41 protein-coding genes, 2 pseudogenes and 1 riboswitch (1 of these 44 running past the window's edge) are annotated in these 45,256 nt (G+C 65.8%); of the genes and pseudogenes, 26 read left to right on the top strand and 17 right to left on the bottom strand.

What is annotated here, in order from left to right; genetic code table 11:
* From ACO6VK_RS03710 to ACO6VK_RS03735, 6 genes are all read left to right on the top strand, one after another.
* Positions 1-237: the end of an adenylosuccinate synthase gene (locus tag ACO6VK_RS03710; RefSeq protein WP_017354824.1), read on the top strand. The gene continues 1,056 nt to the left of window position 1, outside the view; the window shows 237 of its 1,293 coding nt (coding positions 1,057-1,293); its start codon lies beyond the left edge, outside the window; its stop codon occupies positions 235-237.
* Between the two features lie 205 nt (positions 238-442).
* On the top strand, positions 443-2,563 hold the full coding sequence (locus tag ACO6VK_RS03715; protein ID WP_422505626.1) for a methyl-accepting chemotaxis protein: 2,121 nt from the start codon (positions 443-445) through the stop codon (positions 2,561-2,563).
* 109 nt (positions 2,564-2,672) lie between these two features.
* On the top strand, positions 2,673-3,137 hold the full coding sequence (locus ACO6VK_RS03720; protein ID WP_422505627.1) for a GNAT family N-acetyltransferase: 465 nt from the start codon (positions 2,673-2,675) through the stop codon (positions 3,135-3,137).
* 5 nt (positions 3,138-3,142) lie between these two features.
* On the top strand, positions 3,143-3,550 hold the full coding sequence (locus ACO6VK_RS03725) for a hypothetical protein (RefSeq protein ID WP_422505628.1): 408 nt from the start codon (positions 3,143-3,145) through the stop codon (positions 3,548-3,550).
* 57 nt (positions 3,551-3,607) lie between these two features.
* Positions 3,608-4,393, top strand: a complete 786-nt coding sequence (locus ACO6VK_RS03730) for a hypothetical protein (protein WP_422505629.1) — start codon at positions 3,608-3,610, stop codon at positions 4,391-4,393.
* The gene (locus tag ACO6VK_RS03735; RefSeq protein WP_422505630.1) at positions 4,390-5,235 is read left to right on the top strand and encodes a hypothetical protein; all 846 of its coding nucleotides are present in this window, start codon (positions 4,390-4,392) and stop codon (positions 5,233-5,235) included. Before ACO6VK_RS03730 ends, ACO6VK_RS03735 begins: the two co-directional genes overlap by 4 nt.
* Before the next feature lie 41 nt (positions 5,236-5,276).
* On the opposite strand, the gene ACO6VK_RS03740 is transcribed toward ACO6VK_RS03735, so the two are convergent.
* The gene (locus tag ACO6VK_RS03740; protein WP_422505631.1) at positions 5,277-7,361 is read right to left on the bottom strand and encodes a catalase; all 2,085 of its coding nucleotides are present in this window, start codon (positions 7,359-7,361) and stop codon (positions 5,277-5,279) included.
* A gap of 145 nt (positions 7,362-7,506) precedes the next feature.
* Here ACO6VK_RS03740 and ACO6VK_RS03745 point away from each other — a divergent pair, with 145 nt between their 5' ends.
* Together ACO6VK_RS03745 and ACO6VK_RS03750 are read left to right on the top strand one after the other, a co-directional pair.
* Positions 7,507-8,217, top strand: a complete 711-nt coding sequence (locus tag ACO6VK_RS03745) for a PAS domain-containing protein (RefSeq protein ID WP_422505632.1) — start codon at positions 7,507-7,509, stop codon at positions 8,215-8,217.
* A gap of 90 nt (positions 8,218-8,307) precedes the next feature.
* The gene (locus ACO6VK_RS03750; RefSeq protein WP_422505633.1) at positions 8,308-9,702 is read left to right on the top strand and encodes an amino acid permease; all 1,395 of its coding nucleotides are present in this window, start codon (positions 8,308-8,310) and stop codon (positions 9,700-9,702) included.
* Between the two features lie 79 nt (positions 9,703-9,781).
* Here ACO6VK_RS03750 and gcvP read toward each other — a convergent pair whose 3' ends face one another.
* A complete protein-coding gene (gcvP, locus tag ACO6VK_RS03755; RefSeq protein WP_422505634.1) occupies positions 9,782-12,661 on the bottom strand; it encodes an aminomethyl-transferring glycine dehydrogenase in 2,880 nt (959 codons plus the stop codon).
* An 83-nt stretch (positions 12,662-12,744) separates the two neighbouring features.
* A riboswitch (glycine riboswitch) is annotated at positions 12,745-12,846 on the bottom strand.
* A 293-nt stretch (positions 12,847-13,139) separates the two neighbouring features.
* On the opposite strand from gcvP, the gene ACO6VK_RS03760 reads away from it, so the two are divergent.
* The 3 genes from ACO6VK_RS03760 to ACO6VK_RS03770 all read left to right on the top strand — a co-directional run bounded on the left by ACO6VK_RS03760 (position 13,140) and on the right by ACO6VK_RS03770 (position 15,896).
* Positions 13,140-14,363 carry a multidrug effflux MFS transporter gene (locus ACO6VK_RS03760; RefSeq protein ID WP_422505635.1) on the top strand — a complete coding sequence of 408 codons (1,224 nt, stop codon included), beginning with the start codon at positions 13,140-13,142 and terminating at the stop codon, positions 14,361-14,363.
* 164 nt (positions 14,364-14,527) lie between these two features.
* Positions 14,528-15,421: a siderophore-interacting protein gene (locus ACO6VK_RS03765; RefSeq protein WP_422505636.1), complete on the top strand. Its 894-nt coding sequence runs from the start codon at positions 14,528-14,530 to the stop codon at positions 15,419-15,421.
* 82 nt (positions 15,422-15,503) lie between these two features.
* Positions 15,504-15,896 (top strand): hypothetical protein, encoded by a 393-nt coding sequence (locus ACO6VK_RS03770; RefSeq protein ID WP_411851776.1) that lies wholly within the window; start codon positions 15,504-15,506, stop codon positions 15,894-15,896.
* 468 nt (positions 15,897-16,364) lie between these two features.
* On the opposite strand, the gene ACO6VK_RS03775 is transcribed toward ACO6VK_RS03770, so the two are convergent.
* The 4 genes from ACO6VK_RS03775 to ACO6VK_RS03790 all read right to left on the bottom strand — a co-directional run bounded on the left by ACO6VK_RS03775 (position 16,365) and on the right by ACO6VK_RS03790 (position 22,714).
* The gene (locus ACO6VK_RS03775; protein WP_422505637.1) at positions 16,365-18,362 is read right to left on the bottom strand and encodes a M2 family metallopeptidase; all 1,998 of its coding nucleotides are present in this window, start codon (positions 18,360-18,362) and stop codon (positions 16,365-16,367) included.
* Positions 18,363-18,474: 112 nt separating this feature from the next.
* Positions 18,475-20,127 carry a phosphoethanolamine transferase gene (locus tag ACO6VK_RS03780; protein ID WP_422505638.1) on the bottom strand — a complete coding sequence of 551 codons (1,653 nt, stop codon included), beginning with the start codon at positions 20,125-20,127 and terminating at the stop codon, positions 18,475-18,477.
* Positions 20,124-20,774, bottom strand: a complete 651-nt coding sequence (locus tag ACO6VK_RS03785) for a phosphatase PAP2 family protein (RefSeq protein WP_422505659.1) — start codon at positions 20,772-20,774, stop codon at positions 20,124-20,126. Before ACO6VK_RS03785 ends, ACO6VK_RS03780 begins: the two co-directional genes overlap by 4 nt.
* A gap of 233 nt (positions 20,775-21,007) precedes the next feature.
* Complete coding sequence (locus ACO6VK_RS03790; protein WP_422505639.1) at positions 21,008-22,714, bottom strand: ArnT family glycosyltransferase; 1,707 nt, start codon at positions 22,712-22,714, stop codon at positions 21,008-21,010.
* 131 nt (positions 22,715-22,845) lie between these two features.
* On the opposite strand from ACO6VK_RS03790, the gene ACO6VK_RS03795 reads away from it, so the two are divergent.
* The 7 genes from ACO6VK_RS03795 (at position 22,846) to ACO6VK_RS03825 (ending at position 28,797) form a co-directional block, all read left to right on the top strand.
* The gene (locus ACO6VK_RS03795) at positions 22,846-23,547 is read left to right on the top strand and encodes a response regulator transcription factor (RefSeq protein ID WP_422505640.1); all 702 of its coding nucleotides are present in this window, start codon (positions 22,846-22,848) and stop codon (positions 23,545-23,547) included.
* Positions 23,534-24,847 carry a sensor histidine kinase gene (locus tag ACO6VK_RS03800; RefSeq protein ID WP_422505641.1) on the top strand — a complete coding sequence of 438 codons (1,314 nt, stop codon included), beginning with the start codon at positions 23,534-23,536 and terminating at the stop codon, positions 24,845-24,847. Before ACO6VK_RS03795 ends, ACO6VK_RS03800 begins: the two co-directional genes overlap by 14 nt.
* Before the next feature lie 115 nt (positions 24,848-24,962).
* Positions 24,963-26,213, top strand: a complete 1,251-nt coding sequence (locus ACO6VK_RS03805; RefSeq protein WP_422505642.1) for a DUF819 domain-containing protein — start codon at positions 24,963-24,965, stop codon at positions 26,211-26,213.
* Between the two features lie 58 nt (positions 26,214-26,271).
* Entirely contained in the window at positions 26,272-26,433 is a 162-nt protein-coding gene (locus ACO6VK_RS03810; protein ID WP_422505661.1) for a hypothetical protein, read from the top strand.
* Positions 26,434-26,623: 190 nt separating this feature from the next.
* Positions 26,624-27,028 carry a hypothetical protein gene (locus tag ACO6VK_RS03815; RefSeq protein ID WP_422505643.1) on the top strand — a complete coding sequence of 135 codons (405 nt, stop codon included), beginning with the start codon at positions 26,624-26,626 and terminating at the stop codon, positions 27,026-27,028.
* Positions 27,025-27,333: an RHS repeat-associated core domain-containing protein gene (locus ACO6VK_RS03820; protein ID WP_422505660.1), complete on the top strand. Its 309-nt coding sequence runs from the start codon at positions 27,025-27,027 to the stop codon at positions 27,331-27,333. The genes ACO6VK_RS03815 and ACO6VK_RS03820 overlap by 4 nt, the downstream gene beginning before the upstream one ends.
* 1,104 nt (positions 27,334-28,437) lie before the next feature.
* Complete coding sequence (locus ACO6VK_RS03825) at positions 28,438-28,797, top strand: hypothetical protein (protein WP_422505644.1); 360 nt, start codon at positions 28,438-28,440, stop codon at positions 28,795-28,797.
* A gap of 560 nt (positions 28,798-29,357) precedes the next feature.
* Here the strand turns inward: ACO6VK_RS03825 and ACO6VK_RS03830 are convergent.
* Positions 29,358-29,561, bottom strand: coding sequence for a hypothetical protein (locus ACO6VK_RS03830; RefSeq protein WP_422505645.1), 204 nt, complete (start codon positions 29,559-29,561; stop codon positions 29,358-29,360).
* Between the two features lie 203 nt (positions 29,562-29,764).
* On the opposite strand from ACO6VK_RS03830, the gene ACO6VK_RS03835 reads away from it, so the two are divergent.
* Positions 29,765-30,190 (top strand): hypothetical protein, encoded by a 426-nt coding sequence (locus ACO6VK_RS03835; RefSeq protein WP_422505646.1) that lies wholly within the window; start codon positions 29,765-29,767, stop codon positions 30,188-30,190.
* A 118-nt stretch (positions 30,191-30,308) separates the two neighbouring features.
* Entirely contained in the window at positions 30,309-30,578 is a 270-nt protein-coding gene (locus tag ACO6VK_RS03840; RefSeq protein ID WP_422505647.1) for a hypothetical protein, read from the top strand.
* 201 nt (positions 30,579-30,779) lie between these two features.
* Here ACO6VK_RS03840 and ACO6VK_RS03845 read toward each other — a convergent pair.
* Positions 30,780-30,887, bottom strand: a pseudogene (locus ACO6VK_RS03845) (CstA-like transporter-associated (seleno)protein); the annotation flags it as partial.
* A gap of 374 nt (positions 30,888-31,261) precedes the next feature.
* Here ACO6VK_RS03845 and ACO6VK_RS03850 point away from each other — a divergent pair.
* Positions 31,262-31,468, top strand: a complete 207-nt coding sequence (locus ACO6VK_RS03850) for a hypothetical protein (protein ID WP_422505648.1) — start codon at positions 31,262-31,264, stop codon at positions 31,466-31,468.
* A gap of 427 nt (positions 31,469-31,895) precedes the next feature.
* Here the strand turns inward: ACO6VK_RS03850 and ACO6VK_RS03855 are convergent, their stop codons facing one another.
* Both ACO6VK_RS03855 and ACO6VK_RS03860 read right to left on the bottom strand, forming a co-directional pair.
* Positions 31,896-32,345 carry a DUF695 domain-containing protein gene (locus ACO6VK_RS03855; RefSeq protein ID WP_422505649.1) on the bottom strand — a complete coding sequence of 150 codons (450 nt, stop codon included), beginning with the start codon at positions 32,343-32,345 and terminating at the stop codon, positions 31,896-31,898.
* 306 nt (positions 32,346-32,651) lie between these two features.
* Positions 32,652-33,142: pseudogene (locus ACO6VK_RS03860) on the bottom strand (integrase core domain-containing protein); the annotation flags it as partial.
* Between the two features lie 207 nt (positions 33,143-33,349).
* Here ACO6VK_RS03860 and ACO6VK_RS03865 point away from each other — a divergent pair.
* The gene (locus tag ACO6VK_RS03865) at positions 33,350-33,556 is read left to right on the top strand and encodes a hypothetical protein (protein WP_422505650.1); all 207 of its coding nucleotides are present in this window, start codon (positions 33,350-33,352) and stop codon (positions 33,554-33,556) included.
* A 797-nt stretch (positions 33,557-34,353) separates the two neighbouring features.
* Here the strand turns inward: ACO6VK_RS03865 and ACO6VK_RS03870 are convergent.
* Positions 34,354-34,905, bottom strand: coding sequence for a hypothetical protein (locus ACO6VK_RS03870; protein ID WP_422505651.1), 552 nt, complete (start codon positions 34,903-34,905; stop codon positions 34,354-34,356).
* A gap of 146 nt (positions 34,906-35,051) precedes the next feature.
* On the opposite strand from ACO6VK_RS03870, the gene ACO6VK_RS03875 reads away from it, so the two are divergent.
* Positions 35,052-35,657, top strand: coding sequence for a DUF416 family protein (locus ACO6VK_RS03875; protein ID WP_422505652.1), 606 nt, complete (start codon positions 35,052-35,054; stop codon positions 35,655-35,657).
* Positions 35,658-35,749: 92 nt separating this feature from the next.
* On the opposite strand, the gene ACO6VK_RS03880 is transcribed toward ACO6VK_RS03875, so the two are convergent.
* Complete coding sequence (locus tag ACO6VK_RS03880; protein ID WP_136003113.1) at positions 35,750-35,974, bottom strand: YbdD/YjiX family protein; 225 nt, start codon at positions 35,972-35,974, stop codon at positions 35,750-35,752.
* Positions 35,974-38,055: a carbon starvation CstA family protein gene (locus ACO6VK_RS03885; RefSeq protein ID WP_312710766.1), complete on the bottom strand. Its 2,082-nt coding sequence runs from the start codon at positions 38,053-38,055 to the stop codon at positions 35,974-35,976. Before ACO6VK_RS03885 ends, ACO6VK_RS03880 begins: the two co-directional genes overlap by 1 nt.
* Before the next feature lie 262 nt (positions 38,056-38,317).
* On the opposite strand from ACO6VK_RS03885, the gene ACO6VK_RS03890 reads away from it, so the two are divergent.
* Positions 38,318-39,169, top strand: coding sequence for a pirin family protein (locus ACO6VK_RS03890; RefSeq protein ID WP_422505653.1), 852 nt, complete (start codon positions 38,318-38,320; stop codon positions 39,167-39,169).
* 59 nt (positions 39,170-39,228) lie between these two features.
* Here the strand turns inward: ACO6VK_RS03890 and ACO6VK_RS03895 are convergent, their stop codons facing one another.
* The 4 genes from ACO6VK_RS03895 to ACO6VK_RS03910 all read right to left on the bottom strand — a co-directional run bounded on the left by ACO6VK_RS03895 (position 39,229) and on the right by ACO6VK_RS03910 (position 43,841).
* A complete protein-coding gene (locus ACO6VK_RS03895; RefSeq protein WP_422505654.1) occupies positions 39,229-39,690 on the bottom strand; it encodes a hypothetical protein in 462 nt (153 codons plus the stop codon).
* Between the two features lie 249 nt (positions 39,691-39,939).
* The gene (aqpZ, locus tag ACO6VK_RS03900; protein ID WP_422505655.1) at positions 39,940-40,662 is read right to left on the bottom strand and encodes an aquaporin Z; all 723 of its coding nucleotides are present in this window, start codon (positions 40,660-40,662) and stop codon (positions 39,940-39,942) included.
* A gap of 103 nt (positions 40,663-40,765) precedes the next feature.
* Complete coding sequence (locus ACO6VK_RS03905) at positions 40,766-41,629, bottom strand: pirin family protein (protein WP_422505656.1); 864 nt, start codon at positions 41,627-41,629, stop codon at positions 40,766-40,768.
* A 148-nt stretch (positions 41,630-41,777) separates the two neighbouring features.
* On the bottom strand, positions 41,778-43,841 hold the full coding sequence (locus tag ACO6VK_RS03910; RefSeq protein ID WP_422505657.1) for a 3-hydroxyacyl-CoA dehydrogenase NAD-binding domain-containing protein: 2,064 nt from the start codon (positions 43,839-43,841) through the stop codon (positions 41,778-41,780).
* A gap of 237 nt (positions 43,842-44,078) precedes the next feature.
* Between ACO6VK_RS03910 and rpoE the strand changes: the two genes are divergently transcribed.
* Together rpoE and ACO6VK_RS03920 are read left to right on the top strand one after the other, a co-directional pair.
* Positions 44,079-44,699 carry an RNA polymerase sigma factor RpoE gene (gene rpoE / locus ACO6VK_RS03915; protein WP_136003119.1) on the top strand — a complete coding sequence of 207 codons (621 nt, stop codon included), beginning with the start codon at positions 44,079-44,081 and terminating at the stop codon, positions 44,697-44,699.
* Between the two features lie 8 nt (positions 44,700-44,707).
* Positions 44,708-45,256: sigma-E factor negative regulatory protein (locus tag ACO6VK_RS03920; RefSeq protein WP_422505658.1), on the top strand; the 549-nt coding region annotated here is incomplete at its 3' end.

Here is a 45,256-nt window from a genome sequence, read left to right on the forward strand (position 1 = left end):
AAGCGTACCGAGTACGCGCCGCTGGACGCGCAGGGCTGGGAAGAGTGCACCCCGGTGTACCTGGAGTTCCCGGGCTGGACCGAGAACACCCACGGCATCACCAACTGGGACGACCTTCCGCCGGCCGCCCGTGCCTACCTGCGCGCGCTGGAAGAGCTGGCCGGTTGCCCGATCAGCATCGTCTCCACCGGCCCGGATCGTGACCACACGATGGTCCTGCAGGACCCGTTCGCCTGAGCGGATGGCCGGTACCGGGCCCTGCCCGGAACCGCGCCCGGCCCCGGCCGGGTGGGTGATACGGCCTGACTGACGAAGCCCCGCGCAAGCGGGGCTTTTTCGTGGGAGAAGGTGAATCGCACCCGTCCCGGACGGCAAGTGGCGGTCAAGAACGGGCAGGGCGGCGCCGATAACCGGGCACCCCCCCCCGGTTTGGATCGATATCATGGATTTCTTGAGGAACGTCAGCGTCGTCTGGCGTCTAGGTATGGGCTTTGGCCTGTTGTTGCTGCTGGTGGCTGCCGTAGTCACTACCGGCGCCACCGGCAGCGCGGTGCAGAAGCGCGCGATGCAGGAGGTGGCCGAGGTCAGCGTGGCCAAGGTCCGGCTGCTGTCGGACATGCTCGACGCCAACAACCAGATGATGGTGGTGCGCCGTGAAATGCTGATCCGCCAGGGAGATGCGCGCGAGGCCGACGAGGCGCGCATCGCCGACCTGGTCAAGCGCTACGAAGCCAGCTGGACCGCCTACCAGGCGCTGCCGAGCGACGCCGAGGGCAAGCAGATCGGCGAGGAGATCGCCGCCAGGCGCGCCACCGCCCGCCCGTTGAACAAGCAGACCAGCGAACTGATGCAGCAGGGCGACTTCCCGGCCGCCGTCGCGCTGACGCTTGGCGCGGTGCAGGAAGCGGCCAACGGCTGGAACAAGGCCCTGGCCGATGGCGTGGCCTACGAGGAAACCCAGAGCCGCGAAGCCGCCGCCGAAGCGATCCGGCTGGGTGAGCGCACCCTGCTGCAGCTGCTGGTGCTCGGCGGCGTGGCGCTGCTGGTCGGTATCGCGGCCTCGGTGCTGATCGGGCGCAGCCTGACCGGCCCGCTGGCCCGTGCAGTGGGCCTGGCCGAGCGCATGGCCAAGGGCGAGCTGGACCAGGACTTCCGCCTGGGCGGCCGCGACGAACTGACCCAGCTGGGCGAGGCGATGGCCAGCGTGCGCCACAACGTACAGGCGGCAATCACCGCGCAGCTGGACATGGCGCGCCAGCACGAGGCCGGCGCCATCAGCTACCGCATGGACGAAGCGGCGTTCCCCGGCGACTACGGGCGCATGGTGCGCGCGACCAACGAACTGGTCGCTTCGCACGTGGCGGTGGAATTCCACATGGTCGAGGTGATGCAGCGCTATGCGATCGGCGACCTGAGCCGCGACCTGGACAGCTACCCCGGCGAGAAGGCGGTCCTGACCCGCACGATGGCCACGGTCAAGGACAGCCTGGTGGCGATCAACGCCGAGATCGACCTGCTGGCCCAGGCGGCCGGCGCGGGCGATTTCTCGGTGCGCGGCAACGAGGCGGCGTTCCAGTTCCAGTTCCGCGCGATGGTGGCCAACCTCAACGGCATGATGGCCAGCTCGCAGGCCAGCATCGCCGATCTCTCGGCCGTGCTGCGCGCGATCTCCGTCGGCGATCTGACCTCGCGCATGGACGGTCACTACGAAGGCGTGTTCGCGCAGATGCGCGACGATGCCAACGTCACTGCCGCGCAGCTGACCGGCATCGTGGGCAAGATCCAGCTCGCGGCGGGCAGCATCAACGATGCCGCCCAGGAACTGGCCGCCGGCCACAACGACCTGTCGCGCCGCACCGAGCAGCAGGCCGCCAACCTTGAAGAGGCGGCGGCCTCGATGGAAGAGCTGACCTCCACCGTGCGCCAGAATGCAGAGCTCGCCAGCCAGGCCGACCATGAGGCGCACGCCGCCGGCGCGGCGGTGAAGGCCACCGAGCAGGCCATCGCGCAGATGGCGGCGGTGATGGGCGAGATCGACCAGTCGTCGGCACGCATCTCCGAGATCTCCTCGGTGATCGACGGCATTGCGTTCCAGACCAACATCCTGGCCCTGAACGCGGCGGTGGAAGCGGCACGCGCCGGCGAGAACGGCCGCGGTTTCGCCGTGGTCGCCAGCGAAGTGCGCACGCTGGCCCAGCGTGCCGGCGTTGCCGCCAAGGAGATCAAGGACCTGATCGACGATGCCAGCGCCAAGGTCAAGACCGGCCTGAGCGTCACCGTGGAATCCGAGGCGGCGATCACCCGCCTGACCCAGGCCAGCTCGCGCACCAACCAGTTGATGAGCGACATCGCCGCCGCCACCAAGGAACAGGCGGCCGGCATCGAACAGGTCAACCAGGTAGTGGTGCAGATGGACCAGGTGACGCAGCAGAATGCCGCGCTGGTGGAAGAGGCCACCGCCGCCAGCCGTTCGCTGGAGCAGCAGGCCAGCACGCTCACCGATGCGGTGGCGGTGTTCAAGCTGGACACCGGCAGCGTGGCAGCGGTGCGTCGGGCCGCCTGACCCGGCTGTTGTCGATGCGCGGCACCGCAGGGCGGTGTCGCGCATGCAGTTCGCGTGCGTCACCCGGTTCCAGTACCGTGGCAGGCCCCCTTGCTGCTCCAGATTGTCCATGACCATCCGCCGCATGACGCCCGACGACGTCCACGCCGCCAGCGCCGTCTGCCTGGAGGCGTTCACCGTCGCCGTGGCCCCGACGCTGTCCGCGCAGGGCATCGCCACGTTCGCCGGCGTCGCCTCGGCCGCCGCATTCGCCACCCGCCTGCAGGGCGACAACGTCCTCCTGGTCGCGGTCGACGCGGGCGCGATACGTGGCGTGGCCGAACTCAAGGAAGGGCGGCACGTGGCGATGCTGTTCGTGGCGCCGGACGGCCAGCAGCGCGGTATCGGCCGCGCGTTGATGACCGCCCTGTTGGCGCATGCGCGTGCACCGCTGATCACCGTCAGTGCGTCGCTGACCTCGGTGCCTGCCTATGTCCGCTACGGATTCGTCTGCGCGGGTGAGGTGGCCACGGCATCGGGTCTGGTCTACCAGCCCATGCACAAGCCGCACGACGTCGCGGCACGGGTGGACTGATCCGGATGCGGACGCTCGCGTTGCTGGAGGGCGGCTGTGCCACCTGTGGACACGTGTTCGCGCATCCCGGGCTGGGTGACCATGTGTATGGCGAGGCACTGCTGTGCAGCGCCGATGGCCGGCATTTCGCGGTGGCCAACGCCTTCGATGCGTTGCCCCAGCGCGTGGCGGCCCTGTTGCCGGACGGCGCGGACGCACGCTTCTGGCCGGTGCTGGCGGCGCTGGCCAATCCCATCGAAGGCCAGCCGCTGGTGCACGGCCTGCGCTGCCCGCAGTGTGGTGGATCGCAGCTTCGCTACCGCGACGGCGATCGCCTCGGAGCACAGCCGGTGGCCGACGCCGGATTCGGTGCAGCGATGGGCCTGACCGACGTCGAGCTGCAGGCGGCCATCCGGCGCCACGTCGCGGCGTAGCGCAGGCTACCCACGGCACGGCTTTTCAGCGATGCTCTGCGCTGGACAGGGGGCGACATGGACACCAGGAATCAGGGCCGCACCGACGGCGACAGGCCGGCCATCGCGCCGCCGGGCGAGGCGCCGACCGACTGGTCGGTGCTGCCGGTGGTGCACGGCAGTGAAGACTCGGTGGTGATGGTGCTGTGGCGGCTGCTGCGGCAGGAACCGGCCTTGATCGTCAGCGCCGGTTACGTGCTGCTGTCGCTGCTTGGCCTGTGGTCGAGCTACTTCTTCTATCTGCGCTTTGAACTGTCGATTCTCGATTACCTGCAGATCAGCGATTTTCTGGTGGCAGGGCTGCGTGATCCGGCGTACGCCGCGATCCTCGGCGGCGGTATCGCACTGGCCATCGTGGTGGGCTGGCCGGATACGCTGCGCCGGCGCAACCCGGCCAAGGTGGAGGCGCTGCGTGCGCGGCATTGGGGCTGGCGGATAGTGTTCTCGCGTACGCCGCTGACCAGTTGGGATGTTTCCGGCATGCGCCCGTTGACCGGGTTGTGCACGGCGGTGGCGTTCTTCATGGCGCTGGGCGCGGCGATCTATTCGCTGGACAAGGCCGAAGGCATCCGCAACGAAGGGCGGGGCAACAGAGTAACCGTCCAGCTCACCGGCGATGCGGCCGCCCTGAAGGGCGACGCACGTCTCCTCGGCAGCAGCAGCGCGTTCGTGTTCCTGTGGTGGCCGCAGCAGCATCGGGCCGAAGCGGTGCCGATCTCGGCGATCAAGCGCATGCAGGCGGTCGTCGTGCCGGGCAAGGCCAAGCCGGTCGCTGCGCCGGTGCCGGCGCCCGTGGCGCGATGAGCGCCCTCGGTCCGCGCCGCTCCCGGGCGCCGCTGTGGGGATGGCTGGAGCGGCTGGGCAAGGTGCTGGTGGTGCTGCTGCCTGCCGCGTATATGCTGGGGCGCAACTACGAGACGGCGTACTGGCATGCCCTCGGGCTGGGCGACGGTCTGATGGATGGCAGCCTCGAATCGCTGGTGTACCGCGGGTTCGAAGTGGTCTGGTATACGGCTGCCGCAGCTCTGAAGCTGGTGCCGGACACGGTCCTGTCGCTGGGCTGGTCCATGCTGCTGGGCGCTGTACCGCTCGGCGTGGTCCTGAGCGTCGGCATCTTCGTCTGCGTCGGGTGGCTGGTGCGTGTGCGGCGCCAGCCCTGGCTGCGTCGGCAGCGGGCGCGGCTGCGGATGGCACGGCGCAGGTTGCGGCGTGCAGCACGCGGCGAACGTTGGCTGAGCCGGCGTGAGCGGGGCCGTGCGACGGCCATCATCGTTGTCCTGGACCGCGGCACGCGCTGGCTGTTGCTGCTGCTCGTCGGCTGGTTGGTGCTGATCGTGGCGCCGCTCTGGGGCCACGTCGCCGGTACGCACAGTGCCCAACAGACCGACCAGCGCTATCGCCTGTGGAGCGCGCCGGACAACCAGCAGCGGGCGTTCACCCTGGTCCATCTGAAAACGCCGCCGCAGCCCGCGCAGGACGCGATGCTGCTCGAGTGCGGCACCCGCTGGTGCGTGTACTTCAACGGGATGGACTTCGTGGCCGTCGCCCCGGAGCAGATAGAACGCCTGCAGGGCTGCCTGCGCATCGAAGCGCTGTCGGCCGGCGGCCTGGGCTGCAACCACAAGGCGCTGCCCGCAGGGCGGTGACCCGCGCTGCGACGGCATCGCGCCGTCGCAGCGGTATCGCGCTAGGCCAACGTGCGCACCTTGGGTTCACGCGCCCACTGGCGGGTGGCGGCGGCGGCGGCGAAGGCGGCCGCATCCTCGGCCTCGACCACACCGGCATCGTTGCCGACGCGTGCGGCCTTCAGCAGCGCCTGGGCCCCGTCATCGGCGGCGATGGCCTTCAGGTGCGCCCACGCATCGGCCACGAAGTCGATCGCGGCCGATTCCTTGGCCAGGCGCTTGGCGGCCTCGGCGCTGAGGACCACCGCCACGGCATCGAACACCACCGAGGGCGTGCCGGCGAGCTGGCCATCGGCCGGCTGCAGCCTGCCGTCGCTGAGCGTGCCGCCGCCGATCTTCGGTGCCACCAGTTTGACGCTGGCGCCCGCCTTGGCCGCCGTCTTGCGCAGCGCGTTGATCACACCGGCATCGGACCCCGCATCGAACAGGATGCCGATGCAGCGCCCTTTGAGGATGTCCCGGGTGCGGCCGATCACGCGCACTTCGGGCGCGGCGGGAAGGTCCTGTGCCGGCGTCGCGGTGGCGGCCGGGTCGGGCAGGGCGGGCATTGCCAGGCCGTCCGCGACCCGCTTGGCGAGCGTCTCGTCGATATTGCGCAGGTGGCTCACCGTGCGCTCGCGGATGCGCGCGGTTTCCACCTTGGACAGTTCGAACACCAGCGCCGAGGCCAGGTGCGCCTGCTCCGGCGCTTCCAGGCTGCGGAAGAACATCCGCGCCTGGCTGTAATGGTCGGCAAAGCTCTCGGCACGCACGCGGCCCTTGCGGCCATCGTCGGGCGCGGTGGCATGGCTGGGGAACCCGTCGACGCTTTCGCGCGGGCTGTCATCCTGCAGCGAGCTCGGCTCGTAGGCCACGCGTCCCTTGGGCACGGCCATCTGCATATGCCCATCGCGCTGGTGGTTGGCGAACGGGCATTTGGGCGTATTGATCGGAATCTGGTGGAAGTTCGGCCCGCCCAGGCGGCTCAGCTGGGTGTCCAGGTAGGAGAACAGGCGGCCCTGCAGCAGCGGATCGTTGCTGAAGTCGATGCCTGGCGGCACGTTCGCCGGGCAGTACGCCACCTGTTCGGTTTCGGCGAAGAAGTTGTCGGGCCAGCGGTCCAGCACCATCCGCCCGATCACCGTCAGCGGCACCAGCGACTCCGGAACGATCTTGGTCGGGTCCAGGTGGTCGAACGGGAACGCATCGGCCTCCTCCTCGGTGAACAGCTGCACCGCCAGTTCCCATTCGGGGAAGTCTCCGGCGCTGATCGACTCGAACAGGTCGCGCCGGTGGAAGTCGTTGTCCGCGCCCTGCAGCTTCACCGCTTCATCCCACACCGTGGACTGCAGCCCCAGCTTGGGACGCCAGTGGAACTTGACGAAGGTGGACTCGCCGGCATCGTTGAGCAGGCGGAAACTGTGGATGCCGAAGCCCTCGATCATGCGCAGCGAGCGTGGGATGGCGCGGTCGCTCATCGCCCACATGATCATGTGCATCGATTCGGGCATCAGCGAGATGAAGTCCCAGAACGTGTCATGCGCGCTGGCGGCCTGGGGGAAGGCGCGATCGGGTTCCATCTTCACCGCATGGATCAGGTCGGGGAACTTGATCGCATCCTGGATGAAGAACACCGGGATGTTGTTGCCGACCAGGTCCCAGTTGCCTTCGCGGGTGTAGAACTTGACCGCGAAACCGCGCACGTCGCGCGGCGTATCCACCGAGCCGGCGCCACCGGCCACGGTGGAGAACCGTGTGAATACGGGGGTGCGTACGCCGACTTCGCTCAGCACCCGTGCGCGCGTGTAGTCGCCCAGCGAACGGGTCAGCTCGAAGTAGCCGTGGGCCGCGCTGCCGCGGGCGTGCACGATGCGCTCGGGAATGCGCTCGTGGTCGAAGTGGGTGATCTTCTCGCGCAGGATGAAGTCTTCCAGCAGCGTCGGCCCGCGGGGCGTGGCGCGCAGCGAATTCTGGTTGTCGGCCACCGGAATGCCCTGCGCGGTGGTCAGTGTGGGATGGCTACCGCCTGCACGCTGGTGGAGTTCATCGCCTGCGCCGCGCGCGTCGGTGGAGGCAGGGGCGGGCTTGCGGGGCTTGCTGGTGGCCATGAGGGCTCTCCGGGCTGGCGTAGGGGCAACACCTCACACTGGCAACCCGGGCGTTAACCAGGGGTGCGAAAATGGCGGGCAGCATGCACCTGCGCTTCACGCGGCGGGTATCCTTGGCGCGTGTTCCTTCCCAGCCTGCCGTGCCATGCGCGTTGAACCCGCCGACATCGAAGCCCTGTTCGACGCGATCCCGGACGTGTTGTTCTTCATGAAGGACCGCCAGGGCCGCTACACGCACATCAACCAGACGATGCTGCGCCGCTTGGGGCTGAAGTCGCGCAAGGACGTGATCGGCCGGACCGCCGCGGAGATCTACCCGACCGGGCTGGGTGCCGACTACGCCTCCCAGGACGAGCAGGTGCTGGCCGGCAAGGTGATCGAGAACCTGATGGAACTGCACCTGTTCGCCAACCGCGAGCCGGGCTGGTGCCTGACCTGCAAGCGTCCGCTGCTGGTAGAGGGCCAGGTGCAGGGGCTGATCGGCATCTCGCGCGATCTGGGGCAGAAGGACAGCCTGGGCACCCAGTACGAGCAGCTGCGCCTGGCGCTGGCGCATCTGAACGCGCACTACGCCGAGAATGTGCGCATGCAGACGCTGCTGGACATCACCGGGTTCTCGCTGTCCAAGCTCGAACGCACCTTCCGCAAGGTGTTCCAGATGACCCCGCAGCAGGTGCTGACCCGCCTGCGCATCCAGATGGCGGTGCACCTGCTGCACGGCCCGGACACCATCGCCAGCATCGGCCAGGCCTGCGGCTTCACCGACCAGAGCGCGTTCACGCGCAAGTTCAAGGCTGAGGTCGGGGTGTCGCCGCGCGGCTACCGCGCCCAGATCGGCGAACGCGTCCAGGCCTGAGCGCGGCGGCCCGGCCCGGCCTTCCGGCCTATCCCGTCACGCCGCCGGACGCGGTATCGTGTCGCACTTGTTGCCCGCCAAGCGATCCCGATGCCCGCATCTCCGACTCCGGCTCCTGCCGCTTCTCCCGCCAACGCCCGCCTGGGCCACGCGCTCAAACCCCGCCAGCTGATCATGATGGGGCTGGGCAGCGCGATCGGCGCGGGCCTGTTCCTCGGTTCCGGCGTGGGCGTGCAGGCCGCCGGGCCGGCGGTGCTGCTGTCCTACCTGGTGGCCGGCGCGCTGGTGATCATCGTGATGAATGCGCTGGGCGAAATGGCCGCGGCCAAGCCGACCAGCGGCGCGTTCTCGGTGTACGCCGCCGATGCGATGGGCGCCACCGCCGGCGCCACGGTGGGCTGGTTGTGGTGGGTGCAGCTGGTGATCGTGATCGCGGCCGAAGCGGTCGGCGCGGCGGGTCTGCTGGCCACCGTCTGGCCGGCGATTCCGGTGCCGATGGCGGCGCTGGCGTTCATGCTGTTCTTCACCGCGATCAACCTGCTGGGCGTGAAGAATTTCGGCGAGTTCGAGTTCTGGTTCGCGATCCTCAAGGTGGTGGCGATCGTGGCCTTCATCCTGATCGGCGCGGCGCTGCTGCTGGGCTGGCTGCCCAACGTGACCTCGCCGGGCCTGAGCAATTTCACCGCGCACGGTGGCTTCGCGCCCAAGGGCCTGGCCGGCGTCGGCGCGGCCCTGCTGGTGGTGGTGTTCGCCTTCGGCGGCACCGAGATCGTGGCGGTGGCCGCAGCGGAAACCGAAGACCCCGAGCGCAGCATCGCGCGTGCGATCCGCACCGTGGCCTGGCGCATCCTGGTGTTCTACATCGGCTCGCTGAGCGTGATCATTGCGGTGGTGCCGTGGACCAGCGAGCTGCTCAAGTCGCCGTTCGCGGCCGTGCTGGAGGTGGCCAAGATTCCCGGTGCGGCCACTGCCATCACCCTGATCGCGGTGATCGCGCTGTTGTCCGCGCTCAACGCCAATCTGTATGGCGCCTCGCGCATGATGTTCTCGCTGGCGCAGCGCCGCGAAGCGCCGGCCGTGCTCGGGTGGACCGATCCGCGCCAGGTCCCGATCATCGCGGTGCTGGCCAGCGTGCTGTTCGGCTTCGCGGCCACGGTGATGGAACTGCTGTTCCCGGAGCGGGTGCTGCCGGTGCTGCTCAACATCGTTGGTTCGACCTGTCTGCTGGTGTGGACGATCTCGCTGCTGTCGCAGCTGATCCTGCGCCACCGCGCCAACCGTGACGGCACCCGCCTGCCGTTCCGCATGGCGGGCTATCCCTACCTGACCGTGCTCGGCCTGGGCGTGCTGACGCTGATCTTCGGCCTGCTGCTGTCCGAAGCGCACACCCGCCTGCAGTTTCTGTCGATGGCCGCGCTGACCGCGGTGATCGCGATCACCAGCGAGATCGCGCGCCGCGTGCGCGCCAACCGCCCGGCCGATTGACCGGCACGACCGCGGCATCGCCACAACAGAAACGGCCCGCTTGCGCGGGCCGTTTTTCATTGCGTCAGGGCAGGGAGGTTCAGACCTCCACGCCCTCGTCTTCCTTGTAGGCATCGACCGGGATACAGGCGCACATCACGTTCTTGTCGCCGTACACGTTGTCCACACGTGCCACCGGCGGCCAGTACTTCTGCTGGCGCAGGCTGGCCAGCGGGAAGGCCGCCAGTTCGCGCGGATAGGCGTGCGCCCACTCGCTGGCCGAGACCGCCGTGGCGGTGTGCGGCGCATTCTTGAGCGGGTTGTCCTCGCGGTCCAGGCGGCCGTCTTCGATCGCGGCGATTTCTTCACGGATCTGGATCATCGCGTTGATGAAGCGATCCAGTTCGTGCAGCGATTCGCTTTCGGTCGGTTCCACCATCAGCGTGCCGGCGACCGGGAAGCTCAGGGTCGGGGCGTGGAAGCCGAAGTCGATCAGGCGCTTGGCCACGTCCTCGGCGGCGATGCCGGAGGTCTTCTCCAGCGGACGAACGTCCAGGATGCACTCATGTGCCACCAGCCCGTTGCGGCCGGTGTACAGGGTCTTGAAGTGCGGGGCCAGGCGCTTGGCGATGTAGTTGGCGTTGAGCAGCGCGACCTGGGTCGCCTTGCGCAGGCCGGCGGTGCCCATCAGGGTGATGTACATCCAGCTGATCGGCAGGATCGAGGCGCTGCCGAAGCTGGCCGCGCTGACCATGCCCACATCGCCTTCGCCGCCCAGCACCTTGGGCAGGAACGGCGCCAGGTGCGACTTGACCGCGCACGGGCCCACGCCCGGGCCGCCGCCGCCGTGCGGAATGCAGAAGGTCTTGTGCAGGTTCAGGTGCGACACGTCCGAGCCCCACTTGCCCGGCTTGGCCACGCCGACCAGGGCGTTCATGTTGGCACCGTCGGTGTACACCTGGCCGCCGTGCTTGTGGATGATCTCGCAGATCTCGACGACCTCCTCCTCGAACACGCCGTGCGTGGACGGGTAGGTGATCATCAGCGCGGCCAGGCGGTCGCTGTACTTCTCCGCGTTGACGCGGATGTCCTCGAGGTCGACGTTGCCGTTGGCATCGGTCTTGGTCACCACGACCTTCATGCCGCACATCTGCGCCGAGGCCGGGTTGGTGCCGTGCGCCGAATCGGGGATCAGGCACACGTCGCGGTGGTCATCGCCGCGCGAGCGGTGATAGGCGCGGATCGCCAGCAGGCCGGCGTACTCGCCCTGCGCGCCGGAGTTCGGCTGCAGGCTGACCGCGTCGTAGCCGGTGCACTCCACCAGCATCGCTTCCAGGCCGTCGATCAGTTCCTTGTAGCCGGTGGCCTGGTCGGCCGGGGCCAGCGGATGGATGTTGGCGAACTCCGGCCAGGTCACCGGGATCATCTCGGCGGTGGCGTTGAGCTTCATGGTGCAGCTGCCCAGCGGGATCATGGTGCGATCCATCGCCAGGTCCTTGTCGGCCAGCGAACGCAGGTAGCGGAGCAGTTCGTGCTCGCTGTGGTGGGTGTTGAACACCGGGTGGGTCAGGAAGGCGCTGGTGCGCACCAGGCCGGCGGGCAGCGCGTCGGCGGTGGCGGCGTCGAGCGCGTCCACGTCGACGTTCGCACCGAACAGCTGGCCGAGCGCGACGATGTCGGCACGGGTGGCGGTTTCATCCAGGCTGATGCCGACCGCTTCGCTGTCGATCGCGCGCAGGTTGATGCGTGCGGCCGCAGCCTTGGCATGGATTGCCTTGGCGTCGATGTCCTTGATGTGCAGCGTATCGAAGAAGTGCTCGCCGACGTTGACGCCGGCGCCGCGCAGCGCGGCGGCCAGGATGCTGGCCAGGCGATGCGTGCGGCGGGCGATGCGGGTCAGGCCGTCCGGGCCGTGGTACACCGCATACATCGAGGCCATCACCGCCAGCAGCACCTGCGCGGTACAGATGTTGGAGGTGGCCTTCTCGCGGCGGATGTGCTGCTCGCGGGTCTGCAGGGTCAGGCGGTAGGCGGCATTGCCCTGCGCGTCGACCGAGACACCGATCAGGCGGCCCGGCATCGAGCGCTTGTAGGCATCGCGGCAGGCCATGAAGGCGGCATGCGGGCCACCGAAACCGAACGGCACGCCAAAGCGCTGCGAGTTGCCGACCACGATGTCCGCGCCCCATTCGCCGGGGGCGGCGATCAGGGTCAGGGCGAGCAGGTCGGTGGCCACGGCCACCAGGCCGCCACGGGCGTGCACGGCATCGGCCAGCGCCTTGTAGTCGCCGATATGGCCGAAGGTGTCCGGGTACTGCAGCAGCACGCCGTAGGCTTCCGCTTCCAGCGCCTCGGCCGGGGTGCCCACACGCAGCACGATGCCCAGCGGTTCGGCGCGCGTGCGCAACAGTTCCAGCGTCTGCGGGTGCACGGCGTCGTGCACGAAGAAGGTGTCGGACTTCGACTTGGCCGAGCGCTTGGCCAGCGTCATCGCTTCGGCGGCCGCAGTGGCCTCATCGAGCAGCGAGGCGTTGGCGATTTCCATGCCGGTCAGGTCGGCGCACAGGGTCTGGAAGTTGATCAGCGCTTCCATGCGGCCCTGCGAGATCTCGGCCTGGTACGGGGTGTAGGCGGTGTACCACGCCGGGTTTTCCAGCACGTTGCGCAGGATCACGTTCGGGGTGAGCGTGCCGTAGTAGCCCTGGCCGATGAAGGTGCGGAACACCTGGTTCTTGTCGGCGATGGCGCGGATCTTGGCCAGTGCCTGCACCTCGGTCAGCGACTCGGGCAGGGCCAGCGGTGCCGGCGACTTGATCCCGGCCGGGACGATCGCATCGGTCAGCGCGTCCAGCGAGGCGTGGCCGACCACGTCGAGCATCTGCGCGATCTCGGCGTCGTTCGGGCCGATGTGGCGTTCGACGAACGCGTGGCTGTGTTCAAGCTCGCGCAGGGAAGGGGTGTTGTTGGACATGGCTGGCATCTCGGAGAGTGGGCACGCACGTTCGGAAGGCGGCCGGGCCGTGGCGCGAACAAGCGCGATCCACCGGACCCTGCGGTCTTCCTGGGTGCCCCTCTGTCCTTTTGCCTGAGAGTTTAAAAGCGCGCATCTGCGTGCTTCGTGCCCCTTCGGCGCCGGCACTCGCCGGTCTCTCCAGAGTTTTGGTACGGGTGGTATCGGGCCTGAGCGATTACGGGCGTTGCGCCTTCGGCAGCGGCTGGTTCAAAACACCTGTCCGCTTCTCCCACCATGTAGCCCGGCAATTATAGCCCAGCGGCCTGATCCGCTGCGTCCCTACGCCACATGAATACGGGGTGGTATGGGCGCCCGAACGGGGCCGTGGCGATGGTGCCCGGCCGCACAAAGGCCTATCATCATGGGATCCTCGTATTCATCTGGCGCCGCCCGTTCCGGGCTGGCGCCCGCCGTGCGTTCGCGCATGGCCCAGACGGAAGACCGCATGACGCCCGCCTCGCCCTCGACCCGCCGCCTGGCCCTGCTGCTCGCAGGCCTGGCGATGTTCGGTCCGTTCTCGATCGACACCATTTTCCCGGCCTTCCTGCTGCTCGGCGAACGCATGCAGGTGGACCAGGTCGCGGTGCAGCAGACCATCAGCGTGTACCTGCTGTTCTATGGCCTGATGAGCCTGGCCCACGGCCCGCTGTCGGATGCGTTCGGCCGCAAGCGGGTCATCATCGGCGGGCTGGTGCTGTTCATCGGTGCTTCGGTGGGCTGTGCGCTGTCGCGCGACATGCCCACGCTGCTGGTGTTCCGCGCGCTGCAGGGTGTGACCGCCGGCGTCGGCGTGATCGTGGGCCGCGCGGTGATCCGCGACCTTTACCACGGTGCCGACGCGCAGCGCCTGATGAGCCAGGTGTCGATGATCTTCGGCGTGGCTCCGGCGATCGCGCCGATCATCGGCGGCTGGATTCTGCTCGGCGGCGGCGACTGGCCGCTGATCTTCTGGTTCCTGGTGGTGTTCGCGGTGGTGCTGCTGCTGGCCACCGGCAAGTGGCTGCCGGAAACCCATCCGGTGCAGGCGCGTACGCCGCTGTCGATGCGCGCGCTGCTGCGCAGCTACGCGCGCATGGGCTCGCACCCGCGGCTGCTGCGGCTGGCGGCGGCAGGTGCGTTCAATTTCTCCGGCATCTTCCTGTACATCGCCTCGGCGCCGGTGTTTGTGATGCAGCACCTGAAGCTGGGCGAGGGCGGCTTCGCCTGGCTGTTCATTCCCACCATCGGTGGCATGACGATGGGCTCGTTCCTGTCCGGCCGCATGGCCGGCCGGGTCGTCGCGCAGCGGCAGATCGCGATCGGCTTCGGCCTGTGCGCGCTGTCGGCGCTGCTCAACCTGGGCTATGTGCTGTCGGTGCCCCAGATCGCGCTGCCGTGGGCGGTGCTGCCGATCTTCCTCGGCGGCGTCGGCATGGCGCTGATCTTCCCGATCCTGGCGCTGGCGGTGCTGGACATGTATCCGCAGCAGCGCGGCCTGGCCTCGTCGATGCAGATGTTCATCCAGCTGATGATCAACACGGTCGTCGCCGGTGTGGTGTCGCCGATGCTCAGCAGCAACCCGCTGCACCTGGCGCTGGGCTATGCGGGCTTCTTCGCCATCGGTGCGGCGTTCTGGTACTGGGAGCGTCACTGCGAGCGTCGCGGCGAGGCCCTGCTGCCGCCGCAATGACGTCGGCGGCACGTCACGGTTGCGTTGCACGCAATCGTGGCGTTGCCGGCATTGCCAGCACGCGCGCGCCGGGTATCCTGTGCGCTCACCAGCCAGTTCGTGCCTTACGACAGCCATTCCGTTTCCCTGCGGACACCGCGTCCGCCGCTTTCAAGGGTGATTGCATGGCTGCACAGCAGACCTACCGCCTGTTCGACGTCGCGCTCAAGCAGCGCGTGTCGCTGTCTCCTTCGCTGGCCCGGCTGGTCTTCGCCGCGCCCGATGTGGCCCACATGAAGACCGACGGCCCGGATCAGCGCATCAAGGTGTTCTTCCCGTTGCCCGGCCAGGCGGCGCCCGTGGTCCCGCAGGGCGAGGACTGGTACGCACGCTACCGCGCGTTGCCCGACGACCAGCGGGCGCCGATGCGGACCTACACGATCCGGGCGCTGCGCCCGGAGGCGGGCGAGGTCGATGTCGATTTCGTGCTGCATGGCGAGACCGGTCCGGCATCGCGCTGGGCCACCCACGCGCGGATCGGTGACCGGGTCAGCCTGCTCGCTCCGGATGCGCAGGTACAGGCCAGCAGCGAGGGCTACGAATGGAAGCCGCCGGCGAACGTGCGGCGGGTGCTGCTGGTCGCCGACGGCACCGCGCTGCCGGCCGTGGCCGGGATTCTGGAAGCGCTGGCGCAGTGGCCACGGCCCCCGGAGGTGCAGGCGTTCCTGGAAGTGGAGCACGAAGCGGACGTGCTGCCGCTGCAGGCCCCGCTGGGCGCCCAGCTGTTCTGGCTGGCACGCGAGGGCGCCGCGCACGGCCAACGGCTGCAGGAGGCCGTGCGCGCGCGGATCGGCCCGGTCGGGCCCCGTGCGGCCGACCAGGAACTGGCGGAGATCAACATCGACCAGGACATCCTCTGGGAGCAGGCCAGCGCCGAGGGCGAGGGGCTGTACGCCTGGGTGGCCGGCGAGGCCGGGGCGGTGATGGCGATCCGCCGCCACCTGGTGAAGGACTGCGGGATCGACAGGCGCGCGGTCACGTTCATGGGCTACTGGCGGCACGGCAAGGTCATCGACTGACCGGCCCGCAGGCCGGGCGCAGGGGCCGCTCGCGGCCCGTACGGTATCCTGTGCACTTTCACGCAGTCCGGAAGTCCCCCCGATGTCGACCACCTCCAAACTGCGCCGCGACATCCGCCGGCGCCGCGAAACCCAGGCCGCCAACCGCGAGCAGGCCCAGGCCTCTCCGGTCGAGCCGCATGCCGAACTGCGCGACCAGCAACGCACGCTGCTGGCCGGGATCGTGCGCCGCGACGGCGAGTGGGTGCTGGGCATGGATGGCCGCATCGCCGGCCAGACCGCCAGCGCCGCGCGCGTGCTGGCGCTGATCATGCAGGCAGCCGAACTGCACGAGCGCCAGGGCACCCCCGTGCGGCTGGTGTACTCGGACGCGTTGAAGGATGCCGCCCATGCCGAGGCCAAGGCCGATGGCAAGGACTTCGACCAGTACAAGCTGGACTTCGCCGCGAGCCTGAAGGCCTCCGCACAAGCCTGAGCAAGGGCAGGCGCGACGTGCGCTGAGTCAAACGCGGCGGCGGAGTGGGTCGAGCGCTGGGCCGCGATGCCCTTGCCGGCGAATGTCCCCCGGCGTCGGCCTGCGGCCGCCGCCTCCTCCTTTAGTTCGCCCACAAGGGCATCGCGGCCCACGTGTCGAGACCACTGGCGCCTCGCAAAAGCGTCAAGCTTTCCTGCGCGTACCGCAAGCCGAGCCCCATTGCGGCCGGCAGGCCCCAGGGCAAAGTAAAGGAGGAGGCCGTCGCCGCCAGGCGGCGGCCGGGGGACATTTGCCCAGGGGCCTGCCGGTCGCAATGGGGCCCACACGCTCGCGGCAGGCCCGAGCGGAGAAGCCACGAGATCCCACACTGCACCTGGACTTCCCCGCCGCACGTGCGGCTGTGCGCCAGTTGCTACGCCTCAAAAAAAACCGGCCTTGCGGCCGGTTCTTTTTTTATCGCATCACCGCTCAGTGGGCTGCTGGAGCCGCTGCCGCCGGCTTGGCCGCGGCGGTGGTGGCAGGTGCCTGCCAACCGCACATCTGGCCCTGGTTCTGCTGCTTGAGCCACTCGTTGACCGGGCTGAAGTACTCGATCATCGGGCCGGCGTCGAGCTTGTCGCCGCCGGTGATCTCCTTCAGCGTGGCCTGCCACGGCTGGCTGGCGCCCTTGCTCAGCATCGCCCAGAACTTCTGCCCGGCTTCCTTGTTGCCGTAGAAGCTGCACTGGTGCAGCGGGCCCTTGTAGCCGGCCGCATCGCACAGGCCCTTGTAGAACTGGAACTGCAGGATGCGCGCCAGGAAGTAGCGCGTGTACGGCGTGTTGCCCGGCACGTGGTACTTGGCGCCCGGATCGAAGAACTCCTCACCGCGTGCGCTGGCCGGGGCCACGCCCTGGTACTTGGCCTTCAGGTCCCACCAGGCCTGGTTGTAGTGGTCCGGCGTGATCGAGCCGTCGAACACGCCCCAGCGCCAGCGGTCGATCATCAGCCCGAACGGCAGGAACGACACGCCGCTCAGGGCCATGCGCATCTGCGCGTTGATGGTCGCCTCGCGGCTTTCCTGCGGCTTGTCGACCAGGCCGATCGAGTTGAGGTACTGCGGCGTCATCGCCAGCACGATGGTGTCGCCGATCGCTTCGTGGAAGCCATCGTTGGCACCGCCCTGGAACAGCGGCGGCAGCGGGTTGTAGGCCAGGTCGTAATAGATGTGGCCCAGCTCGTGGTAGATCGTGGTGAACGTCTCTTCGTTCGGCTTGATGCACATCTTGGTGCGCACATCGCCGTCCATGTTCATGTCCCACGCGCTGGCATGGCAGACCACATCGCGGTCCAGCGGCTTGATGAACTGGGTCTTGTCCCAGTACGACTTCGGCAGCGCCGGCATGCCGAGGGACACGTAGAAGTCCTGCGCGCGCTCGGTCATCTGCTTGGCGGTACGCAGCTCGGCGTCACGCTGCGCCTTGAACTGCGCTTCGACGCTGGCACTGTTGCCGCCGGCCTTGGCCAGCGCGCCGCTCAGGTTGGTCTGGTACTGCTTTTCCAGCGCCGCGGTGATGTCCAGGCTGCCGGCGCCCGGGTAGGGCTGCAGCTGATCCCACAGATTGGACCAGTCCTGCTGCCACATGTTGCCGAGCAGGTGCGCGGCGATCAGGCCGCCGTCCACTTCGGCCTTGTCCTTGCCGTAGGTGGTGTCCAGCTTGGTACGCGCATAGCAGTGCAGCTGCTCGTACATCGGCTTGACCTGCTCCCACAGGCGGTCGGTTTCCGGGCCGATCTGCTCCGGCGGCATGTCATAGCCGCTGCGCCACATCTGGCCGGCATCGGCGAAGCCCATTTCCTTGGCGCCTTCGTTGACCAGGCCAACGAAGCGCTGGTAGTCCGCGCGCATCGGCTTGGTGGTGCCGTGCCAGCCCTGCCATGCGTCCAGCTGCTGGTCGTAGTCGCGGCTGCGCGCCAGCACCTGCTCCAGATCGCCCAGCTGGCGGCAGCTCGACGGGTCGGCGGCGTCGGTGCAGTACTTGCCTGCGCCGTACGCGCCTTCCATGCGGCTGGCGATGCGGGTCAGCTCGGAGAGCTTGGCCGGGTCGCGCGGCGCCGGCATCGAGGTCATCAGCTTGAGCAGGTGGATGGCGCGCTTGCTGTCCTCGGACATCGGCTGGCCGTCGAACGTGGCCGCCTGCGTGATCCAGCCGTTGAGCACGGTCAGCCAGCGCTCGTTGGCCTTGGCCGCCACGCGCTCGGAGTCGTCGTTGATGTAGGTCGAGGACAGCCACTGCGCCGAGGTCATTTCCGGGTACATGGCCTTGTACTCGGCATTGACCCGGGCAACGAACTGGTCCGCGGTCTCGGACGGGGTGGCGGTGCCCGCCGCCGGCGCATCGGCCGGGGACGGTTCCTTCTGGCAGGCCGCCAGCGTCAGTGCGGCAGCACCAACAGCCAGGGCCAGCAGGAGCGGGCGGTGGTTCACGGGGACATCCTTGGGTGGTGACAGACCGCCGAAGGCTAGTGAAGCGCCCGCCACACCGCAAGGGGCAGGGCAGCAACGCCCGGCCGGGCGGGCTGCCAGCGCCCGCCGCGCACTACGACTCGCAGGTGGCGAACAGATCGCGCCCGCGTTCGTAGAGCGCGGTCTTGACCTGCATCAGACCCAGCACCGACGGGAACAGGTTGTCATGGTCGGTATAGGCCGTGGCCCGCCTGCGCACGCAGGCCAGGTCCAGCCCGCGGTTGGCGGCGAACGCGGGCGAGAACCACATCGTCATCGGCACCCGGGTCTGCTCCTGCGGGGCGATCGCGTACGGCACGCCATGCAGGTACAGGCCCTTCTCGCCCAGCGATTCGCCATGATCGGACAGGTAGATCATCGCGGTGTCGTAGTCGTCCATGCCCTGCAGCGTACCGATCGTGCGCGACAGCAGGTGATCGGTGTAGAGCAGCGCATTGTCGTAGCTGTTGGTGATCTGCTCGCGGCTGCACTTGCCGAGGTCCGGCGTGTCGCAGGTGGGCGTGAAGTGGCGGAACCGCGCCGGGTAGCGCTCGTAGTAGCTCGGCCCGTGGTTGCCCAGCTGGTGCAGCACCACCACCCGGTCGCCCGGCCGGGCGCGGACCTGCGCCGCCAGATCGTCGATCAGGATCTCGTCCATGCAGCGCCCGTTCGCGCACAGCGTCGGGTGCCTGGCATCGTCCAGCGCCTGCATCTCAAGTCCTTCGCAGACCCCCTTGCAGCCGGACTGGTTGTCGCGCCAGAGCACGCCGATGCCGGCACGGTCGAGCACGTGCAGCAGCGACTGGTGCGCGCGGATCTTCTTCTCGTCGTAGTCGTGCCGACCATACGGCGAGAACAGGCAGGGCAGTGACACCTCGGTGCTGGTGCCGCAGGCATGCATGTCCGGGAAGTTGATGACGTTGGTCTGCGCCAGCTGCGGCGTGGTCTGCTTGGCGTAGCCGTTGAGGCCCCAGTTCTGCGCACGCGCGGTTTCGCCCATCACGATCACCAGCAGCCGCGGCCGGCTGCCGGCCGCGCGCGGGGTTGCCTTGGCATCGGTGCCGATCGGCAGCTTCGGCGCCCGCTGGATCGGGTTGTCGCCGCGCAGCGCCTTGGGCAGGCCGAGCAGGATGTTGCCCGGGGTGGCCAGGTAGCGCACCTCGCGCTGGTTGCGCATCAACGCCGACATCTCCTGGAACGACAGCATCGCCCCGCCGAACGCCACCACGGCCGACACCAGCAGGAAGCCGGCGCGCCACAGCAGTGTGCGGGCCCAGCTGCGCCGGATCAGCTGCACCCGCCACACCACCACCATCGGCAGTACCGCCAGCAGCAGCACCGGTGGCAGCATCGCCGGGGTCATCAGCTCGCGGCTCTCCTTGTGGTCGGTGGCCAGCACGTTGCGCAGCATGTCCGCATCCAGATAGATGTGGTAACTGCCCATGTAGTGCGCGGCCAGCGCGGTGCAGAGCAGCAGCACGCTGACCACCACCTTGGCATTCCAGCGCCAGACCAGCAGGCCCATCAACAGGCAGTGCGCGCCGACCAGGAACAGCAGCAGCGACAACGCGAAGCGCAGGCTGCCCGGGTGGGTGGCCATCGCGCTGTGCCAGAACAGGCCATTGCAGGCCACCGCGAAGAACAGGCTGGTGGCGGCGATAAGGGTCTCGGTGGACCACTGCGGGCGCCAGGCCAGCAGGTGCGACAGGGCCGGAAAGCGCTGCACGTGGGGAACCGATGCACTCATGCCTGCTCTCCCTGCAGTTGCAGCGTTCTGCGCGCCTGGCGGTGCGCAGTGATGGCCTGGACACCCAGATAGAGACCCAGCGACACCATCCAGCAGGTGGTCACGGTCCACAGGTCGTGCGAGAGGAAGTGCGCGCCCCGCAACTGCTGTGACAGGCCGAACGTCGCTCCGGCCACCAGCCCCACCGCCAGACCACGCCAGCGCCATGCCGGACGGACCATCAGCGCGAAGAAGTACAGCGCCACCCAGGCGAATCCGGCGCTGGAATGGCCGGCAGGAAAACAGATGCCACGCGCCATGTCGTGCGGCCGTGAAGCAAACAGGCCGATGTAGTCGCGGGCGCCGCCGTAGCGGGCCAGGTCCCAGGGGCAATCCATGTTGGTCAGTGATTTCAGCAGCGACACCGCGCCCGTGCCGAGCGCCACCGACAGCACCAGGTACAGCAGTGGCCAGCGCCAGCGTGCCAGGCGCGGTTGGCGCCAGGCATGGAAGCACGCCACGATCGTGATCAGCGCGGCCAGGCTGCTGGCCCACTTGCCGCCGCGATGCACCAGGTGGCTGGTGATCCAGGCGTTCTGCAGGGCCCAGTGCTGGCCCTCCAGCCGATAGAACTGGTCGGCCAGCCACTGGTCGCCACCGGCGCCCATCAGCACGCTGCTGACGAGCAGGGCGGCCAGCAGCGGGTACCAGAGATGGCGGCGAAGGAAGCCTGCCGACGCGCGCGCGCCGGCAAGCGGGTAGGGCAGGGAGGCGGTAAACGCAGGAGGCATGAGCGCGAGGGCCGGTGAAGGATGCGGCGTCATGGTCGGCAGCGCGGTGTCGGAGCGGGGTCGGAGCAATGTTGGCCCCGGGTTAAATCGTGGCCGGATGCGTCATCCGTTCAGTCCGTGTCGTGGTCGGCGGCATCGCTGGGCAGGTGGGCGCGGCAGTCGCTGCGCCACGCGGTGCCGGGCAACAGCTGCCAGCGGTTGCGGTTGCTGCTGCCGATGTCGATCACCTGGGCGCGATCCACGCAGGGGCTCATTGCCTCGTCCAATACCAGCACCCAGCGCGTGTTCGGCGCCTGCGCGAGCCACGGGCCGGCGTCCTGCCACTGCTGGTCCCAGGGCCGCTTGAAGCCGAACACCGCGACCTTGCGATCGGCCTGCAGCAGGTTCTGCTCGCGCCAGGCCACCAGGCCCAGCTCGGCGTCGGGTCCGATCCGCTGGCCGACCCGCTGCATCAACGCCGAGGCTGAGCTGTACGGGTCCAGCGCCGGCATCAGGCCCCAGCCGTACAGGTTCCAGAGCAGGAATGCGGTGACCACCACCAGCACGCCGGCGCGGCGTTGGCGCAGCCACACCACCAGTACCGCCAGCACCACGCCGAAGCCGAGCAGCCAGTTGCCCAGCACCGGCAGCAGGCTGTCGGGCATGTCGCGGCGAGCCAGCTGCGCGTGCGCCCACGGGCTGCCGCCGTGCAGGTTCACGGCGATGTACAGCGCGCCGATCGCCAGCAGCGCCACGTAGACCAGCAGCAGCCAGCGCAGCCCGGCCCGGCGCAGCAGGCCGGGCAGCAGCGGCGCGGCGGCCACGCACAGCAGCGGCAGCATCGGGAAGATATAGACCTCGCGCTTGCCCGGGCTGGCGCTGAAGAACACCAGCACCAGCAGGCACCAGCCCAGCAGCAGCCAGTAGCGGCCGTCCAGCCGCTTCAGGCGGCGCCACCAGCCCGGCAGCAGGGCCGGCAGCAGCAGGCTGCCGGGCAGCCACAAGGTTGCCATCACCTGCAGGTAGTACCAGGCCGGCTGCACGTGGTGCCAGGCATTGGCGTAGCGGGTGCCGGTCTGCTTGAACAGCAGCTCGCGCGCATAGGCCTGCAGGCTGGGGTCGGGGTCGTTCAACAGCGCGAGGCCCAGCGGGGCCAGCCACACCGCCGTGCCGAGCAGGAACGCCGGCAGCAGCCACCATAGCGTGCGCGCCGCCACCGCCGGGCGGTTCAGTCCCCGGCTGCGCCAGCGCCACACCGCCCACGGCAGCAGCACCAGCAGCGGCAGGAAGCCCACGCCCTTGGTCACCGTGCCCACGCCGGCGGCGATGCCGGCGACCCACAGTGCGGTCAGGTTGCGGCCCTCCAACAGGTGGCGCAGGAGGCCCCACATGGCCAGCGTGGTCATCGCCACCAGCACCATGTCGATCTGCGCGCGCTTGGCCATCAGCCCGAACTGCAGGCAGCTGAACAGGGCGAGCACCGCCCACCAGGCGATGCGGCGGTTCCACAGGCGGCGGGTCAGGTCCCAGGTCAGCCACAGGGTCAGCAGTGCCGCCAGCAGTGACGGCACCAGGAAGGCCAGGTCCCAGCCCCCGAAGACCCGATCGCTGGCGGCCTGCATCCACATGAACACCGGCGGCTTCTCGGCGTACAGCTCGTTGCCCCGGTGCGGCAGCAGCCACTGGCCGGAATCGACCATCGCGCGGGCGGCGAGCACGAAGCGCGGCTCATCCGGCGGGGAAGGCTGGCGCAGGCCGATGCCGGCCATCAGGGCCAGCAGCATGGCCAGGCAGGCCAGGGGACGCCAGAGGCGTGCCGGAAGTGAGGTGTGATGCATCCGCGGACCCTACAACAAACAGCCACTGTCTCCCCGACAGCGTGGGAAAAGCGTCGTAACCCGTCGCATTGCGACCGGATTCCGACGTGGTTCCCGCTACCATGCCGTGGTCCGTCACAACGAGTATCCCGATGCGGCTTCTGGTCATCGAAGACAACCGCCAGCTGGTTGCCAATCTATTCGATTATTTCGAATCGCGGGGACATGTCCTCGATGTGGCTCCTGACGGCGTGACCGGCCTGCACCTCGCCGTCACCCACGCGTACGACGCGCTGGTGCTGGACTGGATGCTGCCCCGCATGGAGGGCCCCGAGGTGCTGCGCCGGCTGCGCGCCGACCACGGCTCGGAAGTGCCGGTGATCATGCTGACCGCCCGCGACGAGCTGCCCGACAAGATCGCCGGGTTCCGGGCCGGTGCCGACGACTACCTGACCAAGCCGTTCGCCCTGCCCGAACTGGAGGTCCGGCTGGAAGCGCTGATGGTGCGCGCCAAGGGCCGCAACCCACGCAAGGCGCTGGAGGTGGCCGACCTGCGGCTGGACCTGGCCACGCTGGAAGCCCAGCGCGATGGCAAGGCGCTGCACCTGTACCCGGCCTGCCGCAAGCTGCTGGAAGTGCTGATGCGCGCCAGCCCGGGCGCCGTGACCCGCCAGCAGCTGGAGTTCGCGCTGTGGGGCGACGAGCTGCCCGACGGCGACCTGCTGCGCTCCCACATCTACGAACTGCGCCGCAGCGTCGACGGCCCGTTCCAGCAGAAGCTGATCCACACGCTGCCGCGCGTGGGCTATCGACTGGGTGTCAGCGCGGCGGGAGGCAGCGATGACATGGCGTAGCGGCCCGCGTCGGCCGGCGCCGCTGCACCGGCGCATGGTGTGGTGGCTGCTGGCGTATCTGGCGCTGATCTCGTTGGCGGTGTTCAGCGTGGGCAACTACGTGCACGAGCATGCCGAGCATTCGGCGTGGCGCGCGCTGCTCAATTCCGAACTGGACAGCATCGTCAACCACATCGAGCACGAGCCGCACTACCGCTGGCAGGACTCGGACACCCTGCGCCTGTTCTACATCAATGACGCCAGCGACGCGCCGGAGAGCCTGCGCGCGCTGCATCCGGGTCTGCACGACGGGGTCATGGTGGGCGGACGCCAAAGCGCGGTGATGGTGCGTGAGACCGCCCAGCTGGGCCGTCTGGCGCTGGTGCTGGACATCAACGACTTCCACGAGCTGGAGCAGTTCGCCACGCGCTGGGTGATGCTGGCCGGGGTGGTGATGATCATCGTCACCGTGCTGATGGCGTCCTTCGGCGTGGGCCGCCTGGTGCGGCCGCTCAGCTCGCTGGCGCGCCGCATCGATGAACTGCGTCCGGGCGTGCCGGGGCAGCGTGTGGAAGTGGATCCGCGCGGCAGTTCGGAGCTGTATGTCATCGCCAATGCGCTCAACGACTACCTGGCGCGCAACGAGCAGTTCGTCGAGCGCGAGCGGGTCTTCATCAGCACCGCCAGTCACGAGCTGCGCACCCCCATCGCGGTGATCACCGGCGCGGCCGAGCTCGCGCTGGGCGAGCCGGACGTGCCCGACCGCGCCCGGCAGCAGATGCAGCGGGTGCGGCGGACCGCGCAGGGCGTCGAGCAGCTGATCCAGCTGCTGCTGGTGCTGGCACGCGACCCGGCCCGGCTGGCAGCGCTGGGCGAGCGCATCGCACTGGACCAGCTGGTGCCCGACATCATCGAAGACCATCGCCATCTGATGGGCGACAAGGACCTGCGCATCGACATCGGCGGGTTGGCACGGGTTGATATCGTGGCGCCGCTCGGCGTGGTGCAGGCGGCCATCGGCAACCTGCTGCGCAACGCGATCGAGAACAGCGGGCGCGGCACCATCCGCATCGAGGTCTCGCCGCAGGCCGTGGTGACCCTGCAGGACCCCGGCCACGGCATGAGCCCGGAAGAAATCGCGGCGGTGCACGCGCGCATGGCCCGCGGCTACCGCAACGAGCAGAGCGGCATCGGGCTGGAGCTGATCGCCCGGCTGTGCGAGCACCTGGGCTGGGCGCTGCAGATCGAACCCTGCCAGCCGCGTGGCACGCGCGTGATTCTCGACCTCGGCGCGTCGCTGCCTGGCCGGCAGGCGTCGTAATCGGACCGTTACGCCGCGCCGCGGCATGGGTCAGCGTGAAGACAATGTTAAGCTCAACGAGCGCCGCTTAATGCGGCGCTTTTTTTTATCCCTTCGATCGACAGAGGATGGCGTCATGCCGACCGAACCCAGTACTGCCCTGATCACCAGCGACATCGTCGGCCTCGGCCTGATTGCCGCGACCCTGGCCCTGATTTTCTGGGCCGCCAGCGGCCCGACCCCGCTCCTGAAGAAGATCTTCGCCTGGGTGCCCGCCCTGCTGCTGTGCTACTTCATCCCGGCCATCTACAACACCGCCGGCCTGATCGACGGCCACAACACCGCGCTGTACAACCCGATCGCCCGTGACGTCCTGCTGCCGGCCGCGCTGGTGCTGCTGACACTGTCGATCGACCTCAAGGGGGTGATGAAGCTCGGCCCGAAACTGCTGCTGGTGTTCTGCGCCGGTACGCTGGGCATCGTGCTGGGCGCGATCGTGTCGTTTCAGACGATGTCCTGGATCCACCCCGAAACGGTGGCCGGCGATACCTGGAAGGGCATGGCCGCACTGGCCGGCAGCTGGATCGGTGGCGGCGCCAACATGGTCGCGATGCGCGAAGTGTTCGGCACCGACGCCACCACCTTCGGCCAGTTCGCGGTGGTCGATGTGGCCTGTGCCAGCCTGTGGATGGCGATCCTGCTGTTCCTGGCCAATCGCGCCAAGCAGATCGACACCCGCAACGGTGCCGACACGCGTGCCATCGACGAGATGAAAGAGCGCATCTCCGCCTACGAGGCGCAGAACGCGCGGATCCCCAGCCTGACCGACCTGATGGTGATCGTCGGCGTGGCCTTGGGCGGCGTGGGCCTGGCCCACGCGATCGCCGCCCCGGTCAGCGCCTGGTTCAAGGACAATGTCAGCTGGGCCAGCCAGTTCAGCCTGGACAGTGCCTTCGTGTGGGTGGTGATGTTGTCCACCGCGCTTGGCCTGGGCCTGAGCTTCACCCGCGCGCGCCGCCTGGAAGCGGCCGGCGCATCCCGCCTCGGCACGGTGTTCCTGTACTTCCTGATTGCCTGCATCGGCATGCAGATGAACCTGCTGTCGCTGCTGGAACGGCCGTGGCTGTTCGCCCTGGGGGCGATCTGGATGCTCACCCACATCCTGGTGCTGTGGATCGTGGCCAAGCTGGTGCGCGCGCCGCTGTTCTTCTTCGCCATCGGCTCGCAGGGCAACATCGGCGCGGCCGCCTCGGCGCCGGTCGTGGCCGCCGCGTTCCATCCGTCGCTGGCACCGGTGGGCGTGCTGCTCGGCACGGTGGGGTATGCGACCGGTACTGGCCTGGCCTACATGACCGGGCTGATTCTGAAGTGGATGGCCGAGGGGTAAAGGTCAAACAGGTTCTTCACCCAACGCCGGGGAAGGCTGCCCGGATCTTCAGGAAGGAATGCGCGTCGCCCCGGTATCGGTGGGCGACGCGCTTGAAGACCTTGATTTTGTTGTGGATGCCTTGAGCGGCGTCCTTCCGGGATTGTGGAGCTTTCATACACATGATAGAAAGCTGCAGCTGATCGACTGGGGAGCCGACAGCAGCATGACCAATCGATAACAGGGGGCTGTCCGACTCATTTCAATGAGTGGGACAGTCGCGGAGATCCGGTAGTGGTTTCTCGGCTTGAGCCTCATCCCGGAGGAAAGCAGCTGCATGATTCATCACCGCACAGCCATGCCGCAACGCCCAAGATTGAAAGCGGGGCGGTCCAAAAACACAAGGACGGCACAGTCCGGTATCACAACTGATGATCGAACCCCTTAAAGAGCAGGAAGCAAAGATCTTTCGGGAGCGCTTGTCGAATCCGATGGAGCGAATTGAGTTCTTTCCAGAGCCGAATGCCTATTGCGGCTGGATAGGTGAAATGGCTGGCTTCATCGACTCAAAGGGTGGGTCACTAGCTTTCGCGGTTGAGAGGTATGAGGAAGACTTGGAATTCTTCACTGCAGACAAAAGAGAGGAATACGCAATGATGTTTCTCACTCAGTTTGCACCGCACGAGCTTGTTTTCTTTGGGATGGACTGGATTATCAGCATCTCGTCGTATCCGGAATGCGAGTACTCCCCTAACCTTGAGTACTCAATACGTCTTTATGGGGCGGCAAGCATCATGGGAGCAAACGGGACGGAGTCAATCGATCCGGTCCCATAAGGCGCAAGGCCCGCAGCGATACAGCGTTTTACGATCCGCAGATCGGACTCTTCCTCAGCGTGGATCTGATGGCCGCTTACTCAAACACGTTGGCGCAGTTCCATCGGTATCGATGGGCGAACAACAATCCCTGCAAGTTCACGGATCCGGATGGGCGGCAATCCTCTTTACCGTACATTGATGCATATCTGCGTCACTACTATCGAAATGGGTTAAACAACCCGCCTGAAAATAGGGGCGGCGCAAAGTGCTGGCAACTGGAAGCAGATGTCAGATGCCCAAAGCGTATTTCACCAACAGGGTGAGGGGCGCAAAATTAGTTGCGGATCGTCTTAATGTGGTACTTACAACTATGCCTCTCCAGATGATTGGGGTGGGCACTTGATGTATGACGTCCTTCCTTACCTCTTGTGGTGAAATGGCCCCATTGAGGTTAGGCCCCAGTCTGTAACGGGTTCGGCATAACACCGGCACCAACGGTCACTGTTGGGCCACTTGAGCCAGTGAGTGCACGGATGCCAGAACCCCGCCTCCACCGCCTGCGATTGACAAAGAGGCCGCTAGGAAAATGCTTTCAAAATTCTCGTGGGAGTGATTGAGAGATGAGGCCAGATCATCGGGCCGTAGTGTTATCGCTATTGGCTTCACTTGGAGCAGTCGTTCTACTGTTCGTGCTTCTTTTTGATAGGTATTCCTACCATGACTATCATGAAGGGAAGTGCAAGGCAGGCTCAGTTGAGTTGGTCGTCAGTTTAGTCGGAACCTTCGCTTCCGACCGGCCAAAAGAGAGATCGTCTCCTTACTATTTAAGAGTTGAGGTTGTTGGGGAGAAGAAGGATCGTGTTGTTCTCAGTGAGGCCAGGCTGACCTCATCGGAATCCAGCAAGAATGTTGATCTTGGTGGCATCAAGAGAGTTGAAGTGGCAAGGCAGGGTGACCTTGTTCCTGCGGTCGTGTATTTCGTGGACTCTCTCCGGTTGGAGTACGACGATTACGTGTTTGAGGGGGGCGTTGTCGCAGAGTCGATAGGCAGGAATGGCACGGTTGCCTTTACATGTCCTTTGACCAGGAATTATCGAAGTGAGTGGCGCATTCCTTGGTGGGATGCCTTGATGAGTGTTTAGCCTACATAGGGGAGGCCTGACTCGCAGACGATGGTCGAACCATGAAACAGACCGAAGCCCGTCAAGCCGTCAAGGCAGAGAAGGCCGGGTTCCCGCATGGGGCTTCGGTCAAGGCGCAGGAGAGGGTGAGTGCGGCAGATAGAACCAACGCCGGGTTGCCGGCCAGGCGGAGGCAAAGAGCGCGTTCAATACACGTCAAGCCGGGAGCAGTCCGAACCACCATGCTGTGGAACTCCCCAAGCCAGTAGCGGAGAAAGTGGCTCAGAAGTTCAATGAGGTTTGCAAATGAAGATCGACCTGCTTGTGGAATGGTACGACGGTGAGTTGCAGCACGTCATGGAAGATGGTGGTCGATACTTCTACGCAATCTGCGTGGAGGCAGACTTCAGCAAACCCTTGCAGGATAGGATCTACTTCGTGATCAATATTCTTGCGCAGGAGAAGCGAAAGATTGAGGGCTGTCTCGCTGACGCGAACATGGATGGCCTTGATCGTCTGCTGCGCGATGAGCTGTACGGGCGCCGAGGTGCGATTTTGCTGGGGGATCCAAACGCTTGGATGTTGGAGTTGGCTGATTTCGGCATTGAGCCAGCTCCCTATCTTAAGTTCTTCGCGTTTCCAGTCGTCGATGTGTTGGCGACTTGAATCTGTGGATGGGGGCGTCGTTATGAGCAATCCCCCCGCAGGTTACCAAAAAGCAGCGTCACATGGATCCGCAGTTCCCGGACAAATAATCGTTGAGCCTTAGGCATGAATGGATCAATTTTTCTCTTCTTGATTGCAGCGATGATGTGCCAGAGCGGCAGTTATGAAGTATCCCATAGTGATCCGGTAAGGGCGCCAAGAGGGCCTTCAGGAGATTGGCCTGCTTCTGGGTGTTTTGTCTGGGAGTTCCAAGTTGATAAAGACGGTGTTCCATACAATCTCAATGTGAAGGAAGACAGTAGAAACTACGGGCTGCACGTTGCTATGCAAACGGCCTTGAGGAATTTCCGATTTCAGGTAGAGCAGGGCTTGGATCCCAGTCACCTGCATCAAATTCGGTTTCAATACAGGAGTGGGGACGCTGTTGCCTCCATAGTTCCCTGCTGCAGTTGCAGTGAGCCGCTCGCGGAACTAACCAGATCAGATTCACCTGCCAACCGGCCATAAAGAAACACAAGGCCCGCATTGCGGGCCTGTCATCGTTGTGGTGGTTGAGTGGCTTATCGACCCGACTGCGCCAACAGCGAGTCCAGCACCTCGCTCATCATCTTCTGCTTCGCCTTCGGCAGCTGACTGATCCGCTCCAGCTGCTGTTGCAGCTTCGGTGCCGGCCCGCGCTTGCCCGGTGGTCGCCGCTCAGGCACCCCGATCAATTCCACCACCGTCACCGCCAGTCCGGTCGCCAGCGCCGCCAGCAGCGACACGGGGAAGCGCCTGCGTCCGATCGCGAACGAGGCGGTTATAGTTTCGGAAGTGTGCTCAAAAGAGGGCAAAATATCTGCCGGCTGAGGGCCCTGCTATCGGGGATGGATCACATGCTCAGGCGACTGGTCGAACGCGATTCGTCGTTATGGGGGGAGTGCCAGGGTAGGCTCTATAATTCCAAAAGACTGGACAGGACGGACCAATGTGCGCGCAGGACAGTAGTGCTGTAGCAGCGGCAAGGAAGGTCTGTTCGCTTGGGCGTGAGAGCGTCTCGTTGGTTTCTGATGCGGGGGCGCTGTTTGTCAGGCTGGTCGATGTGCATGGAATTGATTCGAAAAGGCTGTATTGGTGGGAGTCCTTGAAGAAGGGGGGATCACTGCACTACCGCGACTCCGGTGATGGTTGGAGGGCTCAAGTGTCGTCGCTCTTGACCGACATGGGAGATCCCGTATTTCTCGTCGTCACTGATGATGAGCCTCCGCCGTGGCCGGTGCTGAGATTTGAGCGCGGCACGGAGGTGGTGAAGCTGCTTGGTGACATGCACTTCTTTGAGTATTTCGTCTTCTCGCAGAACTGCGGGAAGGTGTTCTTTGATACGCACGATAATTTTCTGATCTGGTCTCCATGACGCGCAGGTGGTAGCGTTGACCGGCCCCAATGAAGGTCGAAGTCTCTTCTTCAGATGGCCTGGTGATCGGGGGCGAAGCGTGTGCTCTGAAAGTTCCACTAACGCGGAGGGGGCGTCGATGAACCTGAAGGTGCCGTTGCATCTGCGCGCACTGCTCGATGAAGTGTGTGCCAAGAATGGCTGCCATCGATCAATCGAGAAGATGGAGGGGGGCGAGTATTCCTTGGAGGGCAATGATCGGGAGTGGTTGATCGACGCTCTTGTCCGGGAGCTTTTAAACACCGGCCTGAATGTGAACGATGAACCCAACGGGCGTGGGTTGGACATCGAAGCGTTGATTGATGTTTTCGGACCGGGTTCCGGCAGGTCTGACGAATCAGCAAGCTGAAAATCGTCGTGTGGGCGAGCAGCACGCTGCGGACAATCTCCATCCGGACGGCGGCTCGCAGCCCGTCCTGCGTTGGCCTTATCGCCTGATCATGCAGACGCCCCATACGGCGCAGCGGGCGTCTATGGCCGCATGACGGCGGGTGAATCGCCCGCCACAGATGTCAACCTGCGGCAGGATGGGTCAGCCGTGCGGATGCCTTTAGCAGCAGCGACCGCCGTAGCGGGCCTCCTGCCGCTCGCGGAAGAAGGTCTTGTAGTCCATCCGTTCGCGGTCCGGGTGATTCTCCAGCACGTGCCGCGCGTAATTGGGGGCCATTGCTGTTCAAACTGCCGTCAACGAAGTTGCAGGTGGTTCGGGGTCTGCTGTGGAGAGTGCAATCAAGGGTGAAGCCATCACTGCGGAAGGTCTCGCTACAAGCGCCCTTGGCAATGCAGCGGGCGGGCTGGCAGGCTCAGGTGTCGGCGTGGTCATGGGGAATTTTGCTGGTTCAACTGCGTGCGGTACGCTTCAAAGGTTGAGCCAGTCAAATGCCCGGGGGCGCCAAACCGTGCCGCTACTACCGCATCAACTGGGGCTGCTATACCTCGACAATCAGCAATCCAAGGTGCGGCGTCACAAGCTGGCCAGGGTGCCGTGGGAGCAGCGGCGAATTACGCTCAGAAGCAGCAGGAGAAAAAGTAGTGAACACGTTGGTCAAGGGCACCATCATTACGCAGCTTCTTGCAATGCTGACTGGTCTTGTGTACTTCGCTGTCCTTACATACCGGCGCTACCCAGACGCGCTTGGTGCTGGGTTGCGGGCATGGGGCTACTTTGCATTGATTTACCTGCTGCTTCATCTGTTTCTTGCGTTGAAGTTGTGGTGGGAGAACTCACGCGGAAGATAGACCATCTGTTGTGATTCTGCGGTCGGACAATGGCTCTGAGCTCCTGGGCGAAGCATTCACCCAGTGAGCCAAATTCAGCGGCGTGGCGCTACGATGCATCCGGCTTGGCAAGCACAGCCAGAACGCTTTCATCGGATGCTTCAATCGGACCTTGCAAGCTGAAAATCGTCGTGTGGGCGAGCAGCACGCTGCGGACAATATCCATCCGGACGCCGGCTCGCAGCCCGTCCTGCGTTGGCCTTATCCCCTGAAAATGCAGACGCCCGACGCAGTGCATCGGGCGTCTATGGTCGCCTGAACTCGGGTGTATCGTCCGCCACACGTATCATTCTGTGGTGGTCATCAAACGCGTCGCCTACAGATACCGGGACGACGTGTATTTCTTCCTGAAGATCCGGGCGGCCTTCCCCGAAGTTGGGTTAAGAACCTAATTAAAGCGAGAGGGCTGTAATAGGTCCAGCTCCGGTTTCGCCAACATCCAGCCGACGTCGTACTCCATCTGATATTCCCACTCGCGCACAGCATCTGGCGTGGAAATCAGAAGTTGCAATGCCTCATTTGCCTTTTCGGGATCATGCACTCGATATAGGAGTACGCGCTCTCCACGAGCCGTAATTCGGGCGAGAAAAATAGCATTGTGGTCAACCTCAAGCGCGGGCGCAATTCTTTCCTCCAGACAGGAAAGGGCTTCAACCTCCTCCTTGGTCGGCATGCCGTTCACACCTTGAAGCTTGCAATTTACTCCGATCCTCAAGTGCCACGGAAAGGCATCATGCCCAGTAAAGGTCAGTAATGTGGAATTGACCACTACGATAGCCGGATCGCTACCAATGGAGGTCTCAATCAAGCTATAGCAAGGAACAGGGACATCTCTCATCCGTCTATCCATCTGGCACTGGTGTAAATTCTAGCGCTTTGTGGTTTGGAGCCTCGGGTTCGGCGATGGACAACGGCAATTCCAGTAGCAACTTGGTCGAGCGATATCGCTGCGAGTCCTATGGACACGGAGTCGACGTGGACCGACCAGCTTTTTGTAGATATCCCAAGAGCCATAATTGATGGCAACGATTGAGGTGTCTATGGGCAACAAGTGGCATACGGATGAGTTCAGGTCCGAGGCGATCAAGCAGGTGATGGAGCGAGGCTTCACGGTGGTGTGACCCACCCCCCAATAGCAGGGCCATCAGCTGGTAGAGATTTCGCTCTCTTTGGGCGCCAGGGAATTCGCTTGGGACCTGTGATCTCGCGCGAACTCCGCAGGGGTTTTCCATGCCAGTGCACTGTGGGGCGATCCTCGTTGTAGATACGCCGCCACGCTTCGATTTTGCTCCTTGCATCGGCCAGCGACAAGAACCAATGCTCGTTCAGACATTCCTGCCGCAGTCAGCCGTTGAAGCTTTCTGCCATCGCATTGTCCGTCGGCGTACCACGCCGGGAAAAATCCAGCTCCACGCCGTCCTCATAAGCCCAGCGGTCCATCACCTCGCCGGCAAATTCACTGCCGTTGTCCACCTCAATCGCGTCCGGCCCGCCTCGTTCAGCGACCAGCCGTGCCAACGCTTCGGCCACATCCTCTGCACGCAACGAATGATCCACAACGATCTTCAGGCACTCGTGCGTGAGGTGATCCAGCACCGGCAGCAACCGGAGGCGACGTCCATCGAACAGCGCATCAGGATTTTGCTGGCCCAGCTGCGTGCGGTACGCTTCAAAGGTTGAGCCAGTCAAATGCCTGGGGGCGCCAAACCGTGCCGCTACTACCGCATCAACTGGGGCTGCTATACCTCGACAATCAGCAATCCAAGGTGCGGCGTCACAAGCTGGCCAGGGTGCCGTGGGAGCAGCGGCGAGTTACGCTCAGAAGCAGCAGGAGAAAAAGTAGTGAACACGTTGGTCAAGGGCATCATCGTTACGCAGCTTCTTGCAATGCTGACTGGTCTTGTGTACTTCGCTATCCTTACATACCGGCGCTACCCAGACGCGCTTGGTGTTGGATTGCGGATATGGGCTTATTTTGCATTGATTTTCCTGCTGCTTCATCTGTTTCTTGCGTTGAAGTTGTGGTGGGAGAATTCACGCGGAAAGTAGACGGTCTGTTGTGATTCTGCAGTCGGACAGTGGCTCTGAGCTCCTGGGCGAAGCATTCACCCAGTGAGCCAAATTCAGCGGCGTGGCGCTACGATGCATCCGGCTTGCTTAATCGCGTCCGGCTCGCCTCGTTCAGCGACCAGCCGTGCCAACGCTTCGGCTACATCCTCTGCACGCAACGAATGATCCACAACGATCTTCAGGCACTCGTGCGTGAAGTGATCCAGCACCGGTAGCAACCGGAAGCGACGTCCATCGAACAGCGCGTCAGGATTTTGCTGGCCCAGCTGCGTGCGGTACGCTTCAAAGGTTGAGCCAGTCAAATGCCACGGGGGGGGCAAACCGTGCCGCTACTACCGCATCAACTGGGGTTGCTGTACCTCGACAATCAGCAATCCAAGGTGCGGCGTCACAAGCTGGCCAGGGTGCCGTGGTAGCAGCGGCGAGTTACGCTCAGAAGCAGCAGGAGAAAAAGTAGTGAACACGTTGGTCAAGGGCATCATCGTTACGCAGCTTATTGCAATGCTCACTGGTCTTGTGTACTTCGCTATCCTTACATACCGGCGCTACCCAGACGCGCTTGGTGTTGGATTGCGGATATGGGCTTACTTTGCATTGATTTACCTGCTGCTTCATCTGTTTCTTGCGTTGAAGTTGTGGTGGGAGAATTCACGCGGAAAGTAGACCGTCTGTTGTGATTCTGCGGTCGGACAATGGCTCTGAGCTCCTGGGCGAAGCATTCACCCAGTGAGCCAAAATCAGCGGCGTGGCGCTACGATACATCCGGCTTGGCAAGCTCAGCCAGAACGCGCTTTCATCGGATGCACGCATTGCTCCTTCAACGTCCGGATTACCGTTCCACCATCCCGTTCTGCTGTGGGCAGGGCGGGGTGATGAACTCCTGCTGCAGGCCGTAGTTGCGCACGAGGCGCGTGTAGTCGCGTCTGGTGAACACCAGCCCGTTGTCCGAGCGCAGCAGGAAAGGCGCTGGCACCCGCCCCAACGTGCCGCAGCGGGTAATCAACGCCTGCTCCAGCGCGGCCGACGCGGTGCTGGCCGCCGGTTCGTGACAGGTGCCATCCAAGCAACTGTCGCGTGCCAAAGTCGATCACCAGCGCCAGGCTGAGGCAGCCGTCCTTCCCGCCCCAGACTCGGCGCAGGTCGGTGGCCCAACGCTGGTCCGGCGCCTCGGCACGCGAAGCCTTGGCTTCAATCCGCGGCCGCTGGCCAAGCGGGCGCTTGCGCACCTGCCAGCCCTTGAGCTGGAAGATCCGCTGGACCGTGCTCTTGTTCATGCCCAGCAGCGCTGCCACCGTGCGGTAGCCGAACGAGGGCTCGGCCTCGATCACGTCCTGGAGTCGACGTCAATGCAGTGAATGGAGCAAAGGCACAAGGGCTTACCCCTACGGGTTTTTCTCCGAGCCGTCCTGCGTGTACAAATTGCCAGGAAGCTATGAAGAAAATGGATATACCGATCAGAGACAGGTAGGGATCAATGGAAAGTTTCGACGAGACAAGACTATTGCTGGCGACGGAAGGGATGCCGGACTGGAAGAGAGTGGCATTCATGGCGTATTGCTGTGAGCGCATGTTGCCAAATTATCGAAGCTTCCAAGTCGATAGTGGCTATGGCGACCTGGCTCCGATGAGAGATGCTCTTGATGCTGTGTGGGAGTGGATCGCATCAAATAATTTGCCGTTGGAGTTGGCCGCGCTAGCGTCCGCCTGCGAGCAACAGGCGCCGGACACTGCGGAGTTCTCGTCTATCTACACATCGGCTGCATTGGATGCGGCTACAGCAACAGCGGCGACACTTGAGGCACTTGTAGATGCGGCGGCAAAGAGCCTGATCGAAGTGGCTGCTTACGCTAGGGATACGATTGATCTATTCGTTCAAGAGGTAGAGGAGCTTGATCCAAATGCTCCGGACCTGGAGCGCAGGATCATTGAACACCCTCTCATGCAATCCGAGTTGCGAACCCAGCGAGAGAGCCTTGTAACGCTGAAGGACACGCATGAAGAGCGAGGCAAGGCCGGAATTGATTTGCGAGCCAGATGGTCGAAGCTCGAGCAAGGAAGTTTGCCACCTCTCGTCGTGTGAAGAGAGTTGAACGTATATGACAAGGCCCGCAGTTGCGGGCCTTGTCACTTCTGCGGCTTGCTGTGGCGGACGGGTCAGCCGTTCGGATGCCTTCAGCAGCAGCGACCGCCGTTCCTCCCGCCGTAGCGGGCCTCCTGCCGCTCGCGGAAGAAGGTCTTGTAGTCCATCGGTTCGCGGTCCGGATGATTCTCCAGCACGTGCCGCACGTAGTTGTCGTAGTCGGGAATGCCGCAGCACAGCCGTGCGGTCTGCACCAGGCGCCGCCACAGTCGGCGGTGCGCCTGGTATTGCCCGACGGGAACCAGTTCAGTACTCATCACAGGTCCGCCATCTGGTGCGGCTGCAGCGCCACGTAGGGGGTTTCCTTGTCGGTACGCACCGGCGAACGGCGCGCCTGCACGATCGTCTTGATCGCGTAGACCAGGATGGAGAACACCACGAACAGGAACAGCACGGTCAGGCCGGTGTTGACGTAGGCGTTGACCACGATCTGATTCATCTGCCCGACGGTCTTGGCCGGCGCGGTGATGGTGCCGGTGGCGATCGCATCCTGGAATTTGTGCGCCTGGGCGAGGAAGCCCTGGGCCGGGTTGCTGTCGAAGATCTTGATCAACCCGGCGTAGGTGGTGCAGATCAGCAGCCATACCGCCGGCACGGCCGTGACCCAGGCGAAGCGGTCGCGCTTCATCTTGAACAGCACCACCGTGCCCAGCATCAACGCGATCCCCGCCAGCATCTGGTTGGAGATGCCGAACAGCGGCCACAAGGTCTGGATGCCGCCGAACGGATCGACCACGCCGGTGTAGAGCAGGTAGCCCCACAACGCCACACAGCCGCCCGTGGCGATGATGTTGGCCGTCCAGGACTCGGTCTTCTTCAGCGCGGGGATGAAGTTGCCCAGCAGGTCCTGCAGCATGAAGCGGCCCGCGCGCGTACCGGCATCCACTGCGGTGAGGATGAACAGCGCCTCGAACAGGATCGCGAAGTGGTACCAGAACGCCATCATCGCGTTGCTGCCGCTGGGGATGGCTTCATGCAGGATCTGCGCGATGCCTACCGCCAGGGTCGGCGCGCCACCGGCGCGGTGCAGGATGGTCGGTTCGCCGATGGCCGCTGCGGTGGCCTGCAGCTGCTCGGGCGTGATCGTGAAGCCCCAAGTGTTGGTGATGTAGTGCGCGGCCGATACCGCATCGGCACCGATGACCGCGGCCGGGCTGTTCATCGCGAAGTAGATGCCCGGATCGATGATCGAGGCCGCCACCAGCGCCATCACCGCCACGAACGATTCCATCAGCATGCCGCCGTAGCCGATGTAGCGCATGTGGCGTTCATTGGCGAGCAGCTTGGGCGTGGTGCCCGAGGCAATCAGCGCATGGAAGCCGGAGACCGCGCCGCAGGCGATGGTGATGAACAGGAACGGGAACATGCCGCCCTTCCAGACCGGGCCGTCGCCGCTGGCCGCGAACTGGGTCAGCGCCGGCATCTTCAGTTCGGGCATGACGATCAGGATGCCGATCGCCAGCGCCACGATGGTGCCGATCTTCAGGAAGGTGGACAGGTAGTCGCGCGGGGCCAGCAGCAGCCACACCGGCAGCACCGAGGCGACGAAGCCGTAGCCGATCAGCATCCAGGTGATCTGGATGCCGGTGAAGGTGAAGGCAGGGCCCCACACCGGATCGGCCGCGACCTTGCCGCCGTACCAGATCGCCAGCAGCAGCAGGATCAGGCCGACGATGGAAATCTCCCCGATCTTGCCCGGGCGGATGTAGCGCATGTAGATGCCCATCAGGATCGCGATGGGCATCGTGGCAATCACCGTGAACATGCCCCAGGGGCTTTCCGCCAGCGCCTTGACCACCACCATCGCCAGCACCGCCAGGATGATGATCATGATCAGGAACGCGCCGAACAGGGCGATGGTGCCGGGCACCTGGCCCATTTCCTCACGCACCAAGTCGCCCAGTGAACGGCCGTTGCGGCGGCTGGACAGGAACAGGATCATGAAATCCTGCACGGCGCCGGCAAGGACCACGCCGACCACCAGCCACAGCAGGCCGGGCAGGTAGCCCATCTGCGCGGCCAGCACCGGACCGACCAGGGGGCCGGCGCCGGCGATGGCGGCGAAATGGTGGCCGAACAGCACGTGCTTGTTGGTCGGGACGTAGTCCAGGCCATCGTTGTTGATCACCGCCGGTGTGGCCCGGGTCGGGTCGAGCTGCATCACCTTGTCGGCGATGAACAGGCTGTAGAAGCGATACGCGATGAGATAGATGGAGACCGCGGCGACCACGATCCACAAGGCATTGATGTGTTCGCCCCGGCGCAGCGCGACGGTGCCAAGACAGAATGCGCCGAGCAGCGCGAGCGCTGCCCAGCCCAGCTTGGAAAAACCTTTCATGAGTGTGCGTCTCCCTGGAGAACAGCGTAAGAGTCCGCCCTGGCACCGACAGGGTCAATGCGAAGACGGGGGCGTACCGCTAGTACTTTGGTCGTAGGTCGCAACGCGGGCGGCGTGGGGATGCGGACAGCGGGAGCGGTCATGCACGCGGCCTGCACGGCGGGCGCACGCCACCACTGGAACAATCGGTTGCGGGCGTGGCGGTTGGCGGCAGCAGGCGCGGCGCCCATGTTGTAGCCCGTACCCACCCGTCGGAGTCGACATGAGCAGCCCCAACCCCGTGCGCGTGCTGCGCACCATCCGTGGCATGGCCACCTCCGATGGTGCCGGCGTGCGCCTGACGCGCGTGATCGGCGGGCCGTCGCTGCCCGACCTGGATCCGTTCCTGCTGCTGGATGAATTCGGCACCGATCGTGCCGAGGACTACATCGCCGGCTTTCCCAGCCACCCGCACCGTGGCTTCGAGACGGTGACCTACATGCTCGACGGGCGCATGCGGCACAAGGACAACCACGGCAACGAGGGCCTGCTGACCCCGGGCAGCGTGCAGTGGATGACGGCCGGGCGTGGCCTGGTGCACTCGGAAATGCCCGAGCAGGAGTCCGGGCAGATGCGTGGCTTCCAGCTGTGGGTGAACCTGCCGGCGCGCGACAAGATGACCGATCCCAAGTACCAGGAGTTCGCCCCCGAGCGCATTCCCGTGGCGCAACCGGCCAACGGCGTGCAGGTGAAGGTGATCGCCGGGCAGGTCGATGACGTGACCGGACCGATCGTCCAGCCGGCCACCGATCCGGTGTATCTGGATGTCGCCCTTGCCGCCGGTGCCGGGTGGTCGTACGACCTGCCGGACGGGCACAGCGCGTTCGCGTACGTCTTCGAGGGCGGGCTGACGGTCGGACAGGGCGAGGACGCTCGGCCGGTGGCACGCCAGGAGCTGGCGGTGCTCGGCGGCGGCGAGCGCCTGGATCTGCAGGCCGGTGCCGACGGCGCGCGGCTGATCCTGGTGGCGGGCCGCCCGCTGCGCGAGCCGGTGATGCGCCACGGACCGTTCGTGATGAACACCCGCCAGGAACTGATGCAGGCCTTCGTGGACTTCCAGGAAGGCCGCTTCTGAGGCGCTGAGGCCGGGTGGAGGGCGGTAGTGCCGGGCGGTGCCCGGCGACGGCTGCACCGTCAGCGCCCTGCTGCCACCGCTGTCGGATTCAGATTCATGCTCTGGGTGAGGGACTGCAGCGTGCCCAGTTCCTGGCTGCTGTCGGCATACAGCGCGATCTGCGCGTAGCGGTTCTTGTCGTACTTCACCACCGCCACGCGGCGGGTTTCGTAGCCCGGCGGTTTCTGGCCGCCCAGGTCGGGCTGGTACCAGTACATCGATTCGCCGGCGAAACCGCCTTTTTCCTGGCGCAGCGTGCGGGTCAGCGTAAGCGAGGGGTCGCGCGCGCTGAGGATCAGGCTCAGCACCTCGCGTCCATCGGCGGTGCTGGCCTTGCACAGCATGAAATCGGACTGTGCCTGCTGCTGCCACTGCAGGCCGCTGCCGGCAGGCAGCGAAGGACACTCGGACGGCGATTGCGCCCACGCCACGGCGGCGGACGACAACAGGCTCAGGCATACAGCGGCGCGCAGGACGTTCATGCTTTCCCCCAGGGTCGGAATGGCCGTGTCCGCGTCGGGCGGGCGCAATCCGGTGGCCGCAGAAACCCAGGCCGATGGCTGCGCATATCCCCATGCGCGTCCCGGAGGCGCCAGCCGTCAGGTGACGGACTGGTGATTCCGACGGTAGCGGAATGTGATTCGATCTACAAATATCAGTTTCAGATGTATATGAATGTGCGGCGCATCGCGCCGCCGCGGGCAGGCCGCGCGGGCCTGCCCTTGTCGGAATCAGCGTGGCTCCGCGCCGATCCACTTGTAGGCCACGCCGCCGATCAACCCGCCCAGCACCGGCGCCAGCCAGAACAGCCACAGCTGGCCCAGTGCGCCGCTGCCGGCGAAGAAGGCCACCGCAGTGGAACGTGCCGGATTCACCGATGTGTTGGTGACCGGAATGCTGATCAGGTGGATCAGGGTGAGTGCCAGGCCGATCGCGATCGGGGCGAACCCGGCCGGTGCCCGGCCGTGCGTGGCGCCCATGATCACGATCAGGAACACCGCGGTCAGCACCACCTCGCACAGGAAGGCGGCAGCCACGCTGTACCCGCCAGGCGACAGGGCGCCGTACCCGTTGCTGGCGAATGCGCCGGCCTGGCTGCCATCGATGGCGAACCCGGGCGCGCCCGAGGCGATCTGCAGCAGGATGAAGCCGGCCAGCAGGCCGCCGAGCACCTGGGCGACGATGTAGGGCACCAGGTCGCGCGCCGGAAAGCGGCCGCCGGCCCAGAGGCCGATGCTGACGGCTGGGTTGAAGTGCGCGCCGGACACATGGCCGAATGCATAGGCGCCGGTCAGTACGGTCAGGCCGAAGGCCAGCGCCACGCCGAGAAACCCGATGCCGAGGGGATTGCCGTCACCGCCGAATTTGGCCGCCAGTACCGCACTGCCACAGCCGCCCAGCACCAACCAGAACGTGCCGAGGAACTCGGCCGCAAGTCGCTTGCCCATGCTCATCGATGTCTCCATGCGGTCTGCCCGGGATGGGCAGGCAGACCGTAGCTGAATCGATGTTCATCGGTGTGAGCGCGGCGTCAACGCGCCGACGAACGGCGCCCGGTCAGCCCTGCGGAAGCGGGATGAACTCTTTGTCGTCGCCGGGAATGGTGCCGAAGGCGCCCGATTCCCAGTCGTGCTTGGCCTTTTCCAGGCGCTCCTTGGAACTGGAGACGAAGTTCCACCACAGGTGGCGCGGGCCATCCAGCGGTTCGCCGCCCATCAGCATCGCCTTGACCGGCGTCTTGGCGCGCAGGCGGCCGCGTGCACCGGGCGCGGGCAGGATCAGGTGCTGGGCCGGCACATCGACGCCGTCCAGCTGGGCCTGCCCTTCGAGGATGTACAGCGAGCGCTCGACGTGGCCGGTGTCCAGATCGATCTCGCCGTCCGGGTCGAGGTCGATGGCCACGTTGAGGGTGTCGCTGAACACCTTCACCGGCGACTCCTCGCCGTACGCACGCCCGGCGATCACGCGCAGCCAGGCGCCGTTGCGGCGCTGCTGGGGCAGGGTGGCCGCAGCATGGTGATGGAACGCCGGGTCGGTTTCCTCGAAGCTCCTGGGCAGCGCGATCCAGGTCTGCATGCCGTGCAGCGGGTGGTCGTGTTCGCGCTCCACCGGCGGCGTGCGCTCGGAGTGGGCGATGCCGCGACCGGCGGTCATCCAGTTGACGTCACCGGGGCGGATCACCTGGTCCGAACCGAGCGTGTCGCGGTGGCCGATGGCGCCGGACCACAGGAAGGTGACGGTGGCCAGGCCGATATGCGGATGCGGGCGCACGTCGATGCCGGTACCGGCGCCCATGACGGCGGGCCCCATCTGGTCGACGAAGACGAACGGGCCGACGCTGCGCGCCTGGATGCTGGGCACGGCGCGGCGTACTTCGAGGCCACCGATGTCATGGACACGCGGGGCGATGATGGTCGTCATGCGGGCTTTCTCGCTGGCGGGGACAGGCGGAAAGGATGGCACGCGGCCAGGGCCGCTGCATGGCCCGTTCGGGTAACAGGTTGTTTCGTTTGCGATTGCACAAAAAAACGCCACCTTTCGGTGGCGTTCTGTGTCGAACGATCGGTGCTTAAATCACCGGCTCGCGCAGCACGGCGTCGTCCCAGCCCGGGCGCGGTGCGAAGCGGTCGCCATAGCGCTGCTGCAGCGCCTTCAGGCGTTCCACCAGCACGTCGGCGCCGGTGGCGCGGATGTACTGGATCGGGCCGCCGCGGAACGGGGCAAACCCGGTGCCGAAGATCACGCCCGCATCGAGCAGGTCCGCGTCTGCCACCACGCCTTCATGCAGGCAGGCGACCGCTTCGTTGAGCAGCGGCAGGATCAGGCGGTCTTCGAGGTCGGCGGGCACCGCGTAGCCCGCCGGCACGTCCGGCTTCTGCGCGCGGCCGTTCTCCCACTTGTACAGGCCCTGGCCATCCTTCTTGCCGCGCTTGCCCTGTTCAACGGTTTCCAGCGCGGCCGGAATCTGCAGGCCCAGGAACGGTGCCAGCTCCTTGCCCACGCCGGCAGCCACGTCCAGGCCGACGGTGTCGAGCAGTTCGATCGGCCCCATCGGCATGCCGAACTTCACCGCGGCCTTGTCCAGCACCGGCCCCGGCACGCCTTCGGCGTAGGCGGTGGCCGCTTCGAGCATGTACGGGAACAGCACGCGGTTGACCAGGAAGCCGGGCGTGCCGGCCACCGGCACCGGGAACTTGCCCAGCGCCTTGCAGAACGCCGCCAGCCGGCGCTCGGTTTCCGGGGCCATGCCGTCGTGGTGGATGATCTCCACCAGCGGCATCTGCGCCACCGGGTTGAAGTAGTGCAGGCCGGCGAACTGGGCCGGGCGCTGGATGTGGTCGCGCAGTTCCACCAGCGGAATGGAGGAGGTGTTGGTGGTGAGCAGGGCGTCGGCCTTCATCCGCGGTTCCAGCGTCTGGTACAGCGCACGCTTGGCCTCCGGATTCTCGATGATCGCCTCGATCACCAGGTCCGCCTGTGCCACGCCATCGCCGGCCAGGTCGGCCTTGAGCCGCGCGGCCACGGCCGGGCGCTTGCTCTCGTCCCGGACCTTCTTGGCGAACAGCGCCTGCGCGCGTTCCATCGCCGGGTCGATGAAGCGCTGCTCGCGATCCTGCAGGGTCACGTTGAAGCCCTTGTAGGCCGACCACGCAGCGATGTCGCCGCCCATCACGCCGGCACCGACCACGTGCACGTGGGTGATGCCGTGATCCTTGCCGCCCAGCGCCTTCAACCGCTCGGTCAGGAAGAAGATGCGGATCAGGTTGCGTGCGGTCGGGGTGCTGGCCAGCTTGACCACGGCGCGGCGTTCGGCATCCAAGCGGGTCTGGATGGGGCTGCCGCCGGTCCGCGCCCAGGTGTTGATCAGCGCATACGGCGCCGGGTAATGCTCCTTGCGGGCCTTGCGCGCGACCTGCTTGGCCATCTGCGGCGCGAGCAGTCTGCGCGCCAGCCAGGTGTTGGTCGCCCAGGCGGTGGCGCGCTGCTTGAACGGGCGGGTGGTGCCGGTCAGCGCCAGCGCCACGGCGGTATCGAGCAGCACGGCCGGTGCCACCACCTTGTCCACCAGGCCGATGCCGCGCGCGGCCGAGGCCGACAGGTTGCGGCCGGTCAGCATCATGTCCATCGCCGCCGGCGCGCCCACCAGCTGCGGCAGGCGGGCGCTGCCACCCCAGCCCGGGAAGATGCCGAGTTGGGTTTCCGGCAGGCCGATCCGGGTGGACGGGTCGTTGGAGGCCACCCGGTAGCGGCAGGCCAGCGCCAGCTCGGTGCCGCCGCCCAGGCAGTGGCCGTGGATCGCCGCCACGGTCGGGCAGGGCAGCTCGGCCAGCTTCTGGTACGTACTCTGGCCGCGGCGGATGGCGTCATTGACGGTGCCGCGGCGGTCGAACTCCTGGAACTCCTTCAGGTCCGCGCCGGCGATGAACCCGGCCGCCTTGATCGACTGGATCACCACCGCCTTGGGCGGGTCGATGGCGATGCGCTCGATCAGGTCGCCCAGTTCCAGCAGCACGTCCTGCGACATCGCGTTGACGCTGCTGTCCTGGCGGTCGAGGCTGAGCACCACGACACCATCGTCACGGATCTGCGGGTGCCAATGTGAGAAGCGGAGCCCATCGAAGCCTGAGAGCATGGGGACGTTCCATCCGGTTGTGTATGGAGAAGGGGGCTATGATCCAGAGGTTGTTTCCTCCCCGTCAAATCCCTATAGCTGGGGGAGAACGACCGCCGGTTCACTGCCTGGATCGGAAACCTTAACGGAACGGTGGTTAAAAGCTGGTGCGGCGTCGTCGATCGGTCGCTGAACTTTTCCCGGGATTGGCAGTCTCATTGCCCGACGTCGGTTGGGCTGACAGGAGTGCGGCCCCCAATGGCCGAGGTTGAAACACCACAGGAGCTGGACCTGGAACTGGTCCGGCGTGTGCAGCGCGGCGAGAGTGCGGCGTTCGATGTCCTGGTGCGCAAGTACCAGCACCGGATCGTCGCCCTGATCGGGCGCTACATCGCCGACTGGAGTGAATGTCAGGACGTGGCCCAGGACACTTTCGTCCGCGCGTATCGCGCGATCGGCAGTTTCCGTGGCGACGCCCAGTTCTATACCTGGTTGCACCGGATCGCCGTGAACACTGCCAAGAACCATCTCGCCGCCCACAACCGCCGCCCGCCCACCGATGACATCGACATCGGGGACGCCGAGCAGTACGACAGCGGCACCCGCCTGCGCGACACCGACACGCCCGAGCGCGAACTGATGCGCCAGGAGCTGGAACAGACGGTGATGAAGGCGGTGGCGGCATTGCCGGAGGAACTGCGTTCGGCCATCACCCTGCGCGAGGTGGATGGCATGAGTTACGAGGAAATCGCGCAGAAGATGGGGTGCCCGATCGGCACCGTGCGGTCGCGGATTTTCCGTGCCCGTGAGGCCATCGACACTGAACTTCGGCCGTTGCTGGATATCGGCAGCGCCACCCGCGAGAAGAGCCGCGTATGACCCCCAAGATGCCTACCCCTGGAAATGCCGGCACCGCGCCGGACAAGCTGGATGCCCACAACCGCCAGCAGCTGTCGGCGCTGATCGACGGCGAGCTGTCGGCCGACGAGGCGCGCTTCATGCTGCGCCGGCTGGAGCACGACGAGGCGCTGTCCGGGTGCCATGAACGCTGGCAGATGCTCGGTGATGTGCTGCGCGGTCAGGCCTGTGCGCCCGCGCCGCAGGCCTTCGCCGACCGCATCCGCGTGGCGGTGGCCGCCGAGCCGCGGCCGCAGCTGCAGCCGGCGGCCGCGCCGGCCACGGTGCGTCGCGGCGGCTGGCGTTGGTGGGGCGGCGGTGCCGCCCTGGCCGCCTCGGTGGCGGCGGTGGCCATGTTCATGACCCGCGAGCAGCTGCCCAGCGAGACGCCGCTGCCCGCGCAGACCACGGTGATCGCCAGCCAGGCCGAACTGCCGCCGGCACCACCCGCCACCACGGCCGCCTCGGTCGATGCGGCCCTGGTCGTGGGAGCGTGGCCCAACGACACAGGGCCAGGGGACCACAACCCAAAAAAAAAG

The sequence above is a fragment of the Stenotrophomonas sp. GZD-301 genome (genome assembly GCF_049310345.1).
Lineage (GTDB): Bacteria > Pseudomonadota > Gammaproteobacteria > Xanthomonadales > Xanthomonadaceae > Stenotrophomonas.

Bases quoted from the DNA above. Each gene is read 5' to 3' on its own strand.
- ACO6VK_RS03855 (WP_422505649.1), bottom strand. From the start codon at position 32,345: ATGAGAGATGTCCCTGTTCCTTGCTATAGCTTGATTGAGACCTCCATT.
- ACO6VK_RS03825 (WP_422505644.1), top strand. From the start codon at position 28,438: ATGAAGATCGACCTGCTTGTGGAATGGTACGACGGTGAGTTGCAGCAC.
- ACO6VK_RS03810 (WP_422505661.1), top strand. From the start codon at position 26,272: ATGCGCGTCGCCCCGGTATCGGTGGGCGACGCGCTTGAAGACCTTGAT.
- ACO6VK_RS03805 (WP_422505642.1), top strand. From the start codon at position 24,963: ATGCCGACCGAACCCAGTACTGCCCTGATCACCAGCGACATCGTCGGC.
- ACO6VK_RS03905 (WP_422505656.1), bottom strand. From the start codon at position 41,629: ATGACGACCATCATCGCCCCGCGTGTCCATGACATCGGTGGCCTCGAA.
- ACO6VK_RS03875 (WP_422505652.1), top strand. From the start codon at position 35,052: ATGGAAAGTTTCGACGAGACAAGACTATTGCTGGCGACGGAAGGGATG.
- aqpZ (WP_422505655.1), bottom strand. From the start codon at position 40,662: ATGAGCATGGGCAAGCGACTTGCGGCCGAGTTCCTCGGCACGTTCTGG.
- ACO6VK_RS03895 (WP_422505654.1), bottom strand. From the start codon at position 39,690: ATGAACGTCCTGCGCGCCGCTGTATGCCTGAGCCTGTTGTCGTCCGCC.
- ACO6VK_RS03765 (WP_422505636.1), top strand. From the start codon at position 14,528: ATGGCTGCACAGCAGACCTACCGCCTGTTCGACGTCGCGCTCAAGCAG.
- gcvP (WP_422505634.1), bottom strand. From the start codon at position 12,661: ATGCCAGCCATGTCCAACAACACCCCTTCCCTGCGCGAGCTTGAACAC.
- ACO6VK_RS03770 (WP_411851776.1), top strand. From the start codon at position 15,504: ATGTCGACCACCTCCAAACTGCGCCGCGACATCCGCCGGCGCCGCGAA.
- ACO6VK_RS03885 (WP_312710766.1), bottom strand. From the start codon at position 38,055: ATGAAAGGTTTTTCCAAGCTGGGCTGGGCAGCGCTCGCGCTGCTCGGC.
- ACO6VK_RS03910 (WP_422505657.1), bottom strand. From the start codon at position 43,841: ATGCTCTCAGGCTTCGATGGGCTCCGCTTCTCACATTGGCACCCGCAG.
- ACO6VK_RS03835 (WP_422505646.1), top strand. From the start codon at position 29,765: ATGTGCGCGCAGGACAGTAGTGCTGTAGCAGCGGCAAGGAAGGTCTGT.
- ACO6VK_RS03795 (WP_422505640.1), top strand. From the start codon at position 22,846: ATGCGGCTTCTGGTCATCGAAGACAACCGCCAGCTGGTTGCCAATCTA.
- ACO6VK_RS03750 (WP_422505633.1), top strand. From the start codon at position 8,308: ATGCCCGCATCTCCGACTCCGGCTCCTGCCGCTTCTCCCGCCAACGCC.
- ACO6VK_RS03800 (WP_422505641.1), top strand. From the start codon at position 23,534: ATGACATGGCGTAGCGGCCCGCGTCGGCCGGCGCCGCTGCACCGGCGC.
- rpoE (WP_136003119.1), top strand. From the start codon at position 44,079: ATGGCCGAGGTTGAAACACCACAGGAGCTGGACCTGGAACTGGTCCGG.
- ACO6VK_RS03790 (WP_422505639.1), bottom strand. From the start codon at position 22,714: ATGCATCACACCTCACTTCCGGCACGCCTCTGGCGTCCCCTGGCCTGC.
- ACO6VK_RS03785 (WP_422505659.1), bottom strand. From the start codon at position 20,774: ATGGGCGCCGGTGGCGACCAGTGGCTGGCCGACCAGTTCTATCGGCTG.
- ACO6VK_RS03740 (WP_422505631.1), bottom strand. From the start codon at position 7,361: ATGGCCACCAGCAAGCCCCGCAAGCCCGCCCCTGCCTCCACCGACGCG.
- ACO6VK_RS03730 (WP_422505629.1), top strand. From the start codon at position 3,608: ATGGACACCAGGAATCAGGGCCGCACCGACGGCGACAGGCCGGCCATC.
- ACO6VK_RS03780 (WP_422505638.1), bottom strand. From the start codon at position 20,127: ATGAGTGCATCGGTTCCCCACGTGCAGCGCTTTCCGGCCCTGTCGCAC.
- ACO6VK_RS03760 (WP_422505635.1), top strand. From the start codon at position 13,140: ATGACGCCCGCCTCGCCCTCGACCCGCCGCCTGGCCCTGCTGCTCGCA.
- ACO6VK_RS03745 (WP_422505632.1), top strand. From the start codon at position 7,507: ATGCGCGTTGAACCCGCCGACATCGAAGCCCTGTTCGACGCGATCCCG.
- ACO6VK_RS03715 (WP_422505626.1), top strand. From the start codon at position 443: ATGGATTTCTTGAGGAACGTCAGCGTCGTCTGGCGTCTAGGTATGGGC.
- ACO6VK_RS03890 (WP_422505653.1), top strand. From the start codon at position 38,318: ATGAGCAGCCCCAACCCCGTGCGCGTGCTGCGCACCATCCGTGGCATG.
- ACO6VK_RS03815 (WP_422505643.1), top strand. From the start codon at position 26,624: ATGATCGAACCCCTTAAAGAGCAGGAAGCAAAGATCTTTCGGGAGCGC.
- ACO6VK_RS03880 (WP_136003113.1), bottom strand. From the start codon at position 35,974: ATGAGTACTGAACTGGTTCCCGTCGGGCAATACCAGGCGCACCGCCGA.
- ACO6VK_RS03840 (WP_422505647.1), top strand. From the start codon at position 30,309: ATGAACCTGAAGGTGCCGTTGCATCTGCGCGCACTGCTCGATGAAGTG.
- ACO6VK_RS03720 (WP_422505627.1), top strand. From the start codon at position 2,673: ATGACCATCCGCCGCATGACGCCCGACGACGTCCACGCCGCCAGCGCC.
- ACO6VK_RS03725 (WP_422505628.1), top strand. From the start codon at position 3,143: ATGCGGACGCTCGCGTTGCTGGAGGGCGGCTGTGCCACCTGTGGACAC.
- ACO6VK_RS03735 (WP_422505630.1), top strand. From the start codon at position 4,390: ATGAGCGCCCTCGGTCCGCGCCGCTCCCGGGCGCCGCTGTGGGGATGG.